Below are 57,671 nucleotides of genomic sequence, written 5' to 3' on the forward strand. Positions count from 1 at the left end.
CCAGTTGCTGCAGGGTTTCCTTGCACAGCTTGACCTGATCCTGGAGCACGCCCAGGTCATCCTGCAGCAGCGGGTCGAGGTTGTCCTGGCGCATTTCCTTGAGCAGCACGCTCATGGTCGCCAGGGGCGTTCCCAGTTCGTGGGCGGCGCCAGCGGCCTGGGTCGCGACAGCCAGCAACTGCTGGTCGCGCAGGCCCTCTTCGCGGCGGATCGCCCGCAGCTCCTCCTGCCGTCGCAGCTCCTCGGCCATCCTCGCGGCGAAGAAGGTGATCACCGCCGCAGCCAGGGCGAAGCTCAGCCACATCCCGTAGATCTGCAGGTTTTCCCGGGCGATGGGGAAAGTCTGCAGCGGGTAGAACTGCGCCAGCAGCAAGGTGTACATGGTCAGCGCGATGCCGGAAAGGACCACCGAGTAACGCCATGGCAAGGTCACGGCGGCGATGGTCAGCGGCACCAGGTAATAGGAGACGAAGGGGTTGGTCGAACCGCCGGAGAAATACAGCAGGGCACTGTGGATAAACAGGTCACAGGCCAGTTGCACGGCATATTCCAGCTCGGTGACCGGCCACGAGGTGCGCAGGCGAATGGCGGTGAAGGCGCAGAGAATCAGCGACAGGCCCAGGGTCACGGCCAGTTGCAGCCAGGGCAGCGGCAGCAGGTCGAACCAGTAGGCGAGCCCCACCGAACCGGCCTGAGCGGCCAGAACCAGGATGCGGATGAAAGTCAGACGCCAGAGGTTCTGGCGAGTGGCGGAAAGCAGTTGTACGGGGGCGAGCATGAGCTCTCCTGATGAGCGCTCCAGGCGGATCGCGACGAGTATAACCAAGCAGCGGCCCAGACAGGCAAAACTGCGGCAAACCGCCACAGTCTTGGGCAACGGCCAATCGCAGGCAAGCCTTGCCTGCAAAAGCACCATTTGCCTGTAGGAGCGAGGCTTGCCCGCGATAGAGCGCAAGGCGCTCGCCATCCCCATCCCGGAGTCCGACTCGCGAACAGATTGCGACTGCTGCGCAGTCGAGCGCAGGCTTCGCCAGCGGCTACCAAAGCCCCCGCAGTTGGTATTGGGTAATAGATGTATAGAAGTTGTTAACGGGCCGAACCAGACAATAAAAGCTAGAGTCTGATGGTTTCACGCAGGCTGGGACCCAATACCTGCGGACCGCACTCAAGGAGTTTTCATGCATACATTCAGTCGCAGCGCCGCCCTTCTCGCCCTCAGCGCCGGCACCCTCGCCAGCCTGCCGGCCGTGGCCGCCGATGAGCTTCATTACAATCAGATCTCCCTGCGCGCCGAAGTCAGTCAGGAAGTGGCCCGCGACCTGATGATCGTCACCCTCTACAGCGAATCGCAGAACGCCGACCCGGCCAAGCTCGCCGCGGAAATCACCACCACCATGAACAAGGCCCTGGGCCAGGCACGCCAGGTCAAGGACATCACCTTGCGCCAGGGCAGCCGCAACAGCTACCCGATCTACGACACCAAGGGCCAGAAGATCACCGGCTGGCGTGAACGCGCCGAGCTGCGCCTGGAAAGCTCGGACTTCGCCGCGCTGTCCAAGCTCACTGGCGAACTGCTGACTGATCTGAAAATGGGTGGCATGGACTTCGCCATCGCCGATCCGACCCGCAAGGCCAGCGAAGACAAGCTGCTCAAGGAAGCGGTCGACGCCTTCAAGGCACGCGCGCAACTGACCACCGAAGCGCTGGGCGGCAAGGGCTACAAGATCGTCAACCTGAACCTCAACAGCAACGGTTATCCACAGCCGTACCTGCGTGGCCAGATGATGATGAAAGCCGCGGGCATGGATGCGGCGCCGGTCACTCCGGAAGTCGAAGCCGGTACCAGCCAGGTCAGCATGACCGCCGATGGCTCGATCGAAGTGCTGATGCAGTAACGTTTTCCCTGCCTTCCGAAACGGCGGTAACCTCCAGCAAAATCGGGTTACCGCCTTTTTTCTACCCTCTATTTCAACCCGAGCCTGAGGGCCTCGCCTTGGGGGGCTGAACTCGGCCAGGTCGGTGATGCTAAAGTTACCGACCTCGGTCGCCCATCAGACGTCATTGATGTCCACCGGGTATACTGCGCCTTTCCTATAAGAGTCTCTCCAAATGACCGCAGATCGCATCGGCGAACGCCTGCGTCGCTATCGCCGCGCCGCCAAGAAAACCCTGCGCCAGATCGCCAGCGAATCCGGTCTGACCGCCAGTTTTCTCTCCCAGGCGGAACGCAATCTCACCGGAGTCTCGATCTCCTCCCTGGTCAACATTGCCAAGTCTCTGAACGTTCCGCTGAACGCCCTCTTCGACCAGCCGACCCAGGCCCAACCCGACTCCCACGACGGCAAGCGGGTGCGCTACACCATCGAAGGCCAGCCCCTGTCCTACGAGCGGCTGTCCAGTTCCTTTCCCGGCAACCTGATCAACGCGGTGAAGATGAACATACCGGTGGGCTACCAGTCGGAACTGATTTCCCATGATGGCGCCGAGTTCTCCTACGTTCTTGCGGGGCAGATTGTCTACACCATCGAGGGGCAGCAGTATCCCCTCGGCGTCGGCGACTCGGTGCACTTCGACTCGACCAAACCGCACTACCTGGCTAACGCCGGCAACGACCCGGCAGAAGTATTGACCGTCACGACCATGGGCCTGTTCGACGACCATTCAGCGGCCTGAAACCCGGCCCATGGTCGCCTGCGCAACCTCACAGACACCCTGTGCGCAAGAGAAATGTTAGTCACGCTTAATTTTCGTTGACCACGATTTCAGCATGACTTAATTTCGGCATCGGCGAATCGTCAATCAACCACATAACAAGCGATCGCCGTCGCCACACAGGGTCCATGGGGGTGCATCCATTCCCCATAGAAGGCGAGTTGTCCCGGCCCACAAGGCCAATCCTCAGATGCGCCCCAGAAAAAGAAAAAATTGAGGTTTGCATGCGTAAGACCTTTCCGCTCCAGGTTTGGCAGACAGCGGGGCTGATCCTCGGCGTCCCACCGTCACACGCCACCCGCAACCTCCACAGTGACAACTTCACTGCGAGCCACAACGTCAACACCGCCGACGATGTGCTGTTCACCCGCCATCGCCTGCAAGATCCCGGGCATCCGTTCTCCACGGCCTCCCTCAGCAAGCCGCTCTACTTCATCCGGTCAACCCAATGCGCCAAACATTTGCGCCAGACAGGCCAGGCGGCTCAACCAGAAGCCAGTCGACACCCGCTCCAGCGACGCACCAATCGGAGGCACGGTTCGCCCTGGATGCCCCGCAAGAAGGCAACCCATGCACCAGAAAAAGCCAGCGCATACGGTCAAATTCGTCAATATTTATACAAATGCGTCATTCCTGTACGTTCGTTCCACTCCTTGATACTTGTGACAGCCCCGCATCTTGCATTGGGTATGGGGCCTGCATAAGTATCGGCGGGTCGACTCATAAGGTCGCCCTCTACACCAAAAATGACAACAAATCATGAGGCCACCATGTTCAAACAAGCAGTCATTCCGCTTTTAGTCAGCGCCGGCTTGCTCGCCAGCGCACCCTTCGCCCAGGCAGCGACTAACCTGGTGTTCTGCTCCGAAGGGAGCCCGGCCGGTTTCGACCCAGGCCAGTACACCACCGGAACCGACTTCGACGCCTCAGCAGAAACCATCTTCAACCGTCTCAGCCAGTTCGAGCGTGGCGGCACCGCCGTCGTTCCTGGCCTGGCGACCAGTTGGGACATTTCCGACGATGGCCTGACCTACACCTTCCATCTGCGCGATGGGGTGAAATTCCACACCACGCCGTACTTCAAGCCGACCCGTGATTTCAACGCCGACGACGTGCTCTTCACGTTCAACCGCATGCTCGACAAGGACATGCCGTTCCGCAAGGCGTACCCGACCGAATTCCCTTACTTCACCGACATGGGGATGGACACCAACATCACCAAGGTCGAGAAAGTCGACGACAAGACCGTCAAGTTCACCCTGAAAACCGTAGACGCCGCGTTCATCCAGAACCTGGCGATGAGCTTCGCCTCCATCCAGTCCGCCGAGTACGCCGACCAGTTGCTCAAGGAAGGCAAGCCGGGCGACATCAACCAGAAGCCGATCGGCACTGGCCCGTTCGTGTTCAAGAGCTACCAGAAAGACTCCAACATCCGTTACACCGGCAACAAGGAGTACTGGAAGCCTGAGGACGTGAAGATCGACAACCTGATCTTCGCCATCACCACCGACCCGTCGGTACGCATCCAGAAGCTGAAAAAGAACGAATGCCAGGTCACCCTGTTCCCACGTCCGGCCGACCTCAAGGCCCTGGGCGAGGACAAGACCCTCAAGCTGCCGCAGCAGGCCGGCTTCAACCTCGGCTACATCGCCTACAACGTGATGCCTGTGCTCAAGGGCCGCACTGACGCCAACCCACTGGCCGACCTCAAGGTCCGTCAGGCGCTGGACATGGCGGTGAACAAGCAGCAGATCATCGACTCGGTCTACCAGGGCGCGGGCCAGCTGGCGGTCAACGCCATGCCACCGACCCAGTGGTCCTATGACGACACCATCAAGGATGCCAAGTACGACCCTGAGAAAGCCAAGGCGCTGCTCAAGGAAGCCGGCATCAAGGAAGGCACCCAGATCACCCTGTGGGCCATGCCCGTGCAGCGTCCGTACAACCCGAACGCCAAGCTGATGGCTGAAATGCTGCAGTCCGACTGGGCGAAGATCGGCCTGAAGGTCAACATCGTCAGCTACGAATGGGGCGAGTACATCAAGCGTTCCAAAGGCGGCGAGAACCAGGCGATGATCATCGGCTGGAGCGGCGACAATGGTGACCCGGACAACTGGCTCGGCACCCTGTTCGGCTGCGACGCCATGAACGGCAACAACTTCTCCAAATGGTGCGACAAGCCGTACGACGCACTGATCAAACAAGCCAAAGCCACCCCGGACGTGGCCAAACGCACCGAGCTGTACAAGCAGGCGCAACACCTCCTCAAAGACCAAGTCCCGATGACACCTATCGCCCACTCGACGGTGTTCCAACCCATGCGCGCCAACGTGCAGGACTTCAAGATCAGCCCCTTTGGTCTGAACTCGTTCTACGGCGTCAGCATCAGCAAATAAGGGTCTGCAACGGCGACGTCACCTGACGTCGCCGTTGCCTTACCTGCCAGGACTGCCGGAACTCGAACGCTCTTCCTCTTGCTGCGCCCCATCGTGGTGAGTACGGGCATTTCGGAAGTTCCCTACATGTCTTTCAGGCTCTTTGGCATTTACTACCCATGCGGCGACCCCTACCGTCAAAGCATGGAGTGGTGCATCCATTGCCCGGCATTTGCTGCAAGCGAGACTTGGGATCAATGACATGACCGCCTCCGGATGGGGCGACTGCTCATCGATCAAAACAATAAAAAGGGAGAGGGAGCGTCATGCGTCATTCTCTGGTTTTATCCGCCCTGTTGGGCACCGGTCTGTTGACCGCAACCTCCGCCAGCCTGGCGGCCAGCAACAACCTGGTGTTCTGCTCCGAAGGCAGCCCGGCCGGTTTCGACACCGCGCAATACACCACCGCCACCGACAACGACGCGGCGGAGCCGCTGTACAACCGCCTGGCGGAGTTCGAAAAAGGCGCGACCAATGTGGTGCCTGGCCTGGCCACCCGCTGGGATATTTCCGCGGACGGCCTGCAGTACACCTTCCACCTGCGCGAAGGGGTGAAGTTCCACACCACGCCGTACTTCAAGCCGACGCGTGATTTCAACGCCGACGACGTGGTCTTCACCTTCACCCGTATGCTCGACGCCGAGCACCCTTTCCGTAAGGCCTACCCGACCGAGTTTCCCTACTTCAACGGGATGAGCCTGAACAAGAACATCGCCAAGGTCGAGAAGACCGGGCCGCTGACCGTGGTGATGACCCTGAACTCGGTGGACGCCGCGTTCATCCAGAACATCGCCATGAGCTTCGCCGCGATCCTCTCGGCCGAATACGCCAACCAGTTGCTCACGTCCGGCAAGCCCAGCGAGATCAACCAGAAGCCGGTCGGCACCGGGCCGTTCGTGTTCAAGAGCTACCAGAAAGACTCGAACATCCGCTACACCGCCAACAAGCAGTACTGGGACCCGAGCCGGGTCAAGCTCGACCAACTGATTTTCGCCATCAACACCGATGCCTCGGTGCGCGTGCAGAAGCTCAAGGCCGGTGAATGCCAGGTCACCCTGCACCCGCGGCCAGCCGATGTCGAAGCGCTGAAAAAAGACCCGAAACTGCAACTGATCGAAAAGCCCGGCTTCAACCTCGGCTACATCGCCTACAACGTTCGCCACAAGCCCTTCGACCAGCTCGAAGTGCGCCAGGCGCTGGACATGGCGGTGAACAAGCAAGGCATCCTCAACGCCGTGTACCAGGGCGCAGGCCAGCTGGCAGTCAACGCCATGCCGCCGACCCAGTGGTCCTACGACACCAGCATCAAGGACGCCGCCTACAACCCGCAAAAGGCCCGTGAGCTGCTCAAGGCCGCCGGGGTCAAGGAAGGCACGGAAATCACCCTCTGGGCCATGCCCGTGCAACGTCCCTACAACCCCAACGCCAAGCTGATGGCCGAAATGCTCCAGTCCGACTGGGGCAAGATCGGCCTGAAAGTGAAAATCGTCAGCTACGAATGGGGCGAGTACATCAAGCGCACCAAGAATGGCGAGCACGACATCAGCCTGATCGGCTGGACCGGCGACAACGGTGACCCGGACAACTGGCTCGGCACCCTGTACAGCTGCGACGCCATTGGCGGCAACAACTACTCCATGTGGTGCGACCCGCAGTACGACAAGCTGATCAAGCAGGCCAAGATCGTCACCGATCGCGAACAGCGCACGGTGCTCTACCAACAGGCCCAGCAGTTGCTCAAGCAGCAGGTGCCGATCACCCCTGTCGCCCACTCGACGGTCAACCAGCCGTTGAGCGCCAAAGTCGAAGGATTCAAGGTCAGCCCTTTCGGCCGCAACGTGTTCTCGGGCGTCAGCATCGACCAATAAATGATTAGCCAGGCCGCTGGGGGCGATATTCGCCCCCACGCAAATTTGTTGCCTGAATTCGGCGCTCACGCCTCATGCAAACGTTTGCGATGCCTTGAATGAGTTGTAAAGCAAAAGCCGGTCAACCAAAAAGACCGGCATAAAAATAAAGAAAGCAAAGGAGCTTCACCCATGAAACCGAGCAACACCGCGTTACTGGCCCTGGCCATCAGCAGCATCACGGCCATGGCCCATGCGGAAAGCGTGAGCCAGGAATTCGTTCCGACGACCCTGGCCGGTACCAACGCCCAAAGCGAAGCCAAGGGTTTCATTGACGGACAGAGCCTTGGGGGCACCACCCGCAACTGGTACGCCAATGAACTGAAGCGTCGTGACGACACCTTCAGCTACAAGAAAAACAGCGTCAAAAACGATCCCACTGCACCCAAGACCCCGACCGCCCGGCGTATCAACTGGGTCCAGGGCACCATCCTCAACTACACCTCGGGTTTCACCCAGGGCACCGTTGGCGTCAGCACCGAAGTGGCTGCCTACAACGCCATCGCGCTGGACCGTGATCGCAAGGACATTGCCGGTGGCTCCAACCGTACCCTGGCGGACTCCAACGGCGACGCGGTAGATCAGTGGAGCAAACTGGGCCTGGCCAACGTCAAGTTCCGGGTATCGAATACCACGCTGACCGCCGGTCGCCAGAACTTCAGCACCCCGATCATCGACGTCATCGGCAACCGTGCGCTGCCTTCCAGCTTTGAAGGCATCAGCCTGCACAGCGAAGAACTGAACAACCTGTCGTTCGACCTGGCCGGCTTCGACCGCGTTTCGCCACGAAGCGAACAGAGCCTGTCGAAATTCCGTACCGAGTACTCCGCCACCGGCGTGGAAACCGACAAGGTCTACACCGCAGGTGTGAACTACCAGCCGTTCAAGAGCCTGAAGACCAGCCTGTATGGCGCCAAGGTCGAAGACTTCTGGAACCAGTACTACTTCGGCGCCACCCACGAACTGGGCGACAGCCAGGTGCTGAGCCTGACCACCGGCCTGAACTACTACAAGACCGTCGACGAAGGCAAAAAGTTGATGGGCGAGATCGACAACGACACCTACTCGCTGTCGCTCGGCCTGGCTCACCAGGCGCACAGCCTGACCTTCTCCTACCAGGAAGTGAACGGTAACGAGTACTTCGACTACCTGCACGAAACCAACGGTATCTACCTGGCCAACTCCCTGCTTTCGGACTTCAACAGCCCGAACGAGAAATCCTTCCAGATCGCCTACGGCCTCAACATGGCCGAATACGGCGTACCAGGCCTGAAGTTCAACATCTACCAGGCACGTGGCTGGGGCATTGACGGTACCCACTACCGTGGCACCGCCTACACCGACCCAGGCGCCAAGCGCGGCGACCTGAGCCTGATGGATGGCGAAACCCACTACGAATACGGCATTGGCGCGTCTTATGCAGTCCAGAGTGGTCCGCTCAAGGCCACCGCCATTCGTGCGACCTACACTACGCACCGGGCCAGCGAACACCAGGCCGACGGCAACATCAACGAGTTCCGTCTGGTCACCACCATCCCGTTCAACATTCTCTAAAAACACACCGGCTGGTTGGCGAATTCATGATGAATTCGCCATTCCAGCTACTCTGGTTCAACCGATTGCAGAGGGTTCTAGATGAAAATGCTATCCCTGAGAGCGGCCATCGCTGCCGCACTGCTGAGCGTCGCCGCAGGCGTCTCGGCCAAGCCCTTGGTGGTCTGTACCGAAGCCAGCCCGGAAGGCTTCGATATGGTCCAGTACACGACTGCAGTCACTGCCGACGCGGTGGCGGAAACCATCTTCAACCGCCTGGTGGACTTCAAGCCCGGCACCACGGACATCGAGCCGGCCCTGGCCGAGTCCTGGGAGATCAGCCCGGACGGCCTGACCTACACCTTCCACCTGCGCAAAGGCGTCAAGTTCCACAGCACCGATTACTTCACGCCGACCCGCGAGATGAACGCCGACGACGTGCTCTGGAGCTTCCAGCGCCAGTTGGACCCGAAACACCCGTGGCATGACAAGTCCAGCGTGGGCTTCCCCTATTTCGAGAGCATGGGCTTCAAGGAGCTGCTCAAAAGCGTCGAGAAAACCGACGACCACACCGTGGTCTTCACCCTGACCCGTCGCGAAGCCCCCTTCCTGGCCGACGTGGCCATGGCCTTCGCCTCGATCTTCCCGGCCGAATACGCCGACCAGCTGCTCAAGGCCGGCAAGCCCGGCGACCTCAACAGCAAGCCGATCGGCACCGGCCCGTTCATCTTCCAGCGCTACGCCAAGGACGCCCAGGTGCGGTTCAAGGCCAACCCGGACTACTTCCGTGGCAAGCCGCCAGCCGACGCGCTGATCCTGGCGATCACCACCGATAACAACGTGCGCCTGCAGAAACTCAAGGCCAACGAGTGCCAGGTCGCCCTGTATCCGAAACCCGACGACATCCCGAGCATCAAGGCCGACACCAACCTGAAGGTCGACGACCTGGCCGCCATGACCGTGGGCTACGTCGCCCTGAACACCACCAAGAAATACATGAGCGACCCGCGTGTCCGTCAGGCCATCAACATTGCCTTCGACAAGGAAGCCTACGTCAACAGCCTGTACGGCAAGGGCAACGCGGTGGTCGGCACCGGCCCCTACCCGCCGACCCTGCTGGGCTTCAACGCCAGCCTGGGCAACCCGGCCCGCGACCTGGACAAGGCCCGCGCCCTGATCAAGGAAGCCGGCGTGCCGGAAGGCACGGTCTTCACCCTGTTCACCCGCAACGGCGGCGGCCCGACCAACCCCAACCCGCTGCTCGGCGCGCAGATGATGCAGTCCGACCTGGCGAAGATCGGCCTCAAGATCGACATCCGCGTCATGGAATGGGGCGAGATGCTCAAGCGCGCCAAGAACGGCGAGCACGACATGGTTTCCGCCGGCTGGGCGGGGGATAACGGGGACCCGGACAACTTCCTGACCCCCAACCTCAGTTGCGAGGCCGCCAAAAACGGCGAAAACTACGCTCGCTGGTGCAATAAAGCGTTCCAGAGCCTGATCGATCAGGCCCGCGCCGAGTCCGAGCCGGCCAAACGGACCGCACTCTATGAACAGGCCCAGGACATTTTCGACAAGGAACAACCCTGGATCCCCATGGCCTATCCGAAAATGTTCACCGCAATGCGCAAGAACGTCGAGGGCTACCACCAGAGCCCCCTGACCACCAACAACTTCGCTACCACCCAGGTGAAGTAGATAAGAAACGCCCGGCATCCCTGACCCCAGGGATGCCGGACACGCCTAACCGGCTGATGAGGTACACCAGAAGATGTTTAGTTTTATTGCCCGCCGTGTGGGGTTGTTGATTCCCACATTCTTCGGCATCACCTTGCTGACGTTCGCATTGATTCGCATGATTCCCGGCGATCCCGTGGAAGTCATGATGGGCGAGCGCCGGGTAGACCCTGAGATGCATGCCCAGGCAATGGAACGCCTTGGTCTGAACAAACCGCTGTATGCCCAGTACCTGGACTACATCGGCAAACTCGCCCAGGGCGACCTGGGTGAATCCCTGCGGACTCGCGAGAGTGTGTGGAGCGAATTCACTTCCCTGTTCCCGGCGACCCTGGAACTGGCCTCGGCCGCGATGCTGTTCGCCGCCGTGATCGGCCTGCTGGCCGGGGTTATCGCCGCGCTGAAACGAGGATCGCTGTTCGACCACGGGGTGATGGGCATCTCCCTCGCGGGCTACTCGATGCCGATCTTCTGGTGGGGCCTGATCCTGATCATGTTCTTCTCCGTGAGCCTGGGCTGGACCCCGGTTTCCGGACGGCTCGACCTGCTCTACGACATCGAGCCGAAAACCGGCTTCATGCTCATCGACACCCTGCTGGCCGATGACACCAGCGCCTTCTTCGACGCCCTGCACCACCTGATCCTGCCGGCCATCGTGCTCGGCACCATTCCGCTGGCGGTGATCGCACGGATGACCCGTTCCTCGATGCTCGAAGTGCTGCGCGAAGACTACATCCGCACCGCCAAGGCCAAGGGCCTGTCGCCCGCCCGCGTGGTGTTCGTGCACGGCCTGCGCAACGCGCTGATCCCGGTGCTGACCGTGGTCGGCCTGCAAGTCGGCACCCTGCTGGCCGGCGCGGTCCTGACCGAAACCATCTTCTCCTGGCCCGGCATCGGCAAATGGCTGATCGAAGCCATCGGCGCCCGGGACTACCCCGTGGTGCAGAACGGCATCCTGTTGATCGCCTGCCTGGTGATCCTGGTCAACTTCGTGGTGGACATCCTCTACGGCTTTGCCAACCCACGCATTCGCCACCAGCGCTGAGGACAATACTCATGAGCACTCCAACCTCCTCAGTAGCCGTATCCGCCGTGGCCGTGGATCAAAGCCTGCTGTACCCCTCGCCGTACAAGGAATTCTGGCAGGCGTTCTCGCGCAACAAGGGCGCGGTGGCCGGCCTGCTGTTCATGCTGCTGGTGATCTTCTGCGCGATCTTCGCGCCCTGGGTCGCCCCGCATAACCCGAGCGAGCAATACCGCGACTTCCTGCTGACCCCGCCGGTCTGGCTCGAAGGCGGCCAATGGCAATTCATCCTCGGCACCGACGAACTGGGCCGCGACCTGCTGTCGCGCCTGATCACTGGTTCGCGCCTGTCGCTGCTGATCGGCCTGTCATCGGTGGTCATGTCGCTGATCCCGGGCATCCTCCTGGGCCTGTTCGCCGGGTTCTTCCCGCGCTTGCTCGGCCCGACCATCATGCGTCTGATGGACATCATGCTGGCCCTGCCGTCCCTGCTGCTGGCCGTGGCGATCGTCGCCATCCTCGGCCCAGGCCTGATCAACACCGTGATCGCCATCGCCGTGGTATCGCTGCCGTCCTACGTGCGCCTGACCCGCGCCGCGGTAATGGACGAGCTCAACCGCGACTACGTGACTGCCGCGCGCCTGGCCGGTGCCGGCCTGCCGCGCCTGATGTTCATCACCGTGCTGCCCAACTGCATGGCGCCGCTGATCGTCCAGGCGACCCTGAGCTTCTCCTCGGCGATCCTCGATGCCGCGGCCCTGGGCTTCCTCGGCCTTGGCGTCCAGCCGCCTACCCCTGAGTGGGGCACCATGCTGGCCTCGGCCCGCGACTACATCGAACGCGCCTGGTGGGTGGTGAGCCTGCCCGGTCTGACCATTTTGCTCAGCGTGCTGGCAATCAACCTGATGGGCGACGGCCTGCGCGATGCGCTGGACCCGAAACTCAAGAACGCCGCCTGAGGAGATTCCCATGTCACTGCTAGAAATCAAGAATCTCAACGTGCGCTTCGGCGACGCCCAGGCCGTTCCCGTGGTGGATGGCCTGGACCTGAACGTGGACAAGGGCGAAGTCCTGGCCATCGTGGGCGAATCCGGCTCCGGCAAGTCCGTGACCATGATGGCGCTGATGGGGCTGATCGAGCATCCCGGCATCGTCACCGCCGACGCCCTCAGCTTCGACGGCAAGGACATGCTCAAGCTCAGCGCCCGGCAACGCCGGCAGATCGTCGGCAAGGACCTGGCCATGGTCTTCCAGGACCCGATGACCGCGCTGAACCCGAGCTACACCGTGGGCTTCCAGATCGAGGAAGTGCTGCGCCTGCACCTGAAGATGTCCGGCAAGGCGGCCCGCAAGCGCGCCATCGAACTGCTGGAAAAAGTCGAGATCCCGGGCGCCGCCAGCCGCATGGACGCCTACCCGCACCAACTGTCCGGCGGCATGAGCCAGCGCGTGGCGATTGCCATGGCGATTGCCGGCGAGCCGAAACTGCTGATCGCCGACGAACCGACCACCGCCCTGGACGTGACCATCCAGGCGCAGATCATGGACCTGCTGCTCAACCTGCAGCGCGAGCAGAACATGGGCCTGGTGCTGATCACCCACGACCTGGCCGTGGTCGCCGAAACCGCCCAGCGCGTGTGCGTGATGTACGCCGGGCAAGCGGTGGAAGTGGGCAAGGTGCCGGAGTTGTTCGACATCCCCGCCCATCCTTACACCGAAGCGCTGCTGGCGGCGATTCCCGAGCACAGCATGGGCGCGGCGCGCCTGTCGACCCTGCCGGGCATCGTTCCCGGTCGCTACGACCGTCCGCAAGGTTGCCTGCTGTCGCCACGCTGCCCGTACGTGCAGGAAAACTGCCGTCAGCAACGTCCAAGCCTCGACCCGAAAGCCGCCAGCCTCGCGCGCTGCTTCTACCCGCTGAATCAGGAGGTGGCGTAATGGCCGTCGTTCTTACCGCCCGCAACCTGACCCGCCACTACGAAGTGTCCCGCGGCCTGTTCAAGGGCCATGCGACCGTGCGCGCCCTCAACGGCGTGTCGTTCGAGCTGGAAGCCGGCAAGACCCTCGCGGTGGTCGGCGAGTCCGGCTGCGGCAAATCCACCCTGGCCCGCGCCCTGACACTGATCGAAGAGCCGTCCTCCGGGTCCTTGAAAATCGCCGGCCAGGAAGTCGCCGGCGCCGACAAGGCCCAGCGCAAGCAACTGCGCAAAGACGTGCAGATGGTGTTCCAGAGCCCCTACGCCTCGCTCAACCCCCGGCAGAAGATCGGCGATCAACTGGCCGAACCGCTGCTGATCAACACCAAGCTGTCGGCCAGCGAGCGGCGGGACAAGGTCCAGGCGATGATGAAGCAGGTGGGCCTGCGCCCCGAGCATTATCAGCGCTACCCGCACATGTTCTCCGGCGGCCAGCGCCAGCGTATCGCCCTGGCGCGGGCGATGATGCTGCAACCGAAAGTGCTGGTGGCGGACGAACCGACCTCGGCCCTCGACGTGTCGATCCAGGCCCAGGTGCTGAACCTGTTCATGGACCTGCAGCAGGAGTTCAACACCGCCTACGTGTTCATCTCCCACAACCTGGCGGTGGTGCGTCACGTCGCCGACCACGTGATGGTAATGTACCTCGGCCGGCCGGTGGAAATGGGCCCGAAAGAGGACATCTACACCCGTCCCCTGCACCCCTACACCCAGGCGCTGCTGTCGGCCACGCCGACCATTCACCCGGACCCGGACAAGCCGAAGATCAAGATTGTCGGTGAATTGCCCAACCCGTTGAACCCGCCATCCGGCTGCGCGTTCCACAAGCGCTGCCCGTATGCCACCGAGCGTTGCAGCACCGAAGAGCCGGCCCTGCGCCTGCTCGACACCCGCCAGGTGGCCTGCCATTACGCCGAGCAGTTCCTCGGCTGACCCGGCAAGAAAAAGGCGCCGCGGTTGCTCGCGGCGCCTGATCAGTGTTGACCAAGCCCCTTCTGTCGGATTGCGCATCAGTCCGGCAGAGGGGGTTTTCTTTTTTCCGCAGACGCAAGCTCAGCCCTGGCTAGCCTCGTCTTCGCTGTCGGTATCCGGCTCGTCGGTCGTCGCATCGTCATCGTCCGCGCTGCCACCCTGCCCCTGATCGCCCGGCTCGGACTCCGACTTGGCGATCATCTGCACCCCGTTCTGCAGATGCCCAGGCCCCCAGAAACCCGGCACCCGCGCCGCCTGGTCACTGGCCCAGGCCGCAGACAGGCCGAGCGACAACAGCACCAGCACCTTGAGCAACAGCACAACCCGTTGGAAAACATTCATGTTGATTCCGTCCCTTTGCGTAGGTGAATCAATAATGGCCACAGGCCCTGACCTGCAAGGCGAGGCTTCGTATGAAACCTAGCCCCGAAGCCGGTGCTTTGCCAGATAGCAAGCTATCTATTCGCCCACTGGATAGACGGCTTTCGACTAGGCCTTAAAACCTGCGGTTATGCCTCGCTCCTACGGGGGTATGCGGGATTTGATTCGCGATCTACAAGCACACCACGTATCTGTAGGAACTGCCGGTCGACGCTCGATTGCCCGCGATGGCGTCCATTCGGGCAATGGGATTCCGGCAGAATAGTGGTGGCAGGTTTTGGGGCTGCTACGCAGCCCATCGCGAGCAAGCTTCGCTCCTACAGCAGCATGCACGGTTCGATCCCTGCCCCGCAGGGTGTGCGGGCATCACCTATCCACGGGCACAAAAAAGCCCCGCGGTTTGGGGCCGCGGGGCTTTTTTGTGAGGCGTCGCTCAGACCTTAGTGATGCTCGCGGGTCGCGCGGAATTTCACGTCGGGCCAGCGCTCTTCCATCAGCGCCAGGTTGACCCGGGTCGGGGCCAGGTAGGTCAGGTGACCGCCGCCGTCCAGCGCGAGGTTTTCCACGGCCTTGTTGGCGAATTCCTCGAGCTTCTTCTTGTCGCTGCAATCGATCCAGCGCGCGGACCACACGGTAATCGGCTCGTAGGAGCACTCGACCTTGTATTCCTCTTTCAGGCGGCTGGCGACCACGTCGAACTGCAGCACACCAACGGCGCCGAGAATGATGTCGTTGCTGCGCTCGGGGAAGAACACCTGGGTCGCGCCTTCTTCGGCCAGCTGTTGCAGGCCCTGGCGCAGTTGCTTGGATTTCAGCGGATCCTTCAGGCGCACGCGGCGGAACAACTCCGGGGCGAAGTGTGGGATGCCGGTGAAGCCCAGGGCCTCGCCTTCGGTGAAGGTATCGCCGATCTGGATGGTGCCGTGGTTGTGCAGGCCGATGATGTCGCCAGCGTAGGCTTCTTCGAGCTGTTCACGCTCGGAGGAGAAGAAGGTCAGCGCATCGCCGATGCGCACGTCCTTGCCGGTGCGCACGTGGCGCATCTTCATGCCTTTCTCGTACTTGCCCGAGCAGATGCGCATGAAGGCGATCCGGTCGCGGTGTTTCGGGTCCATGTTCGCCTGGATCTTGAACACGAAGCCGGAAAACTTCTCTTCCTGTGGCTCGACGGTGCGCTCGTTGGCCACGCGTGCCAGCGGCAGCGGCGCCCAGTCAACAACGGCGTCGAGCACGTGGTCGACCCCGAAGTTGCCCAGGGCGGTACCGAAGAACACCGGGGTCAGCTGGCCGTCCATGAACTCCTGCTGGTCGAACTCGTGGCAGGCGCCCTGCACCAGTTCCAGCTGCTCGATGAAGCGCTCGTACTCGTCACCCAGGTGGGCACGGGCTTCATCGGAATCGAGCTTCTCGATGATCTTGGTTTCAGTGCGCTCGTGGCCGTGGCCGGCGGTGTAGACAATGATGTAGTCGCCCGCCAGGTGGTACACGCCCTTGAAGTCGCGGTAGCACCCGATCGGCCAGGTGATGGGCGCCGCCTTGATCTTCAGGACCGCTTCGATTTCGTCGAGCAGTTCGATCGGGTCGCGGATGTCACGGTCGAGTTTGTTGATGAAGCTGACGATCGGCGTGTCGCGCAGACGGCAGACGTCCATCAGGGCGATGGTCCGTGGCTCTACGCCCTTACCGCCGTCGAGCACCATCAGCGCCGAGTCCACCGCGGTCAGGGTCCGGTAGGTGTCTTCCGAGAAGTCTTCGTGGCCCGGGGTGTCGAGCAGGTTGATCATGTGTTCGCGATAAGGGAACTGCATGACCGACGTGGTAATGGAAATACCCCGCTGCTTCTCCATCTCCATCCAGTCGGAGGTGGCGTGGCGGTCGGACTTGCGGGATTTCACCGTACCGGCAACGGCAATCGCCTTGCCCATCAGCAAGAGCTTCTCGGTGATGGTGGTTTTACCCGCATCCGGGTGGGAAATAATGGCGAAAGTGCGGCGTTTCGCGACTTCGGCGGCCTGTTTGGTCATGGGAAATCGCCTGGCAGGTGATTCAAAAAAAGGGCGGCGAGTATAGCGCAAAGCAAGCTCCACGGACCACCGTTCGGCCTGGAGCCTCTGCAACCATTGCCCTGTAGCCGCTGCCGAGCAGCGCGAGGCTGCGATCGATTTGGGCGGCATTCCGACGCAGCAGTCGCAAAACCAGGCAACGCGGTGTTTCAGTCCCATCCCGTGCTCCGTGTTTGCGAGCGCTGCGCGCTCGATCGCAGCCTCGCTGCGCTCGGCAGCGGCTACGGGCGGCCAGGCATCAGAGATATCGGAGTAATGGGATTGAGGGTGGCCAAACGTTGCCAAATATGGAACCTTTTAAAAGGTGGAGGCGTCCACTCCCCTGTTACGAGCTTTCGTCAGGGGTAGAAAAATCAGCAAGTTAGCCTGACGAGGCTATGCGTATGGCTCGATCCGGCGCTGTTTCCAGCGCATCGACGAGCTGCTTCTCGCGACCATTCTTTTGGCAGCCAGGCATGGCCTTGCCACACGAAAGAAGGCTCGCCGACATAAAAAAGGAGTCCGCCTGTGGCTATTCGCTATGGCAAAGGGCTGATAGGAGGCGCGGCGGTTATCGCTCTCCTGGCCCTGCTGGTCCACTGGATCGGCATCAGTACGATCGAACACTACCGCGACGATCTGTTGTTTTACCTGCAAGCCCATCTGTACCTGGTACTCGCTTCAATGTTCGCCGCCCTCGTGGTGGGGATACCCGCCGGCATCTTCCTCAGCCGACCGCAGATGGTCGGGCGTGCCGAGCGCTTCATGCAGCTGTTCAACATCGGTAACACCGTCCCTCCCCTGGCCGTCCTGGCCATCGCCCTGGGGATCCTCGGCATCGGCAGCGGGCCGGCCATCTTCGCTTTGTTCCTCGCCTCCTTGCTGCCCATCGTGCGCAACACCTACGAAGGCCTGAAAAACGTCCAGGGCTCCCTCAAGGAAGCCGCCGTCGGCATCGGCATGACCCCGCGCCAGGTGCTGTGGAAAGTCGAGCTGCCCAACGCCGTGCCGATCATCATCGGTGGCGTGCGCGTGGCCCTGGCGATCAACGTCGGCACCGCGCCGCTGGCCTTCCTGATCGGCGCCAACAGCCTCGGCAGCCTGATCTTCCCCGGCATCGCCCTGAACAATCAGCCGCAACTGCTGCTTGGCGCGGCCTGCACCGCCTTACTGGCGCTGCTGCTCGACGGCCTGGTGACACTGGCCAGCCGCCTCTGGCTGGAACGCGGCCTGCGCCCGTCTTAAGCCTGCGCGAAGGAATTCACATGAAAAAAATAGCTTTGATCATAGGCTGCGTCCTGCTGTGCGCAGGAATTGCCCAAGCCGCGCAAAAGCCGGTGATCCGCATCGGCGCCCGGGTCTTCACCGAGCAGACGCTGCTGGCGGAAATCACTTCGCAGTACCTGCGCAGCAAGGGTTACGACACCCGGGTCACCGGCGGCCTGGGCAGCAACCTGGCGCGCAGCGCCCACGAAAGCGGGCAGCTGGACATGCTCTGGGAATACACCGGCGTGTCCCTGGTGGCCTACAACCACGTGACGGAAAAACTCGACAGCCAACAGTCCTATGAACGGGTCAAGGAACTCGACGGAAAAAAAGGCCTGGTCTGGCTGACGCCGTCGAAATTCAGCAATACCTACGCCCTGGCCTTGCCGAAAAACGTCGCGGACGCATACCCGCAGATCAACAGCGTCAGCAACCTGAAAAACGTCCTCGACGCCGAGCGCCAGGACCACCACCTGATCGCCCTGGACACCGAGTTCGCCAACCGCTCCGACGGCCTGCAAGGCATGGTCAAGCTGTACGGCATGGACCTGACCCGCAAGAACATCCGGCAGATGGACGCCGGGCTGGTCTACACCGCCCTGCGTAACGGCCAGGTGTTCGCCGGCCTGGTCTACACCACCGACGGCCGGCTCAACGCCTTCAATCTGAAGTTGCTGGACGACGACCTGCATTACTTCCCGGACTACACCGCGGCCCCCGTGGTGCGCCAGGCCTACCTCGACGCCCACCCGCAACTGGCCGCCGACCTCAAGCCACTGGCCGAACTGTTCGACGACCAGACCATGCGCCAGCTCAACGCCCGGGTCGACGTCGACCATGAAAGCCCATCCGCCGTTGCCGCAGATTTCCTGCGCCAGCATCCACTGAATTGAGGGAGGAAAAAGCCATGGAATTGCTCAACGCCTTTTCCCATCTCGACTGGCCGCAAGTCATCCAGCTGACCTGGCAGCACATCACCCTGGTGGGCATCGCCGTGACCCTGGCGATCCTCTTCGGCGTGCCCCTGGGTATCCTGATGACCCGCTTCCCGACCCTGGCCGGTCCGCTGCAAGCCAGCGCCACCGTGCTGCTGACCATTCCGTCGATCGCCCTGTTCGGCCTGCTGCTGCCGTTCTATTCCAAGTTCGGCCAGGGCCTGGGGCCGCTGCCGGCGATCACCGCGGTGTTCCTCTATTCCCTGCTGCCGATCATGCGCAACACCTACCTGGCGCTGACCGGCGTCGAGCCGGGGATTCGCGAAGCGGCCCGTGGCATCGGCATGACCTTCGGCCAGCGCCTGCGCATGGTCGAGTTGCCGATCGCCGTGCCGGTGATTCTCGCCGGCGTTCGCACCGCCGTGGTGATGAACATCGGCGTCATGACCATCGCCGCCACCATCGGCGCCGGCGGCCTGGGTGTGCTCATTCTTGCTTCCATCAGCCGCAGCGACATGTCGATGCTGATCGTCGGCGCCGTACTGGTCAGTCTCCTGGCCATCTTCGCCGACCTGCTTCTGCAATGGCTGCAACGTTCGCTGACGAGTAGGGGGTGTTCGGTGCAAATGACGGGCGCGCCGTCGCCCCACAAAGCGCAAGACTAGGCATGAGGAGAGAAGTTTGGTTTTTCCAAATGAACGACGAATAACGACGGATTGCGCTTTGTGGGGCACGGCCCTTCGGGTTGGAGCTGTGATCGCTCCGGCCTGCGTTGTGGGACTTGAGAAGGGAACACCATTCCCTGCGTCCCACGCCTTGCCCGGAGCGATCACAACTCCAACGCGCTCCGTCATTTGCACCGAACCCCCCCTACCAGGACTGCTCAAATGATCGAACTTCAAAACCTGACCAAGACCTTCCAAAGCAACGGCAAGACCATCACCGCCGTTGACTCCGTAAGCCTGACCGTCAATGAAGGCGAGATTTGTGTGTTCCTCGGCCCGTCAGGCTGCGGCAAGAGCACCACGCTGAAAATGATCAACCGCCTGATCATGCCGACCTCGGGCAAGGTGCTGATCAACGGCGAAGACACCACCGGCCTGGACGAAGTGACCCTGCGCCGCAACATCGGCTACGTGATCCAGCAGATCGGCCTGTTCCCCAACATGACCATCGAGGAAAACATCGTGGTGGTGCCGCGCCTGCTGGGCTGGGACAAGCAGAAATGCCATGAGCGCGCCCGCGAGCTGATGAGCATGATCAAGCTCGAACCCAAGCAGTACCTGCATCGTTATCCGCGCGAGCTGTCCGGCGGCCAGCAACAGCGGATCGGGGTGATCCGCGCACTGGCGGCCGACGCGCCGCTGCTGCTGATGGACGAGCCTTTCGGCGCGGTCGACCCGATCAACCGCGAGATGATCCAGAACGAGTTCTTCGAGATGCAGCGGGCGCTGAACAAGACCGTGATCATGGTCAGCCACGACATCGACGAAGCCATCAAGCTCGGCGACAAGATCGCCATCTTCCGCGCCGGCAAGCTGCTGCAGATCGACCACCCGGACACCCTGCTGGCCCATCCGGCGGACGACTTCGTCAGCAACTTCGTCGGCCAGGACAGCACCCTCAAGCGCCTGCTGCTGGTGAAGGCCGAGGACGCCGCCGACAACGCGCCGTCGGTCAGCCCGCAAACCCCGGTGGCCGACGCCCTGGAACTGATGGACGAACACGACCGCCGCTACCTGGTGGTGACCTGCGCCGAGAACAAGGCCCTGGGTTACGTGCGCCGCCGCGACCTGCACCGCCAAACCGGCACCTGCGCCCAGTACCTGCGCGAGTTCAACGCCACCGCAGCCTACGACGAACACCTGCGCATCCTGCTGTCGCGGATGTACGAGTTCAACCGTTCGTGGCTGCCGGTGCTGGACGCCGAGCGGGTGTTCCTCGGCGAAGTGACCCAGGAATCGATTGCCGCCTACCTCAGCTCCGGTCGCTCGCGGGGGATGAAGACCAATATCGTCTCGCCAGCCGAGACTGCGCTGGCCTGAGGCCTGTCCATCAACCCCGTGACATCACGCAAACGAGCCAGACCGAGGTCTGGCTCGTTTGTGCCATGACCGGAAAAACCACCACACCCGAGTTTTTTATTCGCTGCATTTATGCATCGCAGCAGCGAGAAATCGCTGCGCGACTGCATCAACTCCCGCCCCTACCTTGAACAGCATCCCAATCATTCGAGGAAGCCCTCATGTCCCCCTCCATGTTCGCCATCGAAATCCAGCGCCCCGGCGGTCATGCTGGCCAAGGCCTTCGGCGCGTCGCGGATCTTCACCACGGTTTCCAGCGAGGAACAGCAAAAGGTCAGCCTTGCCCTGGGCGCGGACCAGGCGATCAATTACCGGCAGGAAGATTTCGTCGAGGTGATGATGCAGGCCAGCGACGGCAAGGGCGTGGACGTGATCGTCGATATCATTGCCGGGGACTATGTGGCACGCAATTTCGCCGCCGCGGCGACGTACGGCAGGATCGTGCAGATCGGCGTGCACAAGGGCGCGGCCCGGGAACTGAGCCTGTTCCCCTTGCTGAGCAAACGCCTGACGCTGGTGGGCTCGACCCTGCGCTCGCGCAGCCACGACGAGAAAGCCGAAATCGTCGCCGAGCTGGAACGGCAGGTTTGGCGCTGATCAGCGCCGGCCGGGTCAAACCCTATATATTCGAGCGGTTCGCGCTGGAGGATGTGCAGCAGGCCCACCGACTGATCGACAGCGGCCGGCATATCGGCAAGATCATCCTCCAGCTCTTTACCCGCGGCTGATCAGCCCGCCAGCGCCTTGAGCACCAGCGCCGCGACCGCCCCGCCCGATGCCGGGTTCTGCCCGGTGATCAGGCGTTGATCGGCCACCGCGAAGGATGCCCAGGGCTCGGCGGCCTTCTTGTAGATCGCGCCACGCTTGAGCATTTCGTCCTCGGTCAGGTACGGCACGTACTGATCGAGTTCGGCCAGTTTCTCCTCGGCGTTGGAGAAGCCGGTGGCTTCCTTGCCCTTGAGCAGCAGGCTGCCGTCGGACAGCTGGATGTTCAGCAGGCCCACGGCACCGTGGCACACCGACGAAACGATGCCGCCCGCTTCATAGATCAAACTGGCGATCTTCTGCAGCGCCTTGTTGTCCGGGAAGTCCCAGACCACGCCATGGCCACCGGCGTAGTAGATCACCGAGTAATCCGCCGGGTTGACCTGCTCCGGTTTCAGCACCGAGCCAAGCCGGGCCATGAACGCGGCGTCCTGGTACCAGGCCCAGTCGGTTTCGTCGGCCATGGCCAGGCTGTGGGGATCGATCGGTGTATAACCGCCCTTGGGGCTCACATAATCGACCGCGTAACCGGCCGCCTCGACCGCCTTGACGAAATGCACGGCTTCGCCCAGCCACAGGCCGGTGGCCCGGTTCAGCGTCGGGTACTTGGGAAAACTGGTCAGGACCACTAGCATTTTCTTGCTCATGCTTCACCTCACTGGACATGAATGGCTGCGCGGACCGGCCGCGCGGCCAAGGGAAAGCCACCTTAGCCAGCTCCACCCCGCGCACATAGCCGACGGGCCGCAACTGACTATTTCATTCTTGGAACAGCCCCACGATGTACGACCTGAACGAGCTGTACTTCTTTACCTGCATCGTCGAACACCAGGGAATAGGCGCAGCCAGCCGTAACCTGGGGATTCCCAAGTCCCGGCTCAGCCGTCACCTGAGCGCCCTCGAGGAGCGCCTCGGGGTGCGCCTGATCAACCGATCCACGCGTCAGTTCAGCGTTTCGGAGCTGGGGCTGGAGTACTACCAGCATTGCCTGGCCATGCTCGAAGGGGCCGAGGCTGCGCAGTCGCTGATCGAACACAGCCAGGCCTTCCCCAAGGGCACGGTGCGCATCGCCTGCCCCACCGCGCTGCTGAACTTCCTGGTGGCCGGCATGATCTCGCGCTTCATGGAGCGCTACCCCGAGATCAAGGTGCAGCTGGAAAGCACCAACCGCAGTGTCGACCTGCTGCGTGAAGGGTTCGACATTGCCCTGCGGGTCGACGTTCCACCGCTGGAAGACAGCAGCCTGACCCTTAAGCCGCTGTCCCGCAGCCCCCAGGAACTGGTGGCCAGCCCGGCGCTGCTGGAACGCCTGGGGCCGGTGCGGGCGCTGAGCGACCTCACGGGATTTCCCAGCCTGGACCAGGGGCCGGCCAACCACAGCTATTGCTGGCACCTGGAAGATGACCAGGGGATACAGGCCTCGGTGGCGCACAGCCCGCGGCTGATCACCGACGACATGATCACCTTGCGCCGCGTCGCCCTCGAGGGCGGCGGTATCGTGCAACTGCCCAAGCTGGTGGTGTTCAAGGACATGCGCAACGGCACCTTGCGTCCGGTCCTCGCCGGCTGGAAACCCAGGAGCGCCCAGGTCTATGCGCTGTTCGCCAGCCGTCGCGGCGTCATGCCCTCGGTCCGCGCGCTGCTGGATTTTCTCGCCGAGAACTTTCGCGCCCTGGACTTTGAAAATCTCTACGACGGCTATGCTTTGCGCGGCGACGAGGATGCCTGTTTCCTGACCGACTCCAGGCTCTGAACCGGCGGATCGGCAAGGTCAGCGGACAATGGCGAGGAACATCAGCCTGTCATCTGGGTCGGTTACATAAATGACTGACTCGGACCACGCGACGAACGCGTGCAAAAACGCGACATTTTTTGTTGATCTCAGGCCCCTCACGCCCTAAAGTTCGCGCCGAACGTCCATGCTGGAAACGATCCATCCGGCTCAAGTACTGACGACGAGACAGCAAGGCCAAGGGCAAATACGCCCGTGGCCTTTTTGCTTTCGGCGACATGCCTTGGGAAGTAGGCGAACCAAAGTGGGGATACGGAGGACGTTCATTTGCACCCATTGTTTTTACCCGTTTGCCATTAGGAGCTCCCAGGTATGTCGATTCAGGTCGAAGACTATTTCGCGCGCGAAACCTTTCAGAAAATGAAGGCGTTCGCCGACAAGCAAGAAACCCCGTTCGTGGTCATCGACACCCAGATGATCGCCCAGGCCTACGATGACCTGCGCGCCGGTTTCGAGTTCGCCAAGGTCTACTACGCGGTAAAAGCCAACCCGGCCGTCGAAATCATCGACCTGCTGCGGGAAAAAGGTTCGAACTTCGACATCGCCTCGATCTACGAACTGGACAAGGTGCTGGGCCGCGGCGTCAGCCCGGACCAGATCAGCTACGGCAACACCATCAAGAAATCCAAGGACATCCGCTACTTCTACGAGAAGGGCGTGCGCCTGTATGCCACCGACTCCGAAGCCGACCTGCGCAACATCGCCAAGGCCGCGCCGGGCTCGAAAGTCTATGTGCGGATCCTCACCGAAGGCTCGACCACCGCTGACTGGCCGCTGTCGCGCAAGTTCGGCTGCCAGACCGACATGGCCATGGACCTGCTGATCCTCGCCCGCGACCTGGGCCTGGTGCCTTACGGCGTGTCGTTCCACGTGGGTTCGCAACAGCGCGACATCAGCGTCTGGGACGCGGCGATCGCCAAGGTCAAGGTGATCTTCGAACGCCTGAAGGAAGAAGACGGCATCCACCTCAAGCTGATCAACATGGGTGGCGGCTTCCCGGCCAACTACATCACCCGCACCAACAGCCTGGAAACCTACGCCGAGGAAATCATCCGCTTCCTCAAGGAAGACTTCGGCGACGAGCTGCCGGAAATCATCCTCGAGCCAGGCCGTTCGCTGATCGCCAACGCCGGCATCCTGGTCAGCGAAGTGGTGCTGGTAGCGCGTAAATCCCGCACCGCCGTGGAGCGCTGGATCTACACCGACGTGGGCAAGTTCTCCGGCCTGATCGAAACCATGGACGAAGCCATCAAGTTCCCGATCTGGACCGAGAAGAAAGGCGAGACGGAGGAAGTGGTCATTGCCGGTCCGACCTGCGACAGCGCCGACATCATGTACGAGAACTACAAGTACGGACTGCCGCTGAACCTGGCCATCGGCGACCGCCTGTACTGGCTGTCCACCGGTGCCTACACCACCAGCTACAGCGCTGTGGAATTCAACGGCTTCCCGCCACTGAAATCCTTCTACGTGTAAGCGCCACGCCGTAACGAAAAAGCCCATGACGTGTCATGGGCTTTTTTATGCCTGCGAAATGGCGGTGGCTTGCGTCTATGTAGCGCACGCGTTGCCTCTGTAGGAGCGAAGCTTGCTCGCGATAGGCCGAAGGCCGGTGGCGGCCTTGATACCGTCATCGCGGGCAAGCCTCGCTCCTACAGAAGCTACAGCTGGGCTAACGCCTCGCGGTCGGTTTCGTCACCCAGCTCTGCCGCACGCTGGTGATAAGCCAGGGCCAGGCCGCGGATCTGCGGATGGGCCGCCTGCAACAAAGCGCCACGGGCGACCCGCAGGAAGTTCAGGTTGCCGCCTTCCAGAGCCTTGCCCAGCCAACCCAGCGCCTCGTCGATACGCCCGGCATCGGCCAGCACCGCAGCGTGGCTGAACTGCCCACGGAAATCCCCGCCCTCGGCGGAACGGCGATACCAGTCGCAGGCCGCCGCGACATCCCTGGGGCAGTGACGCCCCTCCTCCAGATAGCGGCCTAGCAGGTTCATGGATTTGGCATGGCCCATGGCGGCCGCGCGCTGGTAGCAGTTCAAGGCCAGGGCGTGGTTTTCAGCGACTCCGCGACCGGTGGCCAGCAGGTTGGCGTAGTTGTACAGCGCCCAGTCCAGCCCGGCTTCGGCCGCCTGGCGATAATGCCCGGCAGCCGCCTTGGCATCGGCCTCGCAGCCCCAACCGTGCTCACAGCAGCGCCCCAGCATGTTGCGCGCCATCAGGTGCCCGCCCTTGGCGGCGATCGTGAACCAGCGCAGCGCCAGCGCCTGGTCGCGCTCGATGCCCAGGCCGTCGAGGAGGATCTGCCCGAGCAGCGCCTGGGCATCCAGCACGCCCTCCCCGGCCGCCAGCAGGATCGCCTGGGCGGCCCGGGCCGGGCTCTGTTCGAGCATGGCGCGCAGTTGCTCGCCGTCGAGGACTTCCTCGCGGCGTAACTGGAAACTCACGGTCTACACCTCGACCCAGCGGCGCAACAGGTTGTGGTAGGTGCCGGTCAGGCGGATCAGCGACGGATGATCCGGCATGTCGCGGGTCAGTTGCTGGATCGCCTCGTCCATCTCGAACAGCAGGGCGCGCTGGCTGTCTTCGCGCACCAGGCTCTGGGTCCAGAAGAACGACGCATAACGGGTGCCGCGGGTGACCGCATTGACCTTGTGCAGGCTGGTACCCGGGTACAGCACCATGTCGCCGGCCGGCAGCTTCACCCGCTGGGTGCCGAAGGTGTCCTGGATTTCCAGCTCGCCGCCGTCGTAGTCCTCCGGGTCGCTGAAAAACAGGGTCGAGGACAGGTCGGTCCGCACCCGCTCGACGCTGCCCTTGGGCTGGCGCACGGCGTTGTCGATATGGAAGTCGAAACTGCCACCGGCGGTGTAGCAGTTGAGCAGCGGCGGGAACACCTTGTGCGGCAGCGCCGCCGACATGAAGCGCGGGTGCTGCCACAGGCGCTCGAGCATCGCCGCGCCGATCTCCTGGGCTAGCGGGTGGCCTTCGGGCAGCTGCAGGTTGTGCTTGGCCTTGGCCGACTGGTAACCGGCGGTGATCTTGCCATCGGCCCAGTCCGCCTGCTCCAGGGCCTCACGAATACGCAGCACTTCTTCACGGGAGAACAGGCCGGGAATATGCAGGAGCATGAGGCAATACCTGAAAGCAAAGGGGCGCAAATGATATTGATTCTTATTGCAAATGTAAAATGCGCAGACGAATGAAAACGTAAAACCGTAAAGCGAAATTGTAAAGAATGTAAATTCCATGCGAATAGCAATATTTCGCAATTGATACAAATACTTGTTCGCCTTATATTCCGCCGCCTCAAATCCTTGGGGAGGGGAATCACCATGTCGCGCCAACAACCACCATCACCGCTCGGTTCACCACGCCTGCTGGCGTCTGCAATTGGCGTGGCGATCACCGCCGGCTCCGCAGCCCACATGGCTTTTGCCGCGGAAAACACCGAGAAGAAAGCCGCCGGCAATGCCATTTCCCTGGATGCCACCAGCATCACCGGCGAAGCCCAGGACCAGACGTCCTACCAGGTCGAAAAAGCCTCGTCGCAGAAGTACACCGCGCCACTGGTCAACACCCCGCGCTCGGTCACCGTGGTGCCTCAACAAGTCCTCAAGGACACCGCCGCCACCTCGCTGCAGGATGCGCTGCGCACTGTGCCGGGCATTACCTTCGGCGCCGGTGAAGGCGGCAACCCGCAAGGCGACCGTCCGTTCATCCGCGGCTTCGACGCCCAGGGCGACACCTACCTCGATGGCGTGCGCGACACCGGCGGCCAGAGCCGCGAGATCTTCGACATCGAATCGATCGAAGTCAGCAAGGGGCCCAACTCCTCCTTCGGCGGTCGCGGCTCGGCCGGCGGCAGCCTCAACCTGGTGAGCAAGACGCCCAAGCAGCAAGACTTCCTCAACGGTGGCTTCACCTATGGCTCCGACCAGACCCGCCGTTATGTGCTGGACGTGAACCGCCAGTTCCTCGACAGCGCCGCCTTCCGCCTGAACCTGATGAGCCACGAGCAGAACGTGGCCGGTCGCGACGCCGTCAACTACGACCGCTGGGGTGTGGCACCGTCCCTGACCTTCGGCCTGGGCACCCCGACCCGCGTCAACTTCAGCTACTACCACATGGAAAGCGACGACCTGCCGGACTCGGGCATTCCCTACGGCTACAGCTCGGCCAGCGCCACCGCCCACAAGCACGACAAACCGACCGACGGCGGCGACAGCGACAACTTCTATGGCTTGAAGGACCGTGACTTCCGCAAGACCCGCGCAGACATCAGCACCGTCTCCATCGAGCACGACCTGAACGACAACATGACGCTGAAAAACACCCTGCGTCATGGCAACACCGGCCAGGACTACATCCTCACCCAGCCGGACGACAGCAAGTTCAACGTCAACAAGTACGGCACCGTGTGGCGTCGCGCCAACTCGCGGGTGTCCACCACCGAAACCACCACCAACCAGACCGACCTGTTCGGCGAATTCCAGGCCCTGGGCTTCAAGCACAACTACTCCACCGGCCTTGAGTTCACCGGCGAAGAGACTCGTGTCAGCAGCTACAACATCGCCGGCAACACCGCCAAGGTCTGTAACCCGGGCAGCATCCCGAGCTGCACCTCGCTGAGCAACCCGAACCCGGACGATGCCTGGACCGGCGCGATCAGCCGCAACTACTACGGCACCAACACCAAAGCCACCAGCCGCGCGGCCTATGTGTTCGACACCATCGAGCTCGATCCGCAATGGCTGCTGAACGTCGGCCTGCGCTACGACACCTTCGACACCGTGGCCAATACCGACACCGCCACCGGGCGCACCAAGATCAAGGACGACAGCCAGTTCTGGAACTGGCAGGCCGGCCTGGTGTGGAAACCGACGGACAACGGCAGCGTCTATGCCTCCTACGCCACTTCGGCCACACCACCGGGCGGCCTGGTCGGCGAGGGTGCGGACGGCAACCCGCTGTCCGCCGGCGCCAGCGTCAGCGACCTGCAACCGGAAGAAACCGTCAACTACGAGCTGGGCACCAAGTGGGATGTGTTCAACGACCGCCTGTCCCTGACCGCCGCGGTGTTCCGTACCGAGAAGAAAAACACCCGCATCCTGGTGGATGCCCTGACCTACCAGAACGCCGGTGAGTCCCGCGTCGACGGCCTGGAGCTGTCGGCCAGCGGCAAGATCACCGACAAGTGGCAAGTCTTCGCCGGCTACAGCTACCTGAAAAGCGAGCTGGTGGACGCCGGTCTCAACGGTCGTAACGGGGTCGTCAGCGCCGGTTCGAACAAAGGCAATGAAATGCCGAACACGCCGAAAAACAGCTTCAGCCTGTGGACCACTTATGAAGTGCTGCCGAAGCTGACCATCGGCGGCGGTGCGTTCTATGTCGACGAGGTGTATGGCGATGCCGGCAACACCGTGTATGTGCCGTCCTACACCCGCTACGACGCCATGGCCAGCTACAAGCTGAGCAAGAACGTCGACCTGCAGCTGAACGTGCAGAACCTGACCGACAAGACCTACTACGACAAAGCCTACTCGGCGCACTTCGCCAACCAGGCAGCCGGCCGTACCGCCTTGTTCACCACAAATTTCCACTTCTGACGAGTGGAACGCGACGCCTGGCGCATCCGGGCGTCGCTGTAGCCGCTGCCGCAGGCTGCGATCGACCCCGAAGGGGGCGCAGGATCTCAAGATCGCTGGAGGACCTGCGTGTCGAGCGCGACCCCGGCCTATCGCAGCCTTCGGCAGCGGCTACACCCACGCAAGCCCCATCCACTTCGGTGAGTGGGGCTTTTGTGCGTAAGAAAGAATGTTTCTCGACAACTCACGGCATAATGCGCGCCGTGCACAGACTTACAGAACCAACGAGGCGGTCGATGTGTTGAAGAAAACCCTGTTCCAGTTGCACTGGTTTTTCGGCATCAGCGCCGGCCTGGTCCTGGCCTTGATGGGCATTACCGGAGCGACCGTGTCGTTCCAGGATGAAGTCCTGCGTGCCCTCAACCCCTCCACACTGCTGGTGGAAAAACAGCCGGCTGGCGTCCTGCCACCCGCCGAGCTGGTGGAAAAAATCCAGGCTGCCTCGGGCAAGACCGTGTCGATGCTCACCGTGGAAGCCGACAGCGGCAATGCCGCCCGCGTCTGGTTCACCCCGCCGCCGGGCCAGCGCCGCGGCGAGATGCGCTATTTCGACCCCTACACCGGCGAATTCATGGGCGCCGCCCTGGGCCAGGACTTCTTCGGCCTGATGCTGCAGCTGCACCGTTTCCTGGCCATGGGCGACAGCGGCCGGCAGATCACCGGCGCCTGCACCCTGATCCTGATCTTCTTCTGCCTGTCCGGCCTGTACCTGCGCTGGCCGCGCCAGGTGGCGAGCTGGCGCGCCTGGCTGACCCTGGACTGGGCGAAAAAAGGCCGTGGCTTCAACTGGGACCTGCACGCCGTGGCCGGGACCTGGTGCCTGCTGTTCTATCTATTGGCGGCACTGACTGGCTTGTCCTGGTCCTACGAGTGGTACAACAAGGGCCTGAACAAACTGCTGGCCGACTCGCCACAGGGCCAGCGCATGAAGGGCGGCCGGGGCGCGCCGCCCCAGGGCCCGGCGCCGACCGCCGACTACAACGCCATGTGGCTGGGCATCTACAGCACCGCCGGCAAGGACCTGAGTTCCTACAACATCCGCATGCCCGCGGTGGCCGGCAAGCCGGCGACCGTGTTCTATCTGCTCAAGCATTCGCCCCACGACCGCGCGCTGAACCAGATCACTATCGACCCGAACAGCGGCGTGGTCAGCCGCCATGACCGCTACAGTGACAAGAGCCTCAAGGCCCAGTTGCTGACCAGCCTCTATGCCCTGCACGTGGGCAGCTACTTCGGTATCGTCGGGCGCATCCTGGTGACTATCGCTTCGCTGACCATGCCGCTGTTCTTTATCACCGGCTGGCTGCTGTACCTGGATCGCCGGCGCAAGAAACGCCAGATCAAGGACGCGCGCCAGGGCCTGAGCGCCGACACCGGCGATGCCTCGGCCTGGCTGATTGGCTTCGCCAGCCAGAGCGGTTTCGCCGAACAACTGGCCTGGCAGACTGCCGGGCAATTGCAGGCCGCGGGCGTACCGGCCAGGGTCCAGCCGCTGGCCAGCGTCAGCGAGCAAGACCTGCTGAATACCCAGAACGCATTGTTCGTGGTCAGCACCTTCGGCGACGGCGAAGCGCCGGACAGCGCCCGGGGCTTCGAGCGCAAGGTGCTGAGCCGCGCCTTGTCCCTGGACAACCTCAAGTACGCCGTACTGGGCCTGGGCGACCGGCAATACCCGCACTTCTGCGGCTTTGCCAAGCGCCTGCATGGCTGGCTGGCCGAGCATGGCGGCAACACCCTGTTCGCCCCGGTGGAAGTCGACAGCGGCGACAGCTACGCCCTGCGCCACTGGCAGCAGCAACTGGGCCAGTTGATCGGACAAGCGCCAGTGGACCTGTGGCAGGCGCCCGCCTACGACAACTGGACCCTGAACCAGCGCCTGCTGCTCAACCCCGACAGCAGCGGCTCCGGCGTCTACCTGTTGGGCCTGACGCCACCACAACCGAGCAGCTGGCTGGCCGGCGACCTGGTGGAAGTGCTGCCGCGCAACTGCGCATGGGCCATCGAGTTCTTCCTCGACGGCCTGGGCCTGGACGGCAGCGCCACGGTGCAGCTCGACGGCCTGACGGAAACCCTGACCCAGGCCCTGGCCAGCCGCCAGCTCCCGGAAAACCGTGCCCATCTGGTGGGCCTGCACGCCCAGGCGCTGGTGGATGCCCTGGTCCCGCTGGCGATGCGCGAATACTCCATCGCTTCGCTGGCCAGCGACGGCCAGCTGGAACTGCTGGTGCGCCAGGAACGCCACCCCGATGGCAGCCTGGGCATCGGCTCCGGCTGGCTCACCGAGCATGCGCCGGTCGGCTCCAGCATCAGCCTGCGAGTGCGGCGCAACAGCGGCTTCCATCCTCCGGCCGAGCCTTGTCCGCTGATCCTGTTGGGCAACGGCACGGGCCTGGCCGGCTTGCGCAGCCTGCTCAAGGCGCGCATCGCCGAGGGCCAGCAAGACAACTGGCTGATCTTCGGCGAGCGCAACGCCGAGCATGATTTCTACTGCAAGGACGAGCTGCAGGAATGGCTGACCGCCGGCGACCTGCGCCGCCTGGACCTGGCCTTCTCCCGCGATCAGGCAGAGAAGATCTATGTCCAGGACCGCCTGCGCCAACAGGCCGAACGCCTCAAGCAATGGCTGGCCGACGGCGCCTCGATCTACATCTGCGGCAGCCTGCAAGGCATGGCCTCGGGGGTGGATCAAGTGCTCAACGAAGTGCTGGGCGCCGAGGTCGTCGAACGGCTGATCGAGCAAGGCCGCTATCGCCGCGACGTCTACTGACCCACTGATGCTTCTGTAGGAGCGAGGCTTGCCCGCGATGAACGATAACGCGGTGTTTCAGACACACCGCGTCGCGCCCATCGCGGGCAAGCCTCGCTCCTACAGAAGCCGGTACGTGATCAAACCGGCTGCAACTTGCGCTCGAACACCGCCACCCCGTCCAGGTCCCGCAGGATCACCTTCAACTCCCCGCTCTGCCCTTCGATCTGCACTTCGCCGAAGAACTGGAACCCAGCAAACGGCGAGGTGTTCTGCGCCGGCGGCGCCTTCTGGAACACCACCTCCGGGCCGAAGGTCTTGTCCAGCGCGTTGGGCCCGAAACTGCCGGCATTCAAAGGCCCGGCGACGAATTCCCAGAACGGCTCGAAATCCTGGAACGCCGCGCGGTCCGGGTGGTAGTGGTGCGCCGCGCAGTAATGCACGTCCGCCGTCAGCCACACATGGTTGCGCACCTTGTGCTTGCGCAGGAACGCCAGCAGCTCGGCGATCTCCAGCTCGCGGCCCTGGGCCGGGCCCGGGTCGCCGTTGGCGATTGCCTCCCAGCGCGGCACGCCGGGGCTGACCTCGCCGTCCGGCACGCCGAGGCCGATAGGCATGTCGGCCGCCACCACCTTCCACTGCGCCTTGGAGTGCTTGAGCCCTTGCTTGAGCCAATCCAACTGTTCGCGGCCGAGGAACGGCTTGGCCGCGCCGAGATTGTCGTCGTTGCCGCCGCGATAGCTGCGCATGTCCAGCACGAACACATCCAGCAGCGGCCCGTAGCTCAGCTTGCGATAGATCCGCCCGCCCTGATCGGCGCTCTGCAAGCGCATCGGCGCGTATTCCAGCCAGGCCTGCCGCGCACGGCCCACCAGGGTGTGGATATCTTTAGTGGTGTAACGCTCATCCAGCACCTTGCTCGGCGACCAGTTGTTGACCACCTCATGGTCGTCCCACTGCCAGATCTGCGGCACCTCGGCGTTGAAGCGCCGTACGTTCTCGTCCAGCAGGTTGTAGCGGTAGTTGCCGCGGTATTCGTCGAGGGTCTCGGCGACCTTGCTCTTGGCCTCGGTGGTGATATTGCGCCACACCCGGCCGTTCTCGGTGGTCAGTTGCGCCGGTACCGGGCCGTCGGCGTAAATGGTGTCGCCGCTGTGGATAAAAAAGTCCGGCAGGCGCCGGCGCATGGCCTCGTAGATGCGCATGCCGCCGATGTCCGGGTTGATGCCGAAGCCCTGGCCGACAGTGTCGCCGCTCCACACAAAGCGGATATCGCGACGGGTCTGCGGCACGCTGCGCAAATGGCCGAACCAGGGCTTGCTGCGCACGCCGGTCTGGGCATCCTCGAAATACACCCGATAAAAAATCGCCTGGTCGGTGGGCAGCCCGCCCAACTCGACCCGCGCGGTAAAGTCGGTGCGGGCATCGGCCAGGGGTGAGACAAACTTGCGCGGGTTGCTGAACAGGCTGCGGGTATCCCACTCCACCACCATCCGCGCCGGCCGGTCGGTACGGCTCCAGACCATCGCCCGATCGCCGAGCAGATCCCCGGACTGCACGCCATCGACCATCTTCGGCCGGTCCTTGCCCGAGGCAATCACCGCCGGCGCCAACCCCGGCAGCAACAGCCCTGCCCCCGCCACCTGAATCAAACGCCGCCGACCGAGAGTGAAATCGCTCATGGTTGCTCCCTGACCTAATGTCAAAAGCAAACCTTAGCCAGTGTGGATGAACTGCGTATGACAAACCCCACACCCCGCCTCTACTGTAGGAGCGAGCTTGCTCGCGATGGCCGTCAACGATAACGCCACCTGTCTGATGAACTGCGGTGTTACAGCCGAGCATTGCGAGTCATGGAATAACTAAACGATTGAGGATGGCAACTGGACGCGGGTTAGCAGACCGGGGCTCAGGAGCCCGGCGCACCCGAGGGTGCCCCACGTTCAGCCGCCAGAACAGAATCCGACTAAAGCCAATCACTGAAAAACCAGAGACAAACCCGAGGCTAGACAGCACCTTTCCCAGGCGCAAGTGGCCCAGCGTTTCTCGGAAAGGCCTTACACAAGAAAGTGAAGAGCCGCACTTTCAAACAGCGTCCTACAAGGTCCAACGCGTCATCCGAACGATCTGCTCGCGAGCAAGCTCGCTCCTACAAAAGGCCCCGATATACCCACGGTCCCTGTAGCCGCTGCCGAGCCCGCGAGGCTGCGATAGGACCGAAGGTCCTCCTGCAATCTCAAGATCCTGCGCCCTCTTCAAAATCGATCGCAGCCTGCGGCAGTCATTTCAGATCAAAGACGATTGCCATCGAGCAAGGCATCCACCACACCACGCGCCATCTCCACGGAATGCACCAGCGACCAGATCAGGCCACGCTCGATACCGCTGGCGTGCTCGGTGATCTCGTCGGAAACCTCCTCGGCGGACTTGAGCAGCATGGAAACGTGAAGCAACGCCTCTTCGGCGCTGATGCCTGGGCGGACGGTAAAGAGCGAATCGTTACCCGCAGGACCCGCGGCGGTGGGTTTCAAGGCAGCGAGCAACGAGCCTTCCACAGGATGGTTGGCCAACGCCTGACGGACCTGCTCATTGGCCTGATCGTGGTCTGGATTGCGGCGCGAGAACGACACGGAAACGGGTGGATCGGGGACGAGCTTTTTCATGATGTGGCTCCTCGACATGAAGCCACCACCCACCGCTGCTAGACGATATAGAAAGGTGGCGGCTGTACGCGGGCTAGCAGACCGGGTCAAGGAAACCGGCGCGCCCGCAGGCGCTCCCACGCACAGCCGCCATAGCAGAACACTGCAAATGGAAAATGCAGTGCTGATGGTGCGGCTTGCAGCTTGACCCGGGCTGCTAGACCCGATCACCGAAAAAGTCGGTGACGAACCCGAGGCTAGACAGCGCCATTACCAGACGCAAGCGGCCCGGAGTTTCTCGGAAAAGCCTTACAAAGGAAAGCGAAGCGCCTCACTTTCAGACAGCGTCTTACACGACAAAACTGTCATCCGCAGGGCCTGATACCCACGGTCCCTGTAGCCGCTGCCGCAGGCTGCGATAGGACCGAAGGTCCTCCAGCGGCCTCAAGATCCTGCGCCTGCTGCGCCTGCTGCGCAGTCGATCGCAGCCTCGCAGGCTCGGCAGCGGCTACAGGGTTCAGCTCTCACCACGGCATGGTCAGATCCTCGGAATCGACCCTGCCAGTTAAAAACTGTTACCTATGTGCTTGAACTCGTTTGTTACCTATGTGGGTGAGTCATACCGGCAAGCGTTTTTGCTTACTTTTTAGGCGTTTGTAAAAAGTGAGTCGCCGTAAGGGCGAAACCATAAGCCGCCGTTACCGCAGGAATGGATATGTACCCCGTCCAAAAAATGCAGCGCCAGTACGGACGCTATCGCGGGCAAGCCTCGCTCCTACAGGGTCAGCGATCGACAGAAACAACGATGGCGCCACTGAGGGCGCCATCGAGGTAAACCGCAAACACAAAGGTCAGGCCTTGACCGGCTCCAGCGCCAGCTCGGTCGCCTCCGGCCGCTTCACCACCGCATACACCACCGCCGTCAACAAACTCCCCGCCACAATCGCCAGCAAATACAGCAATGCGTGGTTGATCGCATTCGGAATCAGCATCACAAACAACCCACCATGGGGCGCCATCAGTTTGCAGCCGAAATACATCGACAGCGCCCCGGTCAGCGCGCCGCCGGCGATGCTTGCCGGGATCACTCGCAACGGGTCCTTGGCGGCGAATGGAATCGCGCCTTCGGAGATAAAGCACAGCCCCAGCACCAGCGCCGCCTTGCCCGCTTCCCGCTCGCTCTGGGCAAATTTGCGCCGGGCGATAAAGGTCGCGATGCCCAGGCCGATCGGCGGCACCATGCCGGCGGCCATGGTCGCCGCCATCGGTGCATAACTCTGCGACGCCAGCAACCCCACGGAGAAGGCATAGGCCGCCTTGTTGATCGGCCCGCCGAGGTCGACGCACATCATGCCGCCGAGCAACACCCCCAGCAGGATCGCGTTGGTGGTGCCCATGCTGTCGAGGAAATGGGTCAGGCCAGCAAGCATCCCGGCCACCGGTTTGCCCACCACATAGATCATCACCAGGCCGGTGAACAGGCTAGCCAACAACGGGATGATCAGGATCGGCTTCAAGGCCTCCAGGCTCTGGGGCAAGCGCGCGTATTTGCTGATGGCTTTGGCCGTATAACCGGCGATAAAACCGGCAATGATCCCGCCGATAAACCCTGCCCCCAACGTGCTGGCAAGCATGCCGCCAATCATCCCCGGCGCCAGGCCCGGCCGGTCGGCGATGGAATAGGCGATGTAACCGGCCAGCAGCGGCACCATCAGCTTGAACGCGGTGTCGCCGCCGATCTGCATCAGGGCGGCGGCCAGGGTGCCCTCTTCCTTGAACGCGGTGATACCGAAGACGAAGGACAGGGCGATCATCAAACCACCCGCCACCACCATCGGCAGCATGAACGACACCCCCGTCAGCAGGTGCTTGTAGACCCCGGTTTTCTCCTGCTTGGCCGGGGCTGCGGCAGCGCCCGCCGCTGCCGATTCCACCTGGCCTTCGGCCAGGGCCTTGTTCAGGGTGGCCTCGGATTGCTTGAGGGCGATGCCGGTGCCGCAACGGTAAATCTTCTTGCCGGCGAAGCGCTCGGTGGGTACTTCGATATCCGCCGCCAGCAGCACCACGTCCGCCGCGGCAATGGCCTCGGCGCTCAACGGGTTGCGTGCGCCGACCGAACCCTGGGTTTCCACTTGCAGCTCATAACCCAGGCGCTTGGCAGTCTGTTGCAAGGCCTCGGCCGCCATGAAGGTATGGGCCACGCCGGTCGGGCAGGCGGTGACAGCCACCAGCCGGGGCGCGCTTTTGCTGGCCGGTGCCGGCTCGGCCACGGCTGCGGCCGCGACATACACCTGGGCCTCCTCGGCGCCGCGCCGCAGCACGCCGTCGACGTCCTGCAGGGCCACTGAGGGCGAGCTCTGGAACACCCGCTTGCCGACAAACCGCGACATGTCCAAGGGCCCGGTGCTGACCACCAGCACCCATTCGGCCGCTTCGAGGGTGGCGGACGACAACTGCCGTTCCGGGTGCGCCTCGTCATGCACTTCGACGCTGGTGCTCCAGCCCTGGCGCTGGGCCGCGGCGTCCAGCAACCGGGCGCACAGCACACTGGTGACCATGCCGTTCGGGCAGGCGGTAACAATGGCTAACTTCATGACCAACCCTCTTATTGTTCTATGAGGGGATGAACGCGCACCCCCTGTTCAAGCTGTGCCAACTGCGCGGCATCGGTGATGCCGAAACCGATCTGGGTCACGGCCATGGCGGCGATGGCCGTGGCGGTGCGCAGGGTCTGTTCGAAAGCGTGGGCGCTGAGCAGGCCGTGGAGCATGCCGGCCAGCAACGAGTCGCCGGCGCCGACGGTGCTGGCCACGCTGACCTTGGGCGGCAGCGCCTGCAGGGCCGGCGCGGCACTGAACCAGTTCACGCCTTCGGCGCCATGGGAAATCACCACATGCTCGACGCCCTGGGCGTGCAGGCGCCTGGCGGCTTCGGCCTGGGTCGCCAGCGACAGCACCGGGCTGTCCAGGGCCTCGGCCAGCTCCTCGGTATTGGGCTTGACCAGCCAGGGCCCGGCGGCCAGGCCAGCACGCAGGGCTTCGCCGCTGGTGTCCAGCGCCACTTTCAGCCCCAGCGCCTTGAGGCGGGTCAGCAAGGCGTGCAGCCATTGCGGGCTGACGCCGCGCGGCAGGCTGCCGGCCACCACCACCGCGTCATGCCCCGGGGCGATCTGTTCCAGACGTGCGAGCAAGGCCTGTTGCGCCGCTTCGTCGACCTCCGGGCCGGGGCCGTTGAGATCGGTGATGCGCCCGTCCTGCTCGGCCAGCTTGATGTTGCTGCGGGTCTCCCCGGGCACACGGATAAAGGCGTCGACAAAACCGCGGCGGGCGAACAACGCCTCGAACGCCTGGGGATTGTCTTCACCGAGGAAGCCGCTGACGGTCAGCTGATGGCCAAGGTCGGCCAGCACCTGGGCCACGTTCACGCCCTTGCCGGCGGCGTGGGTGTGCATGGCTTCGCTGCGGTTGACCTGCCCCGGTTCCAGGCGCGCCAGCTGGACGGTGAGGTCCAGCGCCGGATTCAGGGTCAGGGTAAGAATCTTTGCCATTACATGGCCTCCACAAGGGCACGCACATCGTTCGCGCTGCCGACGGCCAGGGCCTGCTCCGCAAGGGTTTGTGCCTGGGTCAGGCTGAGCTCGCGAATGCGTGCCTTGACCTCGGCGATGCTGCGTCCGGAGACGCTCAGTTCGTCCACACCCAGGCCGACCAGCACCGGCACCGCCAGCGGATCGGCCGCCAGCTCGCCGCACACGCCGACCCACTTGCCGTGGGCATGGGCCGCGCGCACGGTGATGTCGATCAGTTGCAGCACCGCCGGGTGCAGGCCGTCGGCCTGGGCCGACAGGGTCGGGTGACCACGGTCGATGGCCAGGGTGTATTGGGTCAGGTCGTTGGTGCCGACGCTGAAGAAGTCCACTTCCTTGGCCAGCACCGGCGCCAGCAAGGCGGCGGACGGCACTTCGATCATGATCCCCAGTTGCAGGTCGGCCACCGGGATTTCCTGGCGCAGGCGCTCGGTCATGTCGCGGGCGGCGCGCCATTCATCGACGCTGCCGACCATGGGGAACATGATCCGCAGCGGGCGGTTATCCGCCGAGCGCAGCAAGGCGCGCAGCTGGGCTTCCATGATCTGCGGGCGTTGCAGGGTCAGGCGGATGCCGCGCACGCCGAGGAAGGGATTTTCTTCCTTGGCGATCGGCCAGTACGGCAGCGGCTTGTCGCCACCGACATCCAGGGTACGCACCACCAACGGCCGCCCGGCCAGGCCATCGAGCACGCGGCGGTATTCGGCTTCCTGGGTGGCTTCGTCCGGCGCTTGCGGGTGAGCCATGAAAATCAGTTCGGTGCGCAGCAGGCCGATGCCTTCGGCGCCGTTTTCCACGGCGCTGGCCACCCCGGCGCTTTCGCCGATGTTGGCGAAGACTTCGACGTGATGGCCGTCGGTGGTGTGCGCCAGTTGATGGCGTTGCTCGGCGGCGGCCTTGAGCCGTTGTTCGCGGGTGTCGCGCTCTTCGGTGGCCCGTTGCAGGGTGCTGGCATCGGCATCCACATGCAGGCGACCGCGCTGGCCATCGAGCAGCAGCGGTGTACCCGGCTTGAGCAGCAACACGCCGGCACCGGCACCGACCAGCGCCGGAATCCCCAGGGCGCGGGCGACGATCGCACTGTGCGCAGTGGCGCCGCCACGGGCGGTGAGAATGCCGGCGACCCGCGCCGGATCGAGGCGCGCCACGTCCGACGGTCCGACTTCATCCATCACCAGGATGTAGGGCTCATCCGGCTCGGTCGGAGTTTCAATGCCACACAACTGCGCCAGCACCCGCCGGCCGATGTCCCGCAGGTCGGCGGCGCGTTCGGCCAGCAGCGCGTCGTGCAAGGCTTCCTGCTGCCGGGCGGCGGCTTCGATCACGGTCATCCAGGCCGCTTCGGCGCTTTCGCCCTGCTTGAGGCGGGTGTCGACTTCGTCGGTCAGTTCCGGGTCGTCGAGCATTTCCTGGTGGGTGACGAAAATCTCGCGAATGGCCTTGGCCTTGCTGCGCTGGATCAGGCCGTCGATGTCATGCCGGACCTCGGCCAGGGCTCCTTGCAGGCGCTCGCGCTCGATGGCGGTGGATTCGCCGCGCAGCGGGTAGTCGAACGGCTGGATCACCTGGATATGCGCCGGGCCGATGGCGATGCCGGGGGCCGCCGGGATGGCCTGGACCAGGCTGCCGGAAGCCGGCGCGCTGATGGGCACCTCGACTTCTTCCGGCACTTCCTGGGGCACGCTGGCTTCTGGAACCGGTTCGACTTCTTCCCCCAATCCTTCGGCGATGGCCGCCAGCAAGGCTGGCAGGGCGTCGGCGGCGATGTTCGGTTCGGCGATCAGCTCCAGGGTCTGGCCACGGCGGGCGCCGAGGCTCAGCAGTTTGCTCAGGCTCTTCACCGAAACCGCGGAGCCCGGCGCGTCGAGGATCCGCACACGGACCTCGCCCTCGAAGCTTTTCGCCAGTTGCGCGAGGATCTTCGCCGGGCGCGCATGCAAGCCGTGGGCGTTGGCCAGGACGATGCGCGCGCTCGGCCAGTCGGCCGGCAGTTCGCCGCCCAGCACTTCCAATACCGCGCGGCTGCTGGTGGCCCGGCCCAGTTCATGGCCGCGGCCTTCGATCAACAGCGCGCACAGGCGTTCCAGCAGGGCCTGATGGGCCTCGCCCAGGCTGGCCAGGCAGAACAGCCCGGCCAATGGCTGGCCGAGGTAGCGAATCGGTTTGTCCGGGGTGACGAAGGCCAGGCCCGGGCGCTTGACGGTCTGCTCGCTGTGCAGCCACCACAGGCCATCGCCCAGGGGCAGCGCCTCGACCTGTTGCAGCACCGCGGCAAAACCGTTGCTCACGCAGTCGGCCTGGCGCAGCAGGCGGGCGCCACGCCACACCAGCTCTTCGAAGTCTTCGGCGGCCACGCCCAGGCCAATCATCTGCGCATCCAGCGCCAGCTCCTGCGGCGCGCCTTGCAGCAGTTTCAGCAAGGCTTCCGGCGAGCTGGCGCGGCGCAGGGCCTGGCCCAGGTCGGTTTCGCCGAGGGCGCGGGTCAGGAGTTGCAGCAGGCGCAGGTGTTCGTCGGATTTTGCGGCGATGCCGATCGCCAGGTAGACGATCTGGCCATCGCCCCAGTCCACGCCCTCGGGGAACTGCAACAGACGCACGCCGGTGGCGAACACCTGGTCGCGGGTTTCCGGGGTGCCGTGGGGGATGGCAATACCTTGACCGAGAAAGGTCGAGCCCTGGGCTTCGCGGGCCTGCAGGCCAGCCAGGTAACCTTCGGCGACCAGGCCGTCGGCCACCAGTTTGTCGGCGAGCAGGTGCAGTGCAGCGGACTTATCCACAGCCGACTGGCCCATGGATATCTGCTCAATAGTGAGCTCGAGCATGCTTTCTCCTATTTAGCGCCGGGGCGCTAGGTATTGTTTTGAGTGAATCAGTCAGGCGGCTTTAATGCCACAAACGGGACCGCCGGCTTGGCAAGGCCCTGTTCCCGTCTGCCCATACCCCTAGAAAATACGCGTGCTGAAACGTTTAATCTAGAATATTGGGCACGTTACTCGATAATCTTCCATCCTTGAAGCCCTACCTGTCGGCTGCATGTTCCGACATTGGTCGCCTGCCTATATCGGTTAGGATTGGCGAAAATGTCGGGGCAAGCTCCAGAAAACAAGGAAAACCCGGGTTGAAACTCAGTGATATCGCCAGACTGGCCGGTGTGTCCGTCACCACCGCCAGCTACGTCATCAACGGCAAGGCCGAACAGCAACGTATCAGCAACGCGACCGTCGAACGGGTCCGGGCGGTGGTCGAGGAACATGGCTTCACGCCCAACCCTCAGGCCGCCGGGCTGCGCAGCCGGCGGACCCGGACCCTGGGTTTCATCCTGCCAGACCTGGAAAACCCCAGTTACGCGCGCATTGCCAAGCTGCTTGAGCAAGGCGCCCGCGCCCGTGGCTACCAGCTGCTGATCGCCAGCTCCGACGATGCCCCGGACAGCGAGCGGCAGCTGCTGCAACTGTTCCGCGCGCGCCGCTGCGACGCGCTGTTCGTCGCCAGCTGCCTGCCGCCCGAGGATGACACCTATCGCCTGTTGCAGGCCCAGGGCCTGCCGATCATCGCCATCGACCGGGTGATGGAGCCGGAGTTTTTCTGCTCGGTGATCAGCGACGATCAACAAGCCAGCCTGCACCTGACCCGCAGCCTGTTGCAGCCCCAGCCGCGGCAGATCGCCCTGATCGGCGCCCGCCCCGAGCTGGGCATCAGCCAGGAACGCGCCGCCGGCTTCAAGCAGGCGCTGGAAGGTTTCGACGGCCAGGTGCTGATCGAACAGGGCGAAGCCTTCAGCCGCGACTGCGGTCGCCAGCTGATGGAAGCGTTGCTGGAGCGCCTGGGCCACCTGCCGGATGCCCTGGTGACCACCTCCTATGTGCTGCTGCAAGGGGTATTCGACGCGCTGCACGACTTCCCGCTCAAGTCGCGCCCGCTGCGCCTGGGCACCTTCGGCGATACCCAGTTGCTGGACTTCCTGCCGCTGCCGGTGAACGCCATGGCCCAGCAGCACCAGCTGATTGCCGACAAGGCCCTGCAACTGGCCCTGGCCGCCATTGAAGAAGCCCATTACCAACCCGGCGTGAACGCCATCGCCCGGACCTTCAAGCAGCGCATTCACGAGGCTTGACCGTGGAGCTGATCGACAGCCACACCCATCTGGATTTTCCGGATTTCGACGCGGATCGCCAGGCGCTGCTGGCGGCCAGCCGCGCCCGCGGCGTGCGGCGGATGGTGGTGCTGGGAGTCTATCAGCGCAATTGGCAGCGACTGTGGGAATTGGTGCAGAGCGATGCCGACCTGCATGCCGCCTTCGGCCTGCACCCAGTCTATCTCGACGAGCACAGCCCGGCCGACCTGCGTGAACTGGGCGACTGGCTGACCCGCCTGGCGGGCCATCCGCAGTTGTGCGCGGTGGGTGAGTTCGGCCTGGATTATTTTCTCGAACAGCTGGATCGCCAGCGCCAGCAGCAGTTGTTCGAAGCGCAACTGCAACTGGCCGCGGACTTCCAGCTACCGGCCTTGCTCCATGTACGGCGCAGCCATGCCGCGGTGATTGCCACCCTCAAGCGCTTCAAGCTCAAGCGCGCCGGCATCATCCACGCCTTCGCCGGCAGCCGCGAAGAAGCCCGCGAATACCTCAAGCTGGGGTTCAAGCTGGGCTTGGGGGGCGCCGCGACCTGGCCCCAGGCGCTGCGCCTGCGCAAGGTCATCGCCGACTTGCCGCTGGACGCGGTGGTGCTGGAAACCGACTCGCCGGACATGGCGCCCGCCATGTACCCCAACCAGCGCAACAGCCCGCAACACCTGCCGGAGATCTGTGCGGCCCTGGCCGAGATCATGGCCGTCAACCCCGAACAGCTGGCGGCGGCCAGTACCGCCAACGCCTGCGCGCTGTTCGGCTGGCCCCACAACGCCTGAATCAGACCCTGAATGCGCTGATCAACTGCTTCAACTGCACCACCTGCGCCGACAGCTGGCGGCTGGCGTTTTCGGTCTGGTACGCGCCTTCGGCGGTGCGCTCGCCGGCGCGGTTGATCTCGACGATGTTCTGATCGATGTCGTGGGCCACCGCGGTCTGCTGCTCTACCGCCGCGGCGATCTGCTGGTTCTGGTCGACGATCATGCCCACCGCGCCGAGGATGTTCTCCAGCGCCTGCTGGACCTTTTCCGATTGCCCGACCGTGCCATTGGCCATCTGATGGCTGATGCCCATGGCCTTGACCGCCGCCCCCACGCCGCCGTGGAGCTTGACGATCATCTGCTCGATTTCCTCGGTCGATTGCTGGGTGCGCTTGGCCAGGGTCCGCACTTCGTCGGCCACCACCGCGAAGCCCCGCCCCTGCTCGCCAGCGCGGGCCGCTTCGATGGCGGCGTTGAGCGCCAGCAGGTTGGTCTGTTCGGCGATGCTCTTGATCACCTCCAGCACCCGGCTGATGGCCTGGCTGTCGCTGGCCAGTTGATTGATCACCAGCACCGACTGGTCGATCTCGCTGGCCAGTTGGGCAATGCTGCCTTGCTGGGATTCCACCAGCCCGCGCCCGCTGATGGTCTCGTCGTTGACGCTGTGGGCGCTGCTGACCGCCGCGGCGGCGCTACGCGCGACTTCCTGGGACGTGGCGGACATCTGGTTCATCGCCGTCGCCACCTGTTCGATCTGGCTGCGCTGCCCGGCGACCGCCTGGTTGCTCTGGGCCGACACGGCTTCCACCTGCCCGGCCTGGCGTTCGACCTCGCCGACGGTCTTGCCCACCAGCTCGATCAGGTCGTGGATCTTCGCCACGGTGCCGTTGAACACCGTGCCCAACTCTCCCAGCTCGTCGCGGCTCTGGGCATTGAAGGTGACGGTCATGTCACCGGCCGCCACCTTGTCCATCATCGCGCCCAGACGCTTGAGGGTGGTGCGGGTCGAGACGTAGAACGCGCCATAGAGATAGAAGATCAGCAGGAACACCGCCGCCAGCGCCACCACCAGCAGCACCATCTGCGTACGGTTCTGCCCCAGCCGCTGCTGCAGCTCCTCGCCGAGAAACTTCAGGGTCGCCTCGTTGAGCTGGTAGGTCTGCGCCATCAGCCCGCTGACCTGGTCATAAAAGCCCTGCCAGGGCGCGTCCAGGGTATCGGCCATCACCACCTGTTCTTCGAACAGCTCGCTGGCTTGCTTGAGGCTGCCTTTGCTGGCGCTGGCCAGGGCGTCCAGCGCGCCTTGGGCGGCCTTGCTCGAGCCCAGCGCATCCTGCAGTTTCAGGCCGTATTCGGCCTGGAGTTTCTCAATCTGCACCAGCAACTCGTCGAAGCGGGTGCTGGCGGATGAGTTGAGAAAGCCCTGGCCCAGGGAATACGCGCCCATCGCCCGCCCTTCGCCAAGAATCTGCGTGACCTGCGGCGTGACGCTGGTCACCAGCTCGCTCAACTGCCGCACATCGCTCTGGGTATCGCGGCTCAGGCCGGACTGGCTGGCGATGATCTGGCTGAAAATCTGCGCACTGCCCAAGAGCTTGCCGATCAGCGCGCTTTTGCTTTGCAGCGAGCTTTCCGCCTGCTGCGCCTTGAAGGCGGCGATCATTTCATCGCGCTTGCCGTCGAACACGCCGATCTGCTCAGGGTCCACGGTGACGGCGGCCAGGCCCTGCAAGCGTTCGAGCACGGACTTTTCCAGGGCGACTATCTTGCTCTCGATATCCCCGGCCTTGCCGGACTGCCCCAGGGTCGCGTTGATCTGCACCAGGTTGTTCAGGGTTTCCAGGTCGCGGCGCAGGGTCAGGCTGCTGCCCAGCAGGTCCAGGCTTTGCAGCTCGACCTGGGTGCCCTGGAATTCACGGTAGGAATCGCGCACCAGATAGAAGTTGGTGACCAGCATCGGCAGAAAAAACAGCACGCTGATCAGGCTGAACTTCATGCCGAAGCTCAGGCGGTTCATCAGGGCAATGGCGGGATAGAGCAAGCTCTTCACAAGAAGTCTCCCTTTTTGCTTTTATTTTTATTGGCAGGTACGCGAAGACGGCAGATAGCCACTATTTGGCGCTGCTTCTGTATAGCTCAAATCGGCAAAAGGGTTTGTAACTTAAGGTTAACTGCGGGGACGGCGGACAGAAGGAAGGCTTTATCTGCGCTGGCAAGACCGGAGAGGCTCGCCAGCGCTCACTCGCGGCTCGCCGTCAGGGCAGCACGGTCCACAGGGCGAAAGCGGCGTACCAGAGCACCGCGGCCCGCAGCAACAACTCCCAGATCCGGTCCAGGCTGAGAATGCCGTCCGGCCCGGTGATCGGTGCGGGGATTTCCGCGGCGACCAGGCCGACCTTTTCCACCAGCTGCGCGGCGCTGATGTTCCAGTTCAGCAGTTCGTGGAGCATCACGCGGCTGACCGCGACGAAGTTGCCCACCAGGGCGAAGCTGGCCGCCAGCAGGCGTACCGGCAACCAGTCGAAGGCATGCCGCAGCTGCCCGGCGCGCTCGGCGACCGCCGGGTTCTTGCTGTGCTCGGCGGCCAGCGCCAGCAGGCGATAACTCAATGCGGCCACCGGGCCCAGCAGGAAGTACCAGAAGATCACCGCGAAAAAGCTCTGGTAGGCCTGCCACAGCAGGTGCCCCTGAACCTGCCCGAGCAACTGCTCGCCACTGTCGGCGCAGATGTCCAGGTCGCGCTTGGCGACGTGCGCCGCGGCTTGCAGGTCCTCGCGGCGCCAGGCATCGCGAAACGGCCCGAGTTCGCCCAGCAGGTCGCCCCGCCCCAGGCTGTAGATCACCACCAGCAGATGCACCGGCAACGCCAGCAGGCCGTAGGCCAGCGGCTCCAGGACCAGCAACAGCAACCCCAGCAGCATTGCCGGCAACAGCACCAGCAGGGCCAGCACCCACCAGGGACGCTTGGCCAGACGCGGGCTGGCCTCTTGCCGGAACAGCTGGCGCAACCACGGCTCGTCATGCTGAACGCGCTGGCGCAAGGCCGAGAACTTCTCGATCCAGACCGCCAGCAACAACACCAGAAAACTCATTGTCCTTCCCCTTCGTTCAGGGCCGCGCGATAGCGTACCCAGTCGAATCCGGGCCCCGGATCGGTCTTGCGCCCCGGAGCGATATCGCTGTGCCCACAAATCCGCTGTGGGGTGATGGCCTTGAAGGCCTGCTGCAACTGCCGGGTCAAGGCAATCAGCGCGTCGTACTGGGCATCGGTGAACGGCAACTCGTCGGTACCTTCCAGTTCGATCCCCAGGGAGAAATCATTGCAGCTTTCGCGCCCGTCGAACCACGACACGCCGGCGTGCCAGGCGCGGTCCAGACAGGAGACAAACTGAGTGACGGTTCCGTCACGTTCGATCAGGAAATGCGCGGACACGCGCAGGTCGGCAATCCCGGCAAAATAGGGATGCTCTGTGACATCAAGACGGTTCTGGAAGAATTCCTGCACCTTGCCCGTCGCGAACTGGGCCGGCGGCAGGCTGATGTTATGGATCACCAGCAGGGAGATTTCATCCGCGGGGCGTGCGTTGAAATTGGGTGACGGGCAATGGCGAACGCCGTGACACCAGCCGCTTGCGGGGTCCAACTGCATACCGATTCCTTCAACGAAGCCTGTGACGGCTCAGTATGCCGCGTTCCACGCCCAGGTTGCGATCACTTGCCGCGATTGAGTCGCTGCAAACTGCCAATCACCGACTCCAGCGCCCGGTCGAACAGCAAGGTGTCGTCCAGCTGACGCACGGCCCCGCGCTGAAACTCCAGGGCCAGGCCGACCCGGGTGCGCTCCAGCACCTTCATGCCAGTGCGGTTGACGAAGATGTACTTGTCGCCGGGTTGCACGATGGCCGCCAGCTTGCAGCGCACGCTGTTGTCCTCGTCCTCGAGGAATTCGACCCAGGCCCCCAGCCGCAGCTGTTCGACCCGCAGCAAGCCGGGATCATTGGGCGCCAGCGCCAGGGGCGCGGCCTCCAGCGGGCCCTCTTCAGCGCTGGGCAGGACAATGTGTTCCTCGACCGCGACCATCGCCGGCTGCTCGTCCGCCACGCCCGGCCGATGCTGCCCGGCGTTCTCGCCGAAGCGCTCGAATACCTGCAAGTGCAAGGCTTCCAGCTGGCTGAAGAACTCGCTGGTGGCGAACGGATCGAACGCCGCGCTGTTCAAGCCGTCGCGCAGCGCCTTGAGCAGGTCGGGCACCAGCGCCAGCAGTTGCATGGCGGCATCCGGGTCGGTGTGGCGCTGCACGCTCCAGATCAGTTGCTCCATGGTCTGCAGGCCCTCGCGCCATTCGCTGGAGTGCTCGCCATGCTTGAGACAGGTCAGCAACAGGACCTTGCTCCAGGCCTGTTGCACGAACTCGACGACGGTCAGGGGCAGGACCTTGCCCAGCAGTCCCTCGTTCAACGCCTGCTCGACGCGACGCCGCGCCAGTTCGGCCTTGGCCCGCCCCTCTTCAGCATCACGGGTGCGCTGCTCCAGCAGCTCGCTGCGGCGCCGCTCGTCGCTGGTGAAGGCGAGAAACTCGGCGAGCAGCTCGGAAAAGATCGCCGGGTCGTCGACGAAGTCGCTCAACAACCGCTGCACCACCTGTTCGATCCGCAAGTACAGGCTGTCGCGCTGATAATCGTCGCAGCTGCCCCAGCCCATGGCCGCCGCGGCGATTTCGTTGAGCAGGCGGCGGGCGGGATGGCTGCTGCGGCTGAAGAAGCTCTTGTCCAGCACCGCGACCTTGAGCATGGGGATCTGCAAGCGGCCGATCAGGGTCTTCAAGGATTCCGGCAGGTTGCGATCGGCCAGGATGAACTCGAAGAGCATGGCCACCAGGTTGATCACATCCTCGTCGGCCACTCCGACCACCCGCGACTTGCCGCTTTTCACGCTGACCCGGGTCAGCAGCTGTTCCAAGTGGTTACGCAGGTCGAAATCGTCCTGGGTGCCAGCCGGCACATAGTGCTGCAGGTGAGACAGCAGGCGTAGCAGGTCGCGGGTGGAAATCGGCTGGGTTTCGGCGCTCGCCTCCAGGGTCGGCACCACGCTGCCGCGGACATGCAACAGCAGCTCCTGCAAGGCGGCGAACACTTCCTGAACGCTCTCGTCCATCTGCGCCACGCCGGGCTCGGGTGTGGCCTGGATACTCGCGGCCGCCTGGTCGAGGGCCCGGCGCGCCGGCGCCGGCTTGAGCTCCGGCAACACGCCCGTGGCGGCCAACAGCTGGTTGGCTTCGGCGTACAGCTGGTCGGCCTCGCTGAGCACATAACGCTCGAACAGCTTGAGAATGATCAGCTTGACCTTGATCTCCACCCCCAGGTTGCGCCCGGATTCGAGGAAGTACTCGCAGAGCATGGCCGGGCCCAGGGGGTTGCTGCGGTCATCCAGGTGCTTGCCCAGCAGCACGTTCAGGCGCGCGGTGAGCTGGCCAAGGGCAAAACCGTCACGGTTGCCCGCCTTGGCGACCATCGCCTCGAGGGCCACGGTGCGCTCCAGGTCGTCACGGCAGGTATCGGCGGATGGGACGCAGGCGACGGCCTGGGCGATCGCTGGCGCGGGGTCGTACTGGACCAGACCGACAAAGGCCTCGAAGAGTTTTTCCAGGAAGCCGCGCTCGATGCTTTTGCGTTTCAGGCGCAGGTCGCGCATGGCTTCGAAAAAGGTGTTCTGGTCGACATTGTTCTGGGCCCGGTCGGCCATCTCGAACAAGGTGTCGTCGGCGTTATCGAACAGTTCCTGCAGGCCATGGCGCAGTTGCTGGGCGGCCTTGTCACGGACCTGAAGCAGAATCACAGGCAGGCGGGCGAGCGGCGAAGCGTTCGCCTGATCCGTAGCCGCCTTGTGCAAAGGCACTACATTCCCGTCGTTGTGCATCCAAGCCTCCTGAAAGGTGTTTCTCTGCCGCGCAATGAAAGGTCGCTCGACGCTCACAGTCGAGTCCCAGCGGGCATCGATACGCACCGCTGCATTTCAAATAGTGGGGAGCCAAACAAACGTCAAAGCTATGACGTCAATTAGAAGTCGGATTATCTGGCAAAAGCCCCTTCTTGTGCCAGCAGACTCTGCGCGGGCTTTGAAATAGCGCTCATATAGCGACCGCCCTTTCCGGCAAACGGCTCATGCCAGGCGACCAAATGCAGCCACGGGAAGGCGCTCGCCTTGGGTTCGCTTGCGCCATGGCCCTATAATCGGGCCACTTTGTTTGTGGAGCCCGTTATGCCGAATCTACGCCTCGCCGACCTGACCGCCGAAATCGAAGCCAACGTGCGCCGTGCGTTGCTGGAAGACATCGGCAGCGGCGATATCACCGCGCAACTGATCCCGGCCGAACGCCTGGCCAAAGCCACCATCATCACCCGCGAAGCGGCGATCATCAGTGGCACGGCCTGGGTCGACGCGGTGTTCCGCCAGCTCGACCCGCGGGTCGCCGTGCATTGGCAGGTGCGTGACGGCGAGCGTGTCAGCCCCAACCAGGCCCTGTTCCACCTCGAAGGTCCGGCCCGTTCGCTGCTCAGCGGCGAACGCTGCGCCCTGAACTTCCTGCAGTTGCTGTCCGGCGTGGCCACCCGCGCGCAGTACTACGCCGATTTCGTCGCCGATACCCAGGTCAAGTTGCTGGATACCCGCAAGACCCTGCCAGGCCTGCGCCTGGCGCAGAAGTACGCGGTGACCTGCGGTGGCTGCCACAACCACCGCATCGGCCTGTACGACGCCTTCCTGATCAAGGAAAACCATATTGCCGCGTGCGGCGGCATCGCCCAGGCGATCAGCGCCGCCCACAAGATCGCCCCGGGCAAGCCGGTGGAAGTCGAAGTGGAAAGCCTGGAAGAACTCAAGGAAGCCCTGGCGGCGGGCGCGGACATCATCATGCTCGACGAGTTGAGCCTGGACGACATGCGCGAGGCGGTTCGCCTGAATGCCGGCAAGGCCAAGCTGGAAGCCAGCGGCGGGATCAATGAAAGCACCTTGCGCCCGATCGCCGAGACCGGCGTCGATTACATTTCTATCGGGGCGATGACCAAGGATGTGAAGGCGGTCGATTTGTCGATGCGCTTGAGCCTCTGACTCTTTGCGCGATACCCCAAAGAAAAACGCCAGCCCCTGAAAGGCTGGCGTTTTTGCATCAGTCGTCGATTTCGTTGAGTTCCAGGTAGTCCTTAAGGTCCATACCCAGGGCCTCGGCCACTTCTTGATGGACCTCCAGGCGCATGGCCTTGAGTTCATCGGGCGACTCGGCCACCAACTCCAGCACAAGCTCCCACGGCTCGATGCCGCGCGACTCCGCTTCGTCCTCGAACGCCCACTGGGCCTGCTGCTTCTGCTCCTGCGGGCTCAGGTCGCTGATTTCTTCCTGCAAGGAAGGCGTGGCAGCCAGGTATTTTTCAAGGGCTACGTCAATTCTGGCTTCTTTAGGAATCATCTCGTTCTCTCTGATCATGGGAATGGAAGATGGATCTGGATCGTTGGGATCTCTTTGCCGCAAAAAAGCGCTGTGAAAGCCGATTTATCTGGCCGTGAACCATTCGGGATCATCTGAAAACCATTCAGACAGGCTGCGAATATAGGGCCTTTGTCTGCGGATGCCTACGAATCCTTACAGCGCACCGACAAAAAACCTGTCCGTTCGCTCAAGGCACTTTCATGAAAAATACGTTGTTACATTCCTCCCCCCGAGCCGGCTTCTCACTCCAGGAACAAGAAGGCAGGAACGCAGTCATAGCGATGTGCCATATCGGCACTTCACAAGGAAACCCAGTGATGTTCAGCCGCACTCAGCGTTCGTCCGTCTTCCTCGCCACCAGCCTCTCCACCCTGATCCTCAGCAGCCTGTCACTCCCCGCCCAGGCCGTCGAGTTCAACTCCAGCAGCGCCTCGTACTCGGACAGGATCTCGGCCCTGCACCAGGAAGTGGACCTCAAGTTCACCGTGCGTCCCAGCGGCTTCACCGTGGACGACCTGCAAAAGCTGCAGGACGGCCTCAAGAGCAGCGCCGCCGAGCTGGAAAAGCTCAAGGACCTGGTCAACAGCCAGGCGCGCCTGATCGAAGAGCTCAAGCGCAACACCGGCAGCAGCTCCAGCGCCAATGCCAGTGAGATGAGCAACCTCAAGAAAACCACCGGCGAGCAAGCCAACCAGCTGAAAAAACTGGAAACCCAGCTTGAAGAGTTCAAGCGCAACAGCGGCTCCAACTCCAGTTCGAGCGCCAGTGAAGTGAACAACCTCAAGCGCGTTACCAGCGACCAGGCCAGCGAACTGGACAAGCTCGGCAAACAGATCGAGGAGCTCAAGCGCGGCAGCAGTTCAAGCTCCAGCTCGAACTCCAGCGAGCTGAGCAGCCTCAAGAGTACGGTCGGAAGCCAGGCCGGTGAACTGGACAAGCTCGGCAAGCAGATCGAGGAACTCAAGCGTGGCAGCAGCTCAAGCTCCAGTTCGAGCTCCAGCGAACTGAGCAGCCTCAAGAGCACGGTCAGCAGTCAGGCCAGCACCCTGGATAAGCTGGCCAGTCAGATCGATGACCTCAAGCGTGGCAGCAGCTCAAGCTCCAGTTCGAACTCCAGCGAGCTGTCCAGCCTCAAGAGCGAGGTCAGCAATCAGGGCCAGAACCTGGACCAACTCAAACGCAGCCTCGAGGACCTGAGAAGCAAAGTGAAGTGATTCAAGGCCAATAAGAACGACAAAGCCCGCGCGATGCGGGCTTTGTTGTTTGTACGACTTGAGCTTGCCAATTGGTGCCCGAGACAGGAATCGAACCTGCGACCTTCGCGTTACGAGTGCGCTGCTCTACCGGCTGAGCTACACGGGCGCTGGGCTAAACCTAGCACCGAGGCCGGGGTTTTGCCATATCGCCTGCCCGGCAGGGAGCAAGGTACAAACGGCAGATAGCAAAACGCCCCGAACCAGTCGGGGCGTTTGCTTGTTCAGCTTACAACGACGGGAGCCTTAAACGCCCGAAGCCTTGGCTGCTGCTACGTCTTTGATGGACAGCTTGATACGGCCGCGGTTGTCCACGTCCAGTACCAGTACTTCCACTTCCTGACCTTCTTTCAGGATGTCGGTCACTTTCTCGACGCGAGCATCGCTCAGCATGGAGATGTGAACCAGACCGTCTTTGCCAGGCAGGATGTTGACGAATGCGCCGAAGTCGACGATGCGCTCAACCTTACCAACGTAGATCTTGCCGATCTCGGCTTCCGCGGTGATGCCCAGAACGCGCTGACGCGCGGCTTCTGCGGCTTCCTTGGTTTCGCCGAAGATCTTGATCGAGCCGTCGTCTTCGATGTCGATCGAAGCCTTGGTCTCTTCGCAGATCGCACGGATGGTCGCGCCGCCTTTACCGATGACATCACGGATTTTGTCGGTGTCGATCTTCATCGCGATCATGGTCGGAGCGTTGGCCGACAGCTCGGTACGCGACTGGCCAATGATCTGGTTCATCTGGCCGAGGATGTTCAGGCGAGCTTCCAGGGCCTGGCCCAGGGCGATCTCCATGATTTCTTCGGTGATGCCTTTGATCTTGATGTCCATCTGCAGCGCGGTGACGCCTTTGGCGGTACCGGCTACCTTGAAGTCCATGTCGCCCAGGTGGTCTTCGTCACCCAGGATGTCGGTCAGAACGGCGAATTTCTCGCCTTCTTTAACCAGGCCCATGGCGATACCGGCAACCGGCGCCTTCATCGGCACACCAGCGTCCATCAACGCCAGGGAAGCACCGCAAACGGAAGCCATGGAGCTGGAACCGTTGGACTCGGTGATTTCCGATACTACGCGGATGGTGTAAGGGAACACGTCGGCGGCTGGCAGCATGGCCTGAACCGAACGACGGGCCAGACGGCCGTGACCGATTTCACGACGACCAGCGCCACCCATGCGACCACACTCGCCCACCGAGAACGGAGGGAAGTTGTAGTGCAGCATGAAGGGGTCTTTTTTCTCGCCTTCCAGGGTGTCCAGCAGCTGTGCGTCACGGGCGGTACCCAGGGTCGCGACTACCAGGGCCTGAGTCTCGCCACGGGTGAACAGCGCCGAACCGTGGGTCTTCGGCAGAACGCCGACTTCGATGTTCAGCGGACGTACGGTGCGGGTGTCGCGACCGTCGATACGTGGCTTGCCGTTGACGATGTTTTCGCGAACGGTGCGGTATTCGATTTCACCGAAAGCGGCTTTGACGTCGGCAGCGGAAGGCTGGCCTTCTTCGCCGGACAGCTTGGCGACGACCTGATCTTTCAACTCGCCCAGGCGAGCATAACGGTCGGCCTTGACGGTGATGGTGTAGGCCTGGGAGATCGCTTCGCCGAACTCGGCGCGGATAGCGCCCAGCAGGTCGGTGGCTTCTGGAGCAGGAGCCCAGTCCCAGGTTGGCTTGGCGGCTTCGGCAGCCAGCTCTTTGACGGCCTGGATAACAGCCTGGAATTCGTCGTGGGCGAACAGTACGGCGCCCAGCATCTGGTCTTCGGTCAGCTCTTTGGCTTCCGATTCAACCATCAGTACCGCTTCTTCGGTACCGGCTACGACCATGTCCAGACTAGATGCCTGAAGCTGCTCGTAAGTCGGGTTCAGCAGGTAGCCGGTGCTTTCGTGGAATGCAACGCGGGCAGCACCGATCGGACCGTCGAAAGGAATGCCGGAGATGGCCAGCGCAGCCGAGGTACCGATCATCGCAGCGATGTCCGGATCGGTTTTCTTGCTGGTGGAAACCACGGTGCAGACAACCTGCACTTCGTTCATGAAGCCTTCTGGGAACAGAGGGCGGATCGGACGGTCGATCAGACGCGAGGTCAGGGTCTCTTTCTCGGAAGGACGGCCTTCACGCTTGAAGAAACCGCCAGGGATCTTACCGGCAGCGTAAGTCTTTTCCTGGTAGTGAACAGACAGAGGGAAGAAACCCTTGCCTGGATCGGCTTGCTTGGCGCCAACCACGGTCACCAATACGCTGACGTCGTCGTCAACGGTGACCAATACTGCGCCGGAGGCCTGACGGGCGATACGGCCAGTCTCGAGGGTAACGGTCGACTGACCGAACTGGAATTTTTTGATTACCGGGTTCACGGTGTCCTACCTTCTTTGTGGCTCTTGGGGGAACTGGTTTCTTGCGAAATTCTTGGGCAATCCCGGGAATCGGCCCGGCCTTTATTGTCCAGGTAAAACTACTGTCCAGATAAAACTTGAGGCTGGGAGCCTGCCATGCGCCTGCGGGAAACCCACTGACGCACGGCAAACAACCAACCTCTAGCGCAATCGCTGATTAGCGACGCAGACCCAGGCGACCGATCAGAGCGCTGTAGCGGCTCAGGTCTTTGCCTTTCAGGTAGTCCAGCAGCTTACGACGCTGGTTAACCATGCGGATCAGACCACGACGGGAGTGGTGGTCTTTACCGTTGGCCTTGAAGTGACCTTGCAGTTTGTTGATGTTGGCGGTCAGCAGTGCAACTTGCACTTCTGGCGAACCAGTGTCACCAACAGCTTGCTGGTAGTCGGTTACGATTTGAGCTTTTTCTTCAACGCTGAGTGCCATTTGGCTTTCCTCTCAAAAGGCAACGTTCCAAGGAACGCCACCAACAGGCCAGGGACAAATCCCTGTATCTATAAATGAGCTGTGACCGTGCCTGTTAACAGCCACCCTCTCCAGCCTGCTGTTAAACAGGCTGGTTTCCGGTCATTCCGACCGAATCAGTCGACGCGGCGCGATGCGCCCGTCTTCGCTCACTTCACCGATACCGATAAAGCGACCGTTGTGATCCTGTACCCGCACCATGCCGAACTTCGGTGCATCGGGAGCGCGTACCGGCTGGCCGTTGAGCCAGTAGAACGCGCTGTGCTCGGAGAACTGCAGCAGTGGCCAATCCAACAGGCCGCTGTCCGATGGCATCAGGAAGCGATCCACCGCTTCGTTGCCGCCTTCGGCATGTACCGCCTCAAGCTCTTCCAGCGTGACGGTCTGGGCCAGACTGAAAGGACCGGCCTGGGTGCGACGCAGTTCCGCGACGTAAGCACCACAACCCAGCTTCTCACCGATATCTTCCACCAGGGTCCGGATATAGGTGCCTTTGCTGCAGTCCACCGCTAGCCGCGCAGTATCGCCTTCAAAGGCCAGCAATTCCAAGCGCGCAATAGTAACAGAACGCGCCTCGCGCTCCACCACTTCGCCTGCACGGGCCAGCTTGTAAAGTGGCTGGCCATCACGCTTGAGGGCCGAGTACATCGGCGGTATCTGGCTGATTTGCCCGCGAAATTCCGGCAACACCGCTTCAATATCGGCGCGACCAACGGTCACTTCGCGAGTCTGCAGGACTTCACCCTCGGCATCGGCCGTGGTGGTGGTCTTGCCCAACTGCATGAGGGTTTCGTACCCCTTGTCGGAATCGAGCAGGTATTGCGAGAACTTGGTCGCCTCGCCAAAGCACAACGGCAACACGCCGGTGGCCAGGGGATCGAGGCTGCCGGTGTGCCCGGCCTTTTCGGCATTGAGCAACCAGCGGACTTTCTGCAGCGCCGCGTTGGAGGTGAACCCCAGCGGCTTGTCGAGCAGGATGATACCGCTGACGTTACGACGGATACGCTTGACCTGAGCCACCGCTTACTCCTTGGCGTCTTCGGGTTCAGCGGCGTGCTGGCTGTCTTCGGCCACGGCGCGCTCGATCAGGGCCGACAGATGCGCGCCCCGTACGACGCTTTCGTCGTAGTGGAAGTGCAGCTGTGGAACGCTGCGCAACTTCATTTCGCGAGCCAGCTGCATGCGCAGGAAGCCGGCGGCCGAGTTGAGCACCTTGATGCTCTGGGCGATATCGTCAGCGTTGTCCTGGCCCATCACGGTGATGAAGATCTTGGCGTGACCGACGTCACGGCTGACTTCAACGGCGGTGATGGTGACCAGGCCGACGCGCGGATCTTTGACTTCACGACGGATCAGCTGAGCGAGCTCACGCTGCATCTGGTCGCCGATACGTTGGGTACGGCTGTATTCTTTTGCCATGTCTTGTTACCTGTTGCTGCCTGGCGGTGAAACCCGCAAGGTCTGAAAGCGGCAAACGCCCGGCCTGACAGAAGCCAGACCGGGCGTTGCGTTTAGAGTCCGGACGATGCGCCGTGCATTTGCATGCGACTGGCCATCATGGCTCTTGAAGTGCGCGAGTTAGAGGCTGCGAGCAACCTGAACCTTCTCGAAGACTTCGATCTTGTCGCCGACTTTGACGTCGTTGTAGCTCTTCACGCCGATACCGCATTCCATGCCGGCACGTACTTCGGAAGCGTCGTCCTTGAAGCGGCGCAGGGATTCCAGCTCGCCTTCGAAGATAACGATGTCTTCACGCAGTACACGGATTGGACGGTTACGGTGAACGACACCCTCGATCACCATGCAACCGGCGATCGCGCCAAACTTCGGCGAACGGAATACGTCACGAACCTCGGCAACACCCAGGATGTTCTCCCGAACGTCGCTGCCCAACATACCGGTCAGGGCTTTCTTGACGTCTTCGATGATGTCGTAGATCACGTTGTAGTAACGCATATCCAGACCTTCCTGCTCGACGATCTTGCGAGCGCCGGCATCGGCACGCACGTTGAAGCCGAACAGTACAGCGTTGGAAGCCAGGGCCAGGTTGGCGTCGCTTTCGGTGATACCACCGACGCCGCCGCCGACTACGCGCACTTGCACTTCGTCGTTGCCCAGGCCGTTCAGAGCGCCTTGCAGAGCTTCCAGCGAACCACGGACGTCGGATTTGAGGACGATGTTGAGCGTCTTCTTCTCTTCCTGGCCCATGCTTTCGAAGATGTTTTCCAGCTTGCCGGCGTGAGCGCGAGCCAGTTTGACTTCGCGGAACTTGCCTTGACGGAACAGAGCCACTTCACGGGCTTTCTTCTCGTCGGCAACCACGCTCATCTCGTCGCCAGCGTCCGGGGTACCGTCCAGGCCGAGGATCTCGACCGGAATGGCCGGACCTGCTTCCTTGATCGGCTTGCCGTTCTCGTCGAGCATGGCGCGCACGCGGCCATAGTTCGAGCCGACCAGCACCATGTCGCCTTGACGCAGGGTACCGTCCTGAACCAGTACGGTCGCCACCGGGCCACGGCCCTTATCGAGACGCGATTCAACCACGACGCCACGGCCAGGAGCCGAAGGCGTGGCGGTCAGTTCGAGCACTTCGGCCTGCAGCAGTACGGCTTCGAGCAATTCGTCGACGCCGGTACCCATCTTCGCGGAAACCGGAACGAATGGAGTGTCGCCACCCCAGTCTTCGGAAGTCACGCCGTGAACCGACAGTTCGCTACGGATGCGATCGAGGTCGGCACCCGGCTTGTCGATCTTGTTCACCGCGACTACCAGAGGTACGCCAGCCGCCTGGGCGTGCTGAACGGCTTCAACGGTCTGCGGCATCACGCCGTCGTCCGCTGCAACCACCAGGATCACGATGTCGGTCGCCTTGGCACCACGAGCACGCATGGCGGTAAACGCGGCGTGACCCGGGGTGTCGAGGAAGGTGACCATGCCGCGTTCGGTTTCAACGTGGTACGCACCGATGTGCTGGGTGATGCCGCCGGCTTCGCCAGCTGCGACCTTGGCAC

Annotated in this window: 46 protein-coding genes, 1 tRNA gene and 1 pseudogene (2 of these 48 only partly in view); 25 read left to right on the forward strand and 23 right to left on the reverse strand. The window is 62.8% G+C overall.

Annotated elements, in window-relative coordinates:
• Positions 1-778, reverse strand: the 5' portion of a protein-coding gene (locus tag DK261_RS25670) for an ATP-binding protein (RefSeq protein ID WP_009046974.1). Its footprint begins 485 nt before the window's first position; only the first 778 of its 1,263 coding nucleotides appear in the window; the start codon lies at positions 776-778; the stop codon falls past the left edge of the window.
• A 400-nt stretch (positions 779-1,178) separates the two neighbouring features.
• On the opposite strand from DK261_RS25670, the gene DK261_RS25675 reads away from it, so the two are divergent.
• The 11 genes from DK261_RS25675 (at position 1,179) to DK261_RS25725 (ending at position 14,257) form a co-directional block, all read left to right on the forward strand.
• Entirely contained in the window at positions 1,179-1,895 is a 717-nt protein-coding gene (locus DK261_RS25675; protein WP_009046973.1) for an SIMPL domain-containing protein, read from the forward strand.
• A 214-nt stretch (positions 1,896-2,109) separates the two neighbouring features.
• Positions 2,110-2,673, forward strand: coding sequence for a helix-turn-helix domain-containing protein (locus DK261_RS25680; protein WP_009046972.1), 564 nt, complete (start codon positions 2,110-2,112; stop codon positions 2,671-2,673).
• A gap of 263 nt (positions 2,674-2,936) precedes the next feature.
• A complete protein-coding gene (locus DK261_RS25685; RefSeq protein WP_177411728.1) occupies positions 2,937-3,416 on the forward strand; it encodes a hypothetical protein in 480 nt (159 codons plus the stop codon).
• A gap of 66 nt (positions 3,417-3,482) precedes the next feature.
• Entirely contained in the window at positions 3,483-5,108 is a 1,626-nt protein-coding gene (locus DK261_RS25690; RefSeq protein ID WP_009046971.1) for an ABC transporter substrate-binding protein, read from the forward strand.
• Positions 5,109-5,413: 305 nt separating this feature from the next.
• Positions 5,414-7,015 carry an ABC transporter substrate-binding protein gene (locus DK261_RS25695; RefSeq protein WP_110176757.1) on the forward strand — a complete coding sequence of 534 codons (1,602 nt, stop codon included), beginning with the start codon at positions 5,414-5,416 and terminating at the stop codon, positions 7,013-7,015.
• A 171-nt stretch (positions 7,016-7,186) separates the two neighbouring features.
• A complete protein-coding gene (locus DK261_RS25700) occupies positions 7,187-8,608 on the forward strand; it encodes an OprD family porin (protein WP_009046969.1) in 1,422 nt (473 codons plus the stop codon).
• Positions 8,609-8,689: 81 nt separating this feature from the next.
• The gene (locus tag DK261_RS25705) at positions 8,690-10,285 is read left to right on the forward strand and encodes an ABC transporter substrate-binding protein (RefSeq protein WP_009046968.1); all 1,596 of its coding nucleotides are present in this window, start codon (positions 8,690-8,692) and stop codon (positions 10,283-10,285) included.
• Positions 10,286-10,358: 73 nt separating this feature from the next.
• Positions 10,359-11,369, forward strand: a complete 1,011-nt coding sequence (locus tag DK261_RS25710) for an ABC transporter permease subunit (RefSeq protein ID WP_023969582.1) — start codon at positions 10,359-10,361, stop codon at positions 11,367-11,369.
• 11 nt (positions 11,370-11,380) lie between these two features.
• Complete coding sequence (locus tag DK261_RS25715) at positions 11,381-12,307, forward strand: ABC transporter permease subunit (protein WP_110176759.1); 927 nt, start codon at positions 11,381-11,383, stop codon at positions 12,305-12,307.
• A 10-nt stretch (positions 12,308-12,317) separates the two neighbouring features.
• Entirely contained in the window at positions 12,318-13,286 is a 969-nt protein-coding gene (locus DK261_RS25720; protein WP_009046966.1) for an ABC transporter ATP-binding protein, read from the forward strand.
• Complete coding sequence (locus DK261_RS25725) at positions 13,286-14,257, forward strand: peptide ABC transporter ATP-binding protein (RefSeq protein WP_016701689.1); 972 nt, start codon at positions 13,286-13,288, stop codon at positions 14,255-14,257. Before DK261_RS25720 ends, DK261_RS25725 begins: the two co-directional genes overlap by 1 nt.
• Positions 14,258-14,377: 120 nt before the next feature.
• Here the strand turns inward: DK261_RS25725 and DK261_RS25730 are convergent, their stop codons facing one another.
• Positions 14,378-14,638 carry a hypothetical protein gene (locus DK261_RS25730; protein ID WP_016701688.1) on the reverse strand — a complete coding sequence of 87 codons (261 nt, stop codon included), beginning with the start codon at positions 14,636-14,638 and terminating at the stop codon, positions 14,378-14,380.
• A 479-nt stretch (positions 14,639-15,117) separates the two neighbouring features.
• The gene (locus DK261_RS25735) at positions 15,118-16,701 is read right to left on the reverse strand and encodes a peptide chain release factor 3 (protein WP_028681654.1); all 1,584 of its coding nucleotides are present in this window, start codon (positions 16,699-16,701) and stop codon (positions 15,118-15,120) included.
• Between the two features lie 546 nt (positions 16,702-17,247).
• Between DK261_RS25735 and DK261_RS25740 the strand changes: the two genes are divergently transcribed.
• From DK261_RS25740 to DK261_RS33685, 6 genes are all read left to right on the forward strand, one after another.
• Positions 17,248-17,964, forward strand: a complete 717-nt coding sequence (locus tag DK261_RS25740; RefSeq protein ID WP_028681655.1) for an ABC transporter permease — start codon at positions 17,248-17,250, stop codon at positions 17,962-17,964.
• Positions 17,965-17,984: 20 nt separating this feature from the next.
• On the forward strand, positions 17,985-18,878 hold the full coding sequence (locus DK261_RS25745) for a glycine betaine ABC transporter substrate-binding protein (RefSeq protein WP_028681656.1): 894 nt from the start codon (positions 17,985-17,987) through the stop codon (positions 18,876-18,878).
• A gap of 14 nt (positions 18,879-18,892) precedes the next feature.
• On the forward strand, positions 18,893-19,585 hold the full coding sequence (locus DK261_RS25750) for an ABC transporter permease (RefSeq protein WP_016701686.1): 693 nt from the start codon (positions 18,893-18,895) through the stop codon (positions 19,583-19,585).
• A 222-nt stretch (positions 19,586-19,807) separates the two neighbouring features.
• Positions 19,808-20,965 (forward strand): betaine/proline/choline family ABC transporter ATP-binding protein, encoded by a 1,158-nt coding sequence (locus DK261_RS25755; protein ID WP_009046959.1) that lies wholly within the window; start codon positions 19,808-19,810, stop codon positions 20,963-20,965.
• A gap of 246 nt (positions 20,966-21,211) precedes the next feature.
• On the forward strand, positions 21,212-21,601 hold the full coding sequence (locus tag DK261_RS33680) for a zinc-binding dehydrogenase (protein WP_009046958.1): 390 nt from the start codon (positions 21,212-21,214) through the stop codon (positions 21,599-21,601).
• Positions 21,592-21,732 carry a zinc-binding dehydrogenase gene (locus DK261_RS33685; protein ID WP_009046957.1) on the forward strand — a complete coding sequence of 47 codons (141 nt, stop codon included), beginning with the start codon at positions 21,592-21,594 and terminating at the stop codon, positions 21,730-21,732. Before DK261_RS33680 ends, DK261_RS33685 begins: the two co-directional genes overlap by 10 nt.
• Here the strand turns inward: DK261_RS33685 and DK261_RS25770 are convergent, their stop codons facing one another.
• Positions 21,733-22,416: a type 1 glutamine amidotransferase domain-containing protein gene (locus DK261_RS25770; protein WP_009046956.1), complete on the reverse strand. Its 684-nt coding sequence runs from the start codon at positions 22,414-22,416 to the stop codon at positions 21,733-21,735.
• Between the two features lie 134 nt (positions 22,417-22,550).
• Here DK261_RS25770 and DK261_RS25775 point away from each other — a divergent pair, with 134 nt between their 5' ends.
• Together DK261_RS25775 and DK261_RS25780 are read left to right on the forward strand one after the other, a co-directional pair.
• Positions 22,551-23,522, forward strand: coding sequence for a LysR substrate-binding domain-containing protein (locus DK261_RS25775; protein WP_101281806.1), 972 nt, complete (start codon positions 22,551-22,553; stop codon positions 23,520-23,522).
• 351 nt (positions 23,523-23,873) lie between these two features.
• Positions 23,874-25,037: a type III PLP-dependent enzyme gene (locus DK261_RS25780; RefSeq protein ID WP_007923836.1), complete on the forward strand. Its 1,164-nt coding sequence runs from the start codon at positions 23,874-23,876 to the stop codon at positions 25,035-25,037.
• A 185-nt stretch (positions 25,038-25,222) separates the two neighbouring features.
• Here the strand turns inward: DK261_RS25780 and DK261_RS25785 are convergent, their stop codons facing one another.
• Positions 25,223-26,005: a tetratricopeptide repeat protein gene (locus DK261_RS25785; protein ID WP_053268205.1), complete on the reverse strand. Its 783-nt coding sequence runs from the start codon at positions 26,003-26,005 to the stop codon at positions 25,223-25,225.
• A gap of 3 nt (positions 26,006-26,008) precedes the next feature.
• The gene (locus DK261_RS25790; RefSeq protein WP_016701680.1) at positions 26,009-26,689 is read right to left on the reverse strand and encodes a Fe2+-dependent dioxygenase; all 681 of its coding nucleotides are present in this window, start codon (positions 26,687-26,689) and stop codon (positions 26,009-26,011) included.
• Between the two features lie 204 nt (positions 26,690-26,893).
• Here DK261_RS25790 and DK261_RS25795 point away from each other — a divergent pair, with 204 nt between their 5' ends.
• Together DK261_RS25795 and DK261_RS25800 are read left to right on the forward strand one after the other, a co-directional pair.
• The gene (locus DK261_RS25795; RefSeq protein ID WP_103330576.1) at positions 26,894-29,167 is read left to right on the forward strand and encodes a TonB-dependent siderophore receptor; all 2,274 of its coding nucleotides are present in this window, start codon (positions 26,894-26,896) and stop codon (positions 29,165-29,167) included.
• 277 nt (positions 29,168-29,444) lie between these two features.
• On the forward strand, positions 29,445-31,973 hold the full coding sequence (locus tag DK261_RS25800) for a sulfite reductase flavoprotein subunit alpha (protein WP_103330638.1): 2,529 nt from the start codon (positions 29,445-29,447) through the stop codon (positions 31,971-31,973).
• Positions 31,974-32,092: 119 nt separating this feature from the next.
• Here the strand turns inward: DK261_RS25800 and DK261_RS25805 are convergent, their stop codons facing one another.
• The 5 genes from DK261_RS25805 to ptsP all read right to left on the reverse strand — a co-directional run bounded on the left by DK261_RS25805 (position 32,093) and on the right by ptsP (position 41,002).
• The gene (locus DK261_RS25805; protein WP_041988883.1) at positions 32,093-33,634 is read right to left on the reverse strand and encodes an alkaline phosphatase; all 1,542 of its coding nucleotides are present in this window, start codon (positions 33,632-33,634) and stop codon (positions 32,093-32,095) included.
• A 609-nt stretch (positions 33,635-34,243) separates the two neighbouring features.
• Positions 34,244-34,615, reverse strand: a complete 372-nt coding sequence (locus DK261_RS25810; RefSeq protein WP_038582134.1) for a DUF6124 family protein — start codon at positions 34,613-34,615, stop codon at positions 34,244-34,246.
• A gap of 830 nt (positions 34,616-35,445) precedes the next feature.
• Positions 35,446-37,188 (reverse strand): PTS fructose-like transporter subunit IIB, encoded by a 1,743-nt coding sequence (locus tag DK261_RS25815; RefSeq protein ID WP_041988879.1) that lies wholly within the window; start codon positions 37,186-37,188, stop codon positions 35,446-35,448.
• A gap of 11 nt (positions 37,189-37,199) precedes the next feature.
• Positions 37,200-38,141: a 1-phosphofructokinase gene (pfkB, locus tag DK261_RS25820; protein ID WP_009046947.1), complete on the reverse strand. Its 942-nt coding sequence runs from the start codon at positions 38,139-38,141 to the stop codon at positions 37,200-37,202.
• Positions 38,141-41,002 carry a phosphoenolpyruvate--protein phosphotransferase gene (gene ptsP, locus DK261_RS25825; protein ID WP_009046946.1) on the reverse strand — a complete coding sequence of 954 codons (2,862 nt, stop codon included), beginning with the start codon at positions 41,000-41,002 and terminating at the stop codon, positions 38,141-38,143. The genes pfkB and ptsP overlap by 1 nt, the downstream gene beginning before the upstream one ends.
• Positions 41,003-41,298: 296 nt before the next feature.
• Between ptsP and cra the strand changes: the two genes are divergently transcribed.
• Together cra and DK261_RS25835 are read left to right on the forward strand one after the other, a co-directional pair.
• Entirely contained in the window at positions 41,299-42,294 is a 996-nt protein-coding gene (gene cra, locus DK261_RS25830) for a catabolite repressor/activator (RefSeq protein ID WP_009046945.1), read from the forward strand.
• 2 nt (positions 42,295-42,296) lie between these two features.
• Positions 42,297-43,085, forward strand: a complete 789-nt coding sequence (locus tag DK261_RS25835) for a TatD family hydrolase (RefSeq protein WP_110176761.1) — start codon at positions 42,297-42,299, stop codon at positions 43,083-43,085.
• Between the two features lies 1 nt (position 43,086).
• On the opposite strand, the gene DK261_RS33980 is transcribed toward DK261_RS25835, so the two are convergent.
• The 5 genes and pseudogenes from DK261_RS33980 to DK261_RS25855 all read right to left on the reverse strand — a co-directional run bounded on the left by DK261_RS33980 (position 43,087) and on the right by DK261_RS25855 (position 48,983).
• Positions 43,087-44,016 carry a methyl-accepting chemotaxis protein gene (locus tag DK261_RS33980; protein ID WP_371923114.1) on the reverse strand — a complete coding sequence of 310 codons (930 nt, stop codon included), beginning with the start codon at positions 44,014-44,016 and terminating at the stop codon, positions 43,087-43,089.
• Positions 43,993-45,084 (reverse strand): annotated as a pseudogene (locus DK261_RS33985) (methyl-accepting chemotaxis protein); the annotation flags it as partial. The pseudogene DK261_RS33985 and the gene DK261_RS33980, both read right to left, overlap by 24 nt.
• A 238-nt stretch (positions 45,085-45,322) precedes the next feature.
• A complete protein-coding gene (gene ampE, locus DK261_RS25845) occupies positions 45,323-46,159 on the reverse strand; it encodes a regulatory signaling modulator protein AmpE (protein ID WP_016701669.1) in 837 nt (278 codons plus the stop codon).
• A complete protein-coding gene (gene ampD, locus DK261_RS25850) occupies positions 46,156-46,716 on the reverse strand; it encodes a 1,6-anhydro-N-acetylmuramyl-L-alanine amidase AmpD (protein ID WP_007922273.1) in 561 nt (186 codons plus the stop codon). Before ampD ends, ampE begins: the two co-directional genes overlap by 4 nt.
• A 62-nt stretch (positions 46,717-46,778) precedes the next feature.
• Positions 46,779-48,983, reverse strand: coding sequence for a DUF1631 domain-containing protein (locus DK261_RS25855; RefSeq protein WP_110176765.1), 2,205 nt, complete (start codon positions 48,981-48,983; stop codon positions 46,779-46,781).
• Between the two features lie 342 nt (positions 48,984-49,325).
• On the opposite strand from DK261_RS25855, the gene nadC reads away from it, so the two are divergent.
• Complete coding sequence (gene nadC / locus DK261_RS25860) at positions 49,326-50,174, forward strand: carboxylating nicotinate-nucleotide diphosphorylase (protein WP_009046940.1); 849 nt, start codon at positions 49,326-49,328, stop codon at positions 50,172-50,174.
• A 58-nt stretch (positions 50,175-50,232) separates the two neighbouring features.
• Here the strand turns inward: nadC and DK261_RS25865 are convergent, their stop codons facing one another.
• Positions 50,233-50,529: a DUF6388 family protein gene (locus tag DK261_RS25865; RefSeq protein WP_009046939.1), complete on the reverse strand. Its 297-nt coding sequence runs from the start codon at positions 50,527-50,529 to the stop codon at positions 50,233-50,235.
• Positions 50,530-50,867: 338 nt separating this feature from the next.
• On the opposite strand from DK261_RS25865, the gene DK261_RS25870 reads away from it, so the two are divergent.
• On the forward strand, positions 50,868-51,764 hold the full coding sequence (locus DK261_RS25870) for a hypothetical protein (protein WP_016701666.1): 897 nt from the start codon (positions 50,868-50,870) through the stop codon (positions 51,762-51,764).
• 72 nt (positions 51,765-51,836) lie between these two features.
• On the opposite strand, the gene DK261_RS25875 is transcribed toward DK261_RS25870, so the two are convergent.
• From DK261_RS25875 to infB, 6 genes are all read right to left on the reverse strand, one after another.
• Positions 51,837-51,912 (reverse strand) — tRNA-Thr (locus DK261_RS25875).
• 137 nt (positions 51,913-52,049) lie between these two features.
• On the reverse strand, positions 52,050-54,155 hold the full coding sequence (pnp, locus tag DK261_RS25880; RefSeq protein ID WP_009046937.1) for a polyribonucleotide nucleotidyltransferase: 2,106 nt from the start codon (positions 54,153-54,155) through the stop codon (positions 52,050-52,052).
• Between the two features lie 196 nt (positions 54,156-54,351).
• Positions 54,352-54,621 (reverse strand): 30S ribosomal protein S15, encoded by a 270-nt coding sequence (rpsO, locus tag DK261_RS25885; protein WP_009042128.1) that lies wholly within the window; start codon positions 54,619-54,621, stop codon positions 54,352-54,354.
• Positions 54,622-54,762: 141 nt separating this feature from the next.
• Positions 54,763-55,680, reverse strand: coding sequence for a tRNA pseudouridine(55) synthase TruB (gene truB / locus DK261_RS25890; protein WP_007920884.1), 918 nt, complete (start codon positions 55,678-55,680; stop codon positions 54,763-54,765).
• Between the two features lie 3 nt (positions 55,681-55,683).
• The gene (gene rbfA / locus DK261_RS25895) at positions 55,684-56,079 is read right to left on the reverse strand and encodes a 30S ribosome-binding factor RbfA (protein WP_009046936.1); all 396 of its coding nucleotides are present in this window, start codon (positions 56,077-56,079) and stop codon (positions 55,684-55,686) included.
• Between the two features lie 159 nt (positions 56,080-56,238).
• On the reverse strand, positions 56,239-57,671 hold the 3' portion of the coding sequence (gene infB / locus DK261_RS25900) for a translation initiation factor IF-2 (protein WP_009046935.1). 1,081 nt of this gene lie beyond the right edge of the window; the window shows 1,433 of its 2,514 coding nt (coding positions 1,082-2,514); the start codon falls outside the window, past its right edge; its stop codon occupies positions 56,239-56,241.

The sequence above is a fragment of the Pseudomonas sp. RW409 genome (assembly GCF_003184125.1).
Lineage (GTDB): Bacteria > Pseudomonadota > Gammaproteobacteria > Pseudomonadales > Pseudomonadaceae > Aquipseudomonas > Aquipseudomonas chlororaphis_I.

What these genes read in the sequence shown, in the direction of transcription:
- DK261_RS25700 (WP_009046969.1), top strand. Translation starts at nt 7,187, where the DNA reads ATGAAACCGAGCAACACCGCGTTACTGGCCCTGGCCATCAGCAGCATC.
- rpsO (WP_009042128.1), bottom strand. Translation starts at nt 54,621, where the DNA reads ATGGCACTCAGCGTTGAAGAAAAAGCTCAAATCGTAACCGACTACCAG.
- DK261_RS25770 (WP_009046956.1), bottom strand. Translation starts at nt 22,416, where the DNA reads ATGAGCAAGAAAATGCTAGTGGTCCTGACCAGTTTTCCCAAGTACCCG.
- DK261_RS25705 (WP_009046968.1), top strand. Translation starts at nt 8,690, where the DNA reads ATGAAAATGCTATCCCTGAGAGCGGCCATCGCTGCCGCACTGCTGAGC.
- ampE (WP_016701669.1), bottom strand. Translation starts at nt 46,159, where the DNA reads ATGAGTTTTCTGGTGTTGTTGCTGGCGGTCTGGATCGAGAAGTTCTCG.
- DK261_RS25685 (WP_177411728.1), top strand. Translation starts at nt 2,937, where the DNA reads ATGCGTAAGACCTTTCCGCTCCAGGTTTGGCAGACAGCGGGGCTGATC.
- DK261_RS25720 (WP_009046966.1), top strand. Translation starts at nt 12,318, where the DNA reads ATGTCACTGCTAGAAATCAAGAATCTCAACGTGCGCTTCGGCGACGCC.
- DK261_RS25795 (WP_103330576.1), top strand. Translation starts at nt 26,894, where the DNA reads ATGTCGCGCCAACAACCACCATCACCGCTCGGTTCACCACGCCTGCTG.
- ampD (WP_007922273.1), bottom strand. Translation starts at nt 46,716, where the DNA reads ATGCAGTTGGACCCCGCAAGCGGCTGGTGTCACGGCGTTCGCCATTGC.
- DK261_RS25750 (WP_016701686.1), top strand. Translation starts at nt 18,893, where the DNA reads ATGGAATTGCTCAACGCCTTTTCCCATCTCGACTGGCCGCAAGTCATC.
- DK261_RS25780 (WP_007923836.1), top strand. Translation starts at nt 23,874, where the DNA reads ATGTCGATTCAGGTCGAAGACTATTTCGCGCGCGAAACCTTTCAGAAA.
- DK261_RS25735 (WP_028681654.1), bottom strand. Translation starts at nt 16,701, where the DNA reads ATGACCAAACAGGCCGCCGAAGTCGCGAAACGCCGCACTTTCGCCATT.
- nadC (WP_009046940.1), top strand. Translation starts at nt 49,326, where the DNA reads ATGCCGAATCTACGCCTCGCCGACCTGACCGCCGAAATCGAAGCCAAC.
- DK261_RS25680 (WP_009046972.1), top strand. Translation starts at nt 2,110, where the DNA reads ATGACCGCAGATCGCATCGGCGAACGCCTGCGTCGCTATCGCCGCGCC.
- DK261_RS25690 (WP_009046971.1), top strand. Translation starts at nt 3,483, where the DNA reads ATGTTCAAACAAGCAGTCATTCCGCTTTTAGTCAGCGCCGGCTTGCTC.
- DK261_RS25710 (WP_023969582.1), top strand. Translation starts at nt 10,359, where the DNA reads ATGTTTAGTTTTATTGCCCGCCGTGTGGGGTTGTTGATTCCCACATTC.
- DK261_RS25745 (WP_028681656.1), top strand. Translation starts at nt 17,985, where the DNA reads ATGAAAAAAATAGCTTTGATCATAGGCTGCGTCCTGCTGTGCGCAGGA.
- DK261_RS25715 (WP_110176759.1), top strand. Translation starts at nt 11,381, where the DNA reads ATGAGCACTCCAACCTCCTCAGTAGCCGTATCCGCCGTGGCCGTGGAT.
- DK261_RS25790 (WP_016701680.1), bottom strand. Translation starts at nt 26,689, where the DNA reads ATGCTCCTGCATATTCCCGGCCTGTTCTCCCGTGAAGAAGTGCTGCGT.
- DK261_RS25870 (WP_016701666.1), top strand. Translation starts at nt 50,868, where the DNA reads ATGTTCAGCCGCACTCAGCGTTCGTCCGTCTTCCTCGCCACCAGCCTC.
- rbfA (WP_009046936.1), bottom strand. Translation starts at nt 56,079, where the DNA reads ATGGCAAAAGAATACAGCCGTACCCAACGTATCGGCGACCAGATGCAG.
- DK261_RS33980 (WP_371923114.1), bottom strand. Translation starts at nt 44,016, where the DNA reads ATGACCGTCACCTTCAATGCCCAGAGCCGCGACGAGCTGGGAGAGTTG.
- ptsP (WP_009046946.1), bottom strand. Translation starts at nt 41,002, where the DNA reads ATGCTCGAGCTCACTATTGAGCAGATATCCATGGGCCAGTCGGCTGTG.
- DK261_RS25815 (WP_041988879.1), bottom strand. Translation starts at nt 37,188, where the DNA reads ATGAAGTTAGCCATTGTTACCGCCTGCCCGAACGGCATGGTCACCAGT.
- DK261_RS25725 (WP_016701689.1), top strand. Translation starts at nt 13,286, where the DNA reads ATGGCCGTCGTTCTTACCGCCCGCAACCTGACCCGCCACTACGAAGTG.
- DK261_RS25855 (WP_110176765.1), bottom strand. Translation starts at nt 48,983, where the DNA reads ATGCACAACGACGGGAATGTAGTGCCTTTGCACAAGGCGGCTACGGAT.
- pfkB (WP_009046947.1), bottom strand. Translation starts at nt 38,141, where the DNA reads ATGGCAAAGATTCTTACCCTGACCCTGAATCCGGCGCTGGACCTCACC.
- DK261_RS25775 (WP_101281806.1), top strand. Translation starts at nt 22,551, where the DNA reads ATGTACGACCTGAACGAGCTGTACTTCTTTACCTGCATCGTCGAACAC.
- DK261_RS25695 (WP_110176757.1), top strand. Translation starts at nt 5,414, where the DNA reads ATGCGTCATTCTCTGGTTTTATCCGCCCTGTTGGGCACCGGTCTGTTG.
- DK261_RS25730 (WP_016701688.1), bottom strand. Translation starts at nt 14,638, where the DNA reads ATGAATGTTTTCCAACGGGTTGTGCTGTTGCTCAAGGTGCTGGTGCTG.
- DK261_RS33680 (WP_009046958.1), top strand. Translation starts at nt 21,212, where the DNA reads ATGCTGGCCAAGGCCTTCGGCGCGTCGCGGATCTTCACCACGGTTTCC.
- DK261_RS25805 (WP_041988883.1), bottom strand. Translation starts at nt 33,634, where the DNA reads ATGAGCGATTTCACTCTCGGTCGGCGGCGTTTGATTCAGGTGGCGGGG.
- DK261_RS25865 (WP_009046939.1), bottom strand. Translation starts at nt 50,529, where the DNA reads ATGATTCCTAAAGAAGCCAGAATTGACGTAGCCCTTGAAAAATACCTG.
- DK261_RS25810 (WP_038582134.1), bottom strand. Translation starts at nt 34,615, where the DNA reads ATGAAAAAGCTCGTCCCCGATCCACCCGTTTCCGTGTCGTTCTCGCGC.
- DK261_RS25675 (WP_009046973.1), top strand. Translation starts at nt 1,179, where the DNA reads ATGCATACATTCAGTCGCAGCGCCGCCCTTCTCGCCCTCAGCGCCGGC.
- DK261_RS25755 (WP_009046959.1), top strand. Translation starts at nt 19,808, where the DNA reads ATGATCGAACTTCAAAACCTGACCAAGACCTTCCAAAGCAACGGCAAG.